Below are 57,671 nucleotides of genomic sequence, written 5' to 3'. Positions count from 1 at the left end.
TGAGCCTTTATATATTTTAAAATCAAGTAAAGATAAAAATGGTATTAATTTAAAATTAAACAATGATATTGATATTGAAGATATTAAAATCAATTCTTTTAAAGATGGTAAAACATATCGTTCTATTGTAAGCTTTGAAGCTATTTTAGAAGGTGATAGAAAAAAAATCGATATCAACAAAAATCAATCCATCACAATAGTGCAGTTTAATAAAACTACAGTAAGAGTTGTTTTAAATTCTACTAGTGATTTTAAAACTAATCTTGATTTAGACGATGAGGAATTATTTATAGGCTTTGAAAAAAAGGCTAAAAAAACACCGACAAAAACTACTTCAAAAACGGCAAAAACTACCATTAAAAAATCAGGTAAAATCATAGTAATTGACCCAGGTCATGGAGGTAAAGATCCAGGTACTTTGGGTGATAAGGGTGTTAGAGAAAAAGATGTAGTTTTAAGCGTGGCTTTAAAACTTGGTAATGAGCTTAAAAAACGCGGATATAGAATTTATTATACTAGAAGTACGGATAAATTTATAAACTTAAGAGATAGAACTTCTATGGCTAATGAAAAAATGGCAGATTTGTTTATTTCTATCCATGCTAATGCAGCTCCAAATAAACAAAGAGCTAAAACTTTACAAGGTATTGAAACTTTCTTCTTATCGCCTGCAAGAAGCGAAAGAAGCAAAAAAGCTGCTGAGTTGGAAAATCAATCTGATTTTGAAGAGATGAATTATTTTTCCAAACAAACCTTTTTAAATTTTTTAAACCGTGAAAAAATAGTTGCTTCAAATAAATTGGCTATTGATGTTCAAAAAAAGATTTTAAGTAATGTAAGAAAAAAATATAAAGTTGTGGATGGTGGGGTTAGAGAAGCTCCTTTTTGGGTTTTAGTGGGTGCGCAAATGCCTGCTATATTGATTGAAACAGGTTATATTAGTCATCCTAGTGAAAGAAATAGATTAACAAATAAAAATTTCCAAGAATTATTAGCCATTGGTATTGCTAATGGCATAGAGAGTTATTTTTATAAAAATCAATGAAAAAAGCAAATATTATCATTAAAAACAATGCACCTTTTTCTTTAGATTTTGATGATTATTATTTTAATTCTAGCGATGGTTTAAGTGAGAGTGAATTTATCTACACTAATGCTTTTGAATTTCAAACAAAACAAACTATCATTGCAGAGCTTGGTTTTGGTATAGGTTTAAATTTTTTCCTTACTTTAAGGCGTTTTATAAAGGAAAAAAAAGAAAATCAAAGGCTATTTTATCTTAGTTTTGAAAATTTTTATATAGAAAAAGAAACATTAAGAGAAATTTATAAAAATCTTGGTTTTTATGAGGAATTTGAAGAGCTTTTAGAACAGTTTTTAAAATTTTATCCCCCATGTAAAGATGGAGTTTATAGATTTTATTTTCAAGATTGTTTTTTAGACTTGATATTTGGTAATGCTAAAGAAAAGTTACAAAATTTAGACTTTAAAGCTGATATTTGGTATCTAGATGGTTTTGCTCCTGCTAAAAATCAAGAGATGTTTGATGAGGATATTATAAACAAAGTTGCTAAAAATTCAAAAATAAATGCTAAGATTTTAACCTTTTCTTCTGCAAGCATTTTAAAAAAAGCTTTAATTAATAATAATTTTCAAGTACAAAAGATCAAAGGTTTTAAAAAAAGAGAAATGATACAGGCTATTTTTAATGGCCTTGAGTTTGAAGATAAGCTTGCTTATTTTAACACTCCATGTTTGAAAAAAGAGATACAAAAAATAGCCATCATCGGAGCAGGTATAGCCGGAGCTAGTATAGCTTATGAGCTTTCTTTAAGAAATGTTCAAGTAGATGTTTTTGAAAAAGAAAATTCATTAGGAAAAGGTGCTTCTGGAAATATCAATGGAATTTTAAGCTCTTTGATTTTAAAACCTGATGTATTATTGGGTGAGTTTTCTCAATATGTTTTTTTAGAGGCTAGTAGATTTTATAGGCAAATTTTAGGTTTAATTCCTCAAGGAGTTTATGAATTTGCTCATAATGAACTTATACAAGAGCGTTTTGATAGTCAAAAAGATAATGTTTTATTTGAAATTATTAACAACCAAGCCTTTTTAAAAGATGGAGCTTGCATAAAACCCCAAGAGCTTGTAAAAACTCTTTTACAAAAAAGCAAGGCTAGGGTGTTTTTTGAGTATGAATTTAAAGACTATTCTTATGAAAATGAAAAGTTTTCTTTGCAATTTAATAATCAAAAAACATTAAAAGATTATGATGTGTTAATTTATGCTCAAGGTGCTGATGTTAAGAATTTTTTAGAGTATAAATATATGAAATTAAGCAGTGTTAGAGGGCAATGTACTCATTTAAAACCATTTTTAAAAAATTCTCATGCCTTATCTTCAAAAGGTTATATTTGTCCTATCAATGAAGAATTGAATTTGCAACTTATTGGTGCAAGTTATGATAGGCTTAATCAAGATACAACGCTTTTAAAAAATGATGATTTGCAAAATATTGAAAATATAAAAGAATTTTTACAAGGTGAGAATTTAGAAATTATGGGTGGAAAAGTAGGATTTAGATCGTATTCTAGTGATAGATTTGCCATAATAGGTCAAGCCTATGATGAAAATTTTTATATGCAAAATTACAAAGCACTTTTATGGCATAAAAATAAAAGTCAAGTAGAGCCAAATGATTTTATTCCTTTGTATTTTTCTATTGCTCATGGATCTAGGGCTTTTGCTAGTGCTATTATTGGAGCTAGAATGCTTAGTGCATTAATCTTTGATGAACCAAAAATAGAAAAAGATTTTTTATATGCTACTCATCCTGCTAGATTTTTAATCAGAATGCTAAAAAAAGGAAAAATTTTATAACAAGTAGTTTTTTTGTTTGAAATGCTATTAGCTATATTGTAAAAATATAATGCTATTATAAATATAGAGTTAGCAATATTTCATAATAAATGTGAAATTTTGCATCTTTAGAATAATACATTAGAGGTTGAGTGAAAAAATACATTTTTTTAAGCTGTATATGCATAAATGCATTTGCTTTAAATTTAGAAGAAAGCTTAGGTGAGGGTGAGGCTAATATTAGCAAATATCAAAAGTCAAACACTGTTTCTAAGCAAGTATTTTTTCAAAAACCACAAGAATACCAAGCTCAAAGTACAGATCTTAGTTCTTTTGCTAGTAATTCTTTAGGTCAAGTTTTAAATTTAAGCTCTAAGGATAAAACAGAAGCAAGTTTAGACTACAATGCTTTGAGTGTTAATATAAAAAATATCAATTCGATATTAGATTATGATAATGCTACCTTACTTTTAGAAAAACAAGCAAGAATAGATCAAGCAGAGCAGGCATATTCTTTAGGGCTTATTAATCGTTATGAATTTGATGAGTTTAATTTTGGTTTTAATTATTTTAATGATCAGTATAAAGAAGCTTATGAAAAAAATAGTTTTGGTGCTGAATTTCAATTTAGTCATTATTTTAAAGCATATGCTAATCATTATAAGATCAAAGAAAACGATAGCGATGATAGTACAGAACTTGGAGTTGTATTTGACTTGCCATATTTGAATGTTTTAAATGTAAATTCTAATATAAAAGAATTACAAAACCAATATAACATTACTTATTCTCCAATTTCTATTTTAGATTTATCACTTAATTATCAAGATGAAAAAACTAACGCCAAAGATCAAACAGCAATGTGGGTAAGATTTAGACTAAATTATGAGCAAAGTTTAAGTAAGCAATTTTATAATAGCTTTTACCGTAAAAACAATATAGGCGAATTTAACCGTTATGATTTTGCTACTAGGACTTATTAATTACTCATAAAACGAGCAATATCATTATAAGTTATAAACACCATTAAACTTAAAAGCAAAGCCATGCCAAAATAACTAAGATATTCAAAACATACCTTTGGTACTTCTTTTTTAAAGATTAGCTCATAAAGGTTAAAAAGTATATGTCCTCCATCTAGTGCTGGGATAGGAAGTAAATTTAATACTCCAAGGTTGATAGAAATTAAAGCTGTGATTAAAAATAAAACCACTATGCCAGTGTTTGCTGCTTTGGAGGTTATATCTACCATAGTGATGATTCCACCCATGTTTTTAGCGTCTAACTCCCCGCTGATGATTTTAGCAAGGCCTTTAAAAATAAGCAAAGAAGCCTCTATACTTTCTTCATAAGCGTATTTTAAACTACTAATTCCTGGATGATAAATAGTAACAAACTCACCCTTAGGTGCTATGCCAATTAGTGGTTTTTGAACTTTTTGATAAAACTCATTATAACCTTGATCAATTTGCGGGGTTAGGGTGAGGTTGATGAGTTTACCATCGCGTTCTATGCTAAGTAGGGTTGGTTTTATATGTACAAGTTTGCCAATTTCTTCAAAGCTTTGAATTTTAACTCCATCTATAGCTAGGATTTTATCTCCAATTTGTAAATTTGCTTTTTGTGCAGCTGAATTTGGTGCTATATTGCCAATAACAGGTGCAAGTTTTTGCACACCTAAAAAACCTATGGCTATATAAAGTAAAAATGCTAGAAAAAAGTTAAAAAATGGTCCTGCGAAAAGTATGTAAATTCTAGCTAAAGGACTTAAAGTGTTATAGCTATTTGGTTCGTAATTTTTTTCGCTAGGATTTAAATCATCTTGTCCTTTGAGTTTAACATAACCACCAAAAGGTAGAGCAGATAAGTGATATTCTGTGTTTTTGTAAGTTTTTTTAAAAACAGCTCTTCCAAAGCCTATACTAAAAATTTCTACATCTACTTTCATATGTTTTGCGGCTAGAAAATGTCCTAACTCGTGAAAAAAAATTAAAAAAGATATAACCAAAAGCGTTATTAAAAAGCTAAAAGAATAAAATTTAAAGCCAATGGCTAAGATAATAAATAAAAATAAATATGATTTCAAATTATACCTTTTTTAAATGTTTTGTATAAGCTAGTAAGTATTCAAAAGCCGAATAAAGTGTAAGTACTAAGGCAATAAACAACAATGTATTGGCAAAAGGCCATTGCATGATTAAAAATATAATGGCTATCATTTGAAAGGTTGTTTTTATTTTTCCTGCAAAAGAAGCACTTACATCAAATTTTTCACTCACCATAACCACTCTAAAACCGGTTATAAAAAACTCTCTTACTAGAATAATATAAATCATCCAAGGATCGGCTTTTTGGGTGAGTAATAATCCTAAAAAAGCAGCCAAAACAAGCATTTTATCTGCTAGTGGATCTATAATAGCTCCAAGTTTTGTAGTTTGATTCCAAGTTCTTGCAATATAACCATCAAAAAAATCAGTCAAGGCAGCTATACCAAAAACAACACAAGCAAAATAATTTACCCAACTGGGATGAATATTTTCAAAATCATTAATAAGTAAAAAAAACAAAAGTGGAGCTAATAATATCCTTATAAATGCTAAGATATTAGGTAAATTCATTGTTTATTAATCCTTGTGTTTAAAGAAAATACCCCAAAATGGGGTAATGAATTATTTAAAAGTGGTACCACCATCTACGATTAAGGTGTGTCCTGTGATCCAATTTGCTTTATCAGAACATAAAAATAAACATGCTCCTGCTAAATCTTGAGGTTGTCCAATACGGTTTAATGGACTAAGATTAATAGTTGCATTTTTAACTTCTTCATAATTTGTGAATGCTTTAAGCGCGTCAGTGTCAATTGGTCCACCACTTACTACATTTACACGGATGTTTTTAGAACCAAGTTCAGTTGCAGCATATCTTGCCATAGCTTCTACCGCCGCTTTAGCTGTACCGTGTCCTGCATAGTTTTCAATATGTACTAAATTTCCTGTTGAAGAAATAGATAATATACTACCCCCGCCGACTTTTTCCATTCTTTTTGCTGCTTCTTGTGCTCCAACAACAAAAGCATTTACAGTTGCTGTGAAGATATTATTAATACCTTTTGGCTTTAATTTCATAAATTTAGTATATCCACCTACAACAGCACGACCTGAGATAATAGCATTAGAGATGAAAAAATCTATTCTGTCAAAATCTTGATCGATTTTTTCAAATAATTCTTTATAAGTTTCTGGTTCAAGTATGTTAAACTCATAAGCCTTTGCTTTGATTTTATAGTTATTTTCTAAATCTTTTACAATTTCTTGAGCTAAATCTGCGTTAGAATTATAAGTAAAAGCTACATTGGCTCCTGCTTTTGCAAACTCATATACAATAGCTTTACCAATCCCTCTTGTTCCACCGCTAATTACTAAAGTTTTATTTTGAAAAAAAGTATCCATTAAAATCCTTTGATATTATAGTTTTTCATAATCGCTTCTATTTTTGCTAAATTGCAATCACTAGGTTTACAAAGTGGCAAACGATATTCTAAGGTAGGAGTTAAACCTGCTATATACATTGCTGCTTTAATAGGTATAGGATTGCTTTCGCAAAATAAAATTTTATTGATATTATACAACTCATCATTAATTTTTTTAGCTTCGATGTATTTTTCTTCTAAAGCTAGATGAGTTAATTTTGAAATCATATCAGGAAGTAAATTTGAAGTAACTGAAATCACACCTTTACCGCCATTTGAAAGTATAGGATAATTAATCGCATCTTCTCCGCTTAAAAGCATCATTCTAGGCTCATGTGCTAGCAAATCAACGCATTTATCAATGCTCCCGCTAGCTTCTTTTACCCCATAAATATTTTCACAATCTCTAAACAATCTTATAATGGTTTCTGTTTGAAGCTCACAACCTGTTCTTCCTGGGACATTATATAAAAGTACAGGTATATCTATGCTTTTTGCTATTTCTTTATAATGTAAATACAAACCTTCTTGTGTGGGTTTGTTATAGTATGGAGTAACGCTTAAAATACCATCAGCTCCATGCTCTTGTGCAAATTTAGCCAAACTTACAGCCTCATGTGTAGCATTGCTTCCTGCTCCTGCTAAAACCTTACAAGAACTTCCCTTGCAAGCATCTAATGCTATTTCTATACAAATTCTATGTTCTTCATGGGTTAAAGTGGCACTTTCTCCGGTTGTTCCAACAGGCACTACTGCATCAATCCCATTTGCTATTTGTCTTTTGATGAGTTTGTGGTAAGTTTGTTCATCTAATTTTCCATTTTTAAATGGAGTTATTAAAGCTGTCATTGCTCCTATGATGATTTTATTGTCCATTTTCACCCCTTTTTAAGATTATTGTAGTAGATTTGTTTTCATTGAAATATTTTCTAGCACAATGAATTAAATCATCTTTGCTTAGATTTTCTATATTTTTTTCATAATCAAGTAAAGGTTTTAAATCACCTTTAGCAAGATAAGATCCATAAATATTTGCAACGCTACTTGCATTGCTTAGTGAAAAAATAAAATCACTTTTTACAGTATTTTTGATTTTTTCCATGATAGTATCATCAAATTTAGCATTTTTTACATCTTCAAGAATTTTTAAAAGCTCTTTTTCAACATCTTCTGCTTTTACACCTTCATTGCAAACACAAATAAATATAAATAAATTCTCATCTATATTTTCACTTGCATAAACATAAAATTCATTGATAAGTTCTAATTTATCAATTAAAATTTCACTTATTAAAGAACTTTTTCCATTTCCCAAAAGTTCGCTTAATGCACAAAGTTTTGGCATATCTTCATGATTAAATGCAGGAATTTTATATGCAAGTGCTAGCAATTGTGTATCGCTTTCTTTATGCAAGATCACGCGTTTAGCACCATCTTGCTCAGGTTCTTTTTCATGAACTATAGGGATTTCTTTGGTATTTTTTATATCTTGAAAATGCTTTTTAGCTAAAGTAAATACTTCATCTTCATCAATATCACCACTCACAAGCAAAATAGCATTTTTAGGTTGATAAAAAGTTTGATGAAAATCTTGTATATCTTCTATTTTCCAATTTTGTATATCTTTAAAAAAGCCTATCGGGGTCCAGTGATATGGATGATGTAAAAAGGCATGATTGTATAATCTAAAATACAAATATCCCAAAGGATTATTATCAGTTCTCCAACGCCTTTCTTCTAAAACTACATTTCTTTCAGGTTGAAACTCATCATCTTTTAAATTTAAATTACGCATTAATTCAGCAAAAAGCCATAAAGATTTATCTAAATTTTCACTAGAGCATTTTATAAAATAATGCGTATAGTCAAAGCCCGTACTTGCATTATCCACTCCGCCAAAACCCTTGACTATCTCATCAAATTCACCTGCTTTTAAATTTTTTGTACTTTTAAAATTTAAATGTTCAAGCATATGGGCTATGCCGCTTTTTCCCATTTTTTCATTTCTTGAGCCAACTTTATAAAAAATATCTACACTTATAACTCCGCTTTTTTTATTTACAGGTAAAGTATAGACTTCAAGTTTATTTTCAAGGGTGATTTTTTTATAATTAATCATTTAAAATTAACTCCTATAGCTTGACTAATATGATTAAAACCATCTTGTTTTAAAAGCTCGATTAAACCTTGATTGATATTTTTAACAATGCTTGGTCCTTTAAAAATCATAGCTGTATAAATTTGAACCAAACTAGCCCCGTTTTTAATGCGCTCATAAGCAAGTTCAGCACTATCTATGCCTCCACTTGCTATTAAAATAGTATCTTGATAAATTTCTTTAGCTACTTCTTTAAAAAATGTCGCACTTTTCTGGGTGATTAATCTACCACTAATTCCGCCAAAAGTTCTTGTATTATCAATCAAAGAATAATCTATACTAGTATTTGCCATGATAATACCATCAGCTTTTGCACTAATAGCGCTTTTACAAAGTGAAATTGCGCTGTCTATATTCATATCTGGAGCAATTTTTAAAATCACAGGTTTATTCGTGATTTCTTTTGCTTGGTTAAATAAAGTACTTACAAATTCCTCGCTTTGTAAATCTCTTAAATTTTTGGTATTTGGAGAGGAGATATTAATCACAAATAAATCACATAAATCTTTAAATTCTTTTAATAAAATAATATAATCATTAATAGCTTCTTCATTTGGAGTGATTTTGTTTTTACCTATATTTGCCACTAAAGGTATGCTAAAAGGATAGACTTTTTTTACTTCTTTTGCAATGGCGTCTTTACCTTTATTATTAAAACCCATAGCATTTTGAATACTTTCTTGTTCAACAAGTCTAAAAAGTCTAGGTTTTTCATTACCATTTTGAGGTTTTGGAGTAAAAGTTCCATACTCTAAAAAACCAAAACCTAAAGCACTTAGTGGTCTTATCATGGTTGCATTTTTATCAAAACCACCTGCTAAACCCACAGGATTATAAAAATTCAGATTAAAAATTTCTTGATTTAAAATTTCATCATTTATTACACAGTCTTTTGCAAAAAAACTAAGCCCTCCAGGAAATATACAATCTAGCGTCCGCATACTAAATTCAGCCAGAGCATGAGCATTTTCTGGATCTAATTTATATATTAAAGGTTTTAAGCTGTCATAAGTCATATTTTTCCTTTATTTGCAAAATAGCATATTGTACTAAAAAAATGATAATTTTTAGTTTTCATTTTCTTTGACTTTATCAGTTTTTTGTGCTTTTTGTTTTAATTTTTGATAAATTTCACAATGTTGCATTAAATAAGCATCATTTCCTATAGAAGCTATTTTTCCTTTATCAAGCACAGCAATTTTATCAGCATTTTCTATAGTGCTAAGTCTATGAGCGATGATGAGTATCAAACGATCTTTTTTTAAGCTTTCTATAGTTCTTACTATGGCTTTTTCGCTTTCATTGTCAAGTGCTGAGGTTGCTTCATCAAAAATTAAAATTTGAGGATTTTTATATAAAGCCCTTGCTATAGCAATGCGTTGTTTTTGTCCACCTGAGAGATTTTTTCCATGTTCTTTTAATTCAGTATGTATACCACCAAGTTCTTGAACAAAATCATAAGCATTAGCTTGTTTTAAAACCTCTATTACACGTGCTTCATCGTATTCTTTAGCATAAGCAATATTTTGGGCTATAGTGTCATTAAATATATAAATATTTTGAGTTACCAAAGAGATATTTTCTCTTAAACTAACAATATCAAAAGAGCTAATATCTTTTTGATTGATTAAAATTTCACCGCTATCTTTTTCAAAAAAATACATTAAAAGATTAATAATAGAAGATTTCCCGCCACCACTTGATCCAACTAAGGCTAGAATTTCTCCTTTGTTAAAAGAAAAATTTACATCTTTTAATACCATTTTATCTTTTTGATAGCTTAAAGAGACATTTTTAAAATGGATATTTTGGATATTTTCTGTAAGTTTTTCTTCACCACCTTTAATTTGCGGTTCTAAATCAGTTAGATAGAAAGTTCTCTCACTTGCTGCTACTGCATTTTGTAATCTTGTATAAAGTGAAGAAAGTCTTTTAATAGGAGTATAAGCCATAAATAAAGCTGTAGTAAAACTAAAAAAAGAACCTATGCTTAAATTTCCATCAATTACTTCTTTACCGCCTACTATAATCACCACTGCAAAGCCAATTGAACCCATAGATTCCATTAAAGGGCTACTTAAAGCTTCGATTCTAGTGCCTTTTAAGGAAAGTTTGCAAACTTCGCTATTGGTTTGGCTGAATTTTTGCATTTCATTTTCACCTGCATTAGAAGCTTTAATAAGTTCTATATTAGAAAAGATTTCGCTTAATCTTGAAGTAAGATCAGAATTTTTTTCTTGGGTATTGCGTCCTATTTTTTTGATTTTTTTTGCAAAAATAGCAAGGGGATAGATTGCTAAAGGTAAAATTACTAAAGCAAAAAAAGCAAGCTCTGGGCTTTGATAAATTACCACGCTTAAAAGTCCAATGGCAGTTAAACTTTCTCTTAAAATTTCAGGTATGATAGTAGAAACTATATTTTGCAAAGCTCCAATATCAGAAGTACAACGACTAATTAATTCCCCACTTCTGTATTTATGAAAAAAACTCATATCTAAGCGCAAAAGATTGCCAAGGACTAGTTCTCTTAATCTTCTTAAAATATCTGTTCCAACATAAGATATATAATAAACTTGCATATAAGCACCAAGATTTTTTAAAGCATAAATTAAAATCACCAATAAAGGCATATAATAAAGCAATTGAGCATTTTTTTCTATAAAAATTTTATTTAAAATAGGCTCTATGATGTATGCACTAGCAGCTGTTCCACCACTAGTTAAAAGCATGCCAATGATAGCTAAAACAAAATAAAACCAATAATCTTTATAATAAGGCTTAAAGCGAGTAAATACCTCTTTAAGCTTCATTTCTTTGTAATTTTTATCCATTTTTCTCCCATACCACACCATTTGGTGTATCCATTAAAAGAATATTCTCTTTAGCTAAATCATCACGAATTTGATCTGCTAAGGCATAGTTTTTTTCTTGTTTTGCCTTGTTGCGTAGAGCAATTTTTTCTTCTATTTCTTGACATTTTTCTTCACTAATGCCAAATTGAAAATATTTTATAGTATCTATAAAACCTATACCAAAAATAAAAGAAAGTTCTTTTAAGGTTTTTTCTAATTGTATTTTATAAGTTTTGTCTTTTGGGTTTTGATCTAAGTAAATATTACTTTCATTGATAAACTCATCAAGTAAAGCTAAGGCTTTAGAGGCATTTAAATCATCATTTAAAACTTCTAAGATATTTTTAGCTACTTCACTTTCTATGGTAGTTTTTTCATCTATAAAAGCATTTAAATTTAAGCGTTTTTTTAAACGGTAAAATTTATCAAGTCTTTTTTTAGCAGCTTGTAAGTCTTCTAAAGCATAGTTAAAATGCGCTCTATAATGCACACTTAAAAGATAAAATCTCAAAACCTCTCCACTAAAAAGTTTTAAAGAATCTTTTAGAAAAAAGCTATTTCCCAAGCTTTTACTCATTTTTTCACCATTAATTTGTACAAAGCCATTATGCAACCAAAAATTAGCTAATTCATGATTGTTTTTACAACGACACTGACAAGCTTCGTTTTCATGATGAGGAAAAAGTAAGTCTATGCCCCCTGCATGAATGTCAAGTTTATCTTTAAAAATACTTTCTATCATCACAACACATTCTGTGTGCCAGCCTGGTCTTCCTTTGCCAAAACTTGCAGGATAAAATTTTTCATCAAATTTCCATAAAACAAAATCGCTATCATTTTTTTTGGCTACACTTTCTTCTAAGCGTGATTGATTATCTTCTAAATTTCTTTTAGAGATATAAAAGTATTTATCATCTTTGCTAGTATCAAAATAAATTCCATCTTCAAGTTTATAAGCTAGGTTTAATTCTAAAAGTTTTTCTATATATATAATCATTTGCTCAATATAAGCTGTAGCTTTTGGTTTAAAATCAGGTTCTAAGATATTAAGCGCTTGCATATCTTCTTCATATCTTTTAATATAAAAATTTGTAATTTCTTCTAAACTTTTACCACTCTCTTGCATTTTTTTTAAGATTTTATCATCAATATCAGTGTAATTTCTAGCAAAAACCACTTTATAATCATTTGCTAGCAAAACTCTTCTTAAAAAATCAAAACACACGCTACTTCTTGCATGTCCTAAATGTGCATCATCATATACAGTAGGCCCGCATAGATAAATGTTTGCTTTTTTTGCCTCATTTGGGATAAATTCGTATTTTTTCTTTAAAACACTATCAAAAAAAACCATTAAAATAAACCTTTAAAAAATGATAAATTCCAATTAAAAATTGTATTAAAATATCTTTAATTTCAAATAAGCCTAGAGCAAATAAACTTAAAAATACTATACTAATAAGCCAAAATTTAACCCTAAAAATACCCCAAAGATTTTTAAAGCCAAATTCTTTAATATTAGCATATAATAAATAAAAAGCACTAATAGATGAAGCTAATGCAATGCCTAAGCTCTTATAAGCTTCTTCTTTGATAAGTAAAATAATCACTATACTAAAAAATGCTGAAATAAAAAGTGTTTTAAAGGCTATTATAGCGGCTATTTTTTGTTTAAATTTAGCATAAAGCCACAAAGAGAAAAGTTTTTGCAAACCAAAAGGTAAAAGTCCTAAAAGATAAGCTTGTAATAAAAATGCAGTGATTTTTGTATCTTCTTGATTAAAATTTCCTCTTTGAAATAAAAACTCCACAATTTCTTTAGCTAAGATAATCCCAACTATACTAGCTAAAATCAAAAGCACACTTAAATATTCAAAAGCTTTTTGCATAAAAGCCAAGGCTTTTTGTTCTTCATTTGCTTTTAAATGTCTTAGTATTTTGGGAAAACTTACTTGACTTAGAGCGATTGCAAAAAGAGCCAAAGGAAGCTGAAAAACTCTGTTAGAGTAATACAAATACGAAATACTTCCAGCCATTAAAAAACTAGCTATAGTAGTATCTAGTAATGAACTAATTTGATTTGCCGAAGAGCCTAAAAGTCCATGAGTAAATGTAGAGTGGAACTTATCTAAATTAGTCTTTGTTTTTTTAAGTTTTATGCTTAAATACATACTTTTTAAAATTCTAGTATTTTTTAAAGCAAAAATATGCCATATAAGTTGAGCTAGACCACTTAAAACAGTCGCATATGAAAAATAATACAAAGCTTCTAAAGGTTTATCTTGAGTGACAAAAAATCCGGCAATCACAACAAAAAGATTAAAAAATGAAGCAGAAAAAGAAGTGATGAAAAAATTTTGTTTATAATTTAACAAAGAGCCTAAAAAAGTTACTAAAAAAATAAAAAACAAATACCAAAAATTAATAGAAACTAAAGGTGCGGCTAGAATAATTGTTTCTTTATTAAAACCAAAGGCAAAAATCTTTGTAAAAAATTCAGTAAAAAAACTCACTAAAACACAGGTTAAAAAAACAATAATACTAAATTGCAATAAGACATTTATACAAAAAGCGCCTTTTTTACTTGCTTTTAAAAAACTTGGTAAAAAAGCTTGTCCAAATGCCCCTTCTGCAAAAATTCTTCTAAAAAAAGCAGGCATTTTTAAAGCCACAAAGAAAATATCGCTATAAATTCCAGCACCTAAATATAAAGCTAAAACAATATCTCTTAAAACACCCATAATCCTAGAAAATAAAATTCCTAAGGCATTGATGATAAAATTTTTAAAAATAATATTTTTTCTCATTAATTTTCATTCTTTAAATATTAGTTTGAGTATTATAAAATTTTTTAGTAGCAATAATTTTAACTAAATTTTGATTTTATTTTTGCTAAAATCAAAATTTTATACACAATAAGGAAGCTTAAGCTATGGAAGAGAAGAAAATTTTATATACTAAAGACCCTTATAAAGAGCTTTTGATATTTGCTTCTGAAAATAAATGCGAAGTTGATGAACTTGATTTTAGATTATTAAGTTTTAGTACTTCTTATACTTATGATAATCAAGAATGGATAAAAGTTAATGAAAAAGAATTAAAAATTTTTGAAGAAGATGAAAAATTTTTAATTCATGATTTAAGTATAGAGCAAGAGTATAAAATAGAAATTTATTTTAAAAAATTTGCACACTCACCAGCTTTTGAGATTAGTTTATATACCAACGAAATTTGTACTTTATTAAAAGCTAGTGTTAAAGCCAGTGAAATTATTGCTTTTCATGATAAATTGGCACTAGAACTTTTAGAAGCTATTTACAAAGCGATGATAAAAGAAAAATATTTGCTCGGATTTAGAATTTTTGATTTCAAAAAGCAAATTATTGATTTTAATACCAAAGTCAAAGAAAAGCAAAAATTTGATTTTGAAGTTGAATTTGAAGTATGCAAGGGAGTTAATCCACAAGAGCCTACAAATGAAGAAATTCAATATCATTATTTAGAAAATTTAAAAAAACACAATGATGTGATGAATAGAAACTATGTAGCATCTATAGGAAAAGATGAGGTGGCTATTGAGAGGATTAAACCAAAAGAGGGTAGTGATGGTAAAGATTTAAGATTTAAAATTTTAAAAGCTCTCCCACCAAAAACAAACAAAGAAAAAGTTATTTGTTCGGATAATTTTGAAATTAAAGAAGATGATGAAAGCATAAAATATATTGCTAAAAAAGATGGCTTTATTATCCAAAAAAAATCTATTTATGAGATAGAAAATTATTTAGAATTTAACAAGGTTGATTTTAAAAGTACGGGTTCTATTTGGGCGGGTTTTGATAAACAAGTTATTATTGTGATTAAAAACACAAATAGCTTAGAAGATGCAATAGGCCCTAGGATTACTGTTGAAGCTCAGGAATTAGAAGTTACTGGTAATATGGCTCAAGATTCTGTTTTAAGAGGTAAAAAAGTAATTCTTAAAGGTAATATGCATCATAAAAGTACTATTATAGGACAAAAGGTTGAGGTTAATATCTTAAGAGGATATTGTGAGGCCGAGGAAGTTTTTGCTGAAACTTTAGAAAATGGCTCTATCAAGGCTAAAAAAGTAAATATTAAAAAGGCTGTGGGTGGGGAGATTATTGCGGATGAAATTTACATACAAGAGCTTGGTGGTAATTGTTTATGTATTGCTAAAAGTTTGATTCATGTTGAAAAAGTTCAAGGGAGTGGCAATAAACTTGTAATTCAAGATCTCAAAGCTTTTGATAAAGAAAAAAGTGGAGAAGAGATACTTTTGCATATTGAAGAGTTAAAAAAAGAACAAGAAAAATTAGTCAAAGAAATTGAAGAAACCAAGCATACTATCCATGTGAGTAAAGATTCTGTAAGAATTTTACAGCAAAAAGCAAAAGAATTAATGAGCACAAAAAGAGCTATACCACAAGCTTATAAGATTACTATTAAAGATTTTAATCAAAAGATTGAAAATTTAAATATTTTAGCTAATAAGATAGAAACTTTAAAAGAGGAAGAAAAAGCAAATATAGAAAAGCTTAAAAAAATTCAAGATGAACTTTTAAAATCAAAAATTATTAATAAAAGTGGAAAATGGATGGATTTAAACGAGGTTAAATTTGTTTTATTAAATCCTAGAAAAGAATTAAGCTATCATCCTCATAGTGAAGAAAAAATTCAATGTTTTGAGCTTGAAAAAATAGATACTGAAAATGGGATGAGTGTTTATGAAATTCGCTCTATTAGTAATTACAAGGAATAAGCTAAATGATAGTGGCAATTGAAGGAATAGTGAGTAAAAAAGAACCTACTTTTGTTGTTTTAAAAACTTCAAGTGGGGTAAGTTATGGTGTTTATGTGTCGCTTTTTTGCTCAAGTAATTTTGAAAAAGATCAAAAGGTTGAGTTTTTAATCACACAAATTATCAAAGAAGACTCTCATAAATTATATGGATTTTTAGATATTAATGAGCAAAGAATGTTTGAATTATTAATTAAAATTAGTGGTATAGGAGCAACTACTGCTATGGCGCTTTGCTCAAGCTTAGATACTAATACTTTTTATGCGGCTTTGCAAAGTGGTGATGAGAGTGTATTTAAAAAGGTTCCTGGTATTGGTCCAAAGAGTGCAAAAAGAATTATAGCTGAGTTAAGTGATGCAAAAATCAATATAGAAAATTCCAATCAAGACCAAGCACAAGCTTTGGCAGCTTTACTTTCACTTGGTTTTAAACAAGAAAATATTTTAAAGGTTTTAAGAACTTGTGAGAGTAAAAATACTAGTGATCTTATTAAAGAGGCTTTGAAAAAATTAGCATAATAAAAGGAAAAATATAATGATATATGGTGTAATTTTTGGTGCAAATTCTTATGAGCATGAAATTAGCATTGTGAGTGCTGTGGTATTAAAAAAAATACTCAAAGCGCAAAAAAAATTTATATTTTGTGATAAAAATAAAGAATTTTTTCTTATAGATGAAGAAAAAATGAATGCAAAAACTTTTAGCAGTGGTGCTTATAAAAAAGAAAAAGCCTTGGTGCTAAAGCAGGGTGGGTTTTTTATAAAAACTATGTTAGGCGAGAAAAAACTTGACATTGATGTAGCGATAAATATCGTACATGGAAAAGATGGCGAAGATGGCAAAATAGCTGCTTTGCTTGATTTTTATGGTATAAAATACATAGGACCGCGCATAGAAGCTAGTGTTTTATCTTTTAATAAGGTTTTAACTAAACTTTATGCACAAAGTGTAGGGGTAAAAACACTTGATTATAAGGTTTTAAATTTGCATAAAGAGCAAAATGTTTCTTTAGACTTTCCTTGTATTTTAAAGCCTGCAAGATTAGGTAGTAGCATAGGTATAAGTATAGTTAAAGATGAAAGTGAGCTTAAATATGCTAAAGATGTTGCTTTTGAATTTGATGAGGATGTTGTGGTTGAAAAATTTGTAAGCAATATTAAAGAATATAACTTAGCAGGTTGTATGATAGGTGAAAAAATGGAATTTTCTATCATTGAAGAGCCTAGAAAAAATGAAATTTTAGATTTTGAACAAAAATATTTAGGTTTTTCAGAAAGTTCTAAAGTCAGTGAAGCGGATATTAGTGAAGAATTAAAGCAAAAACTAAGGGATAATTTTACAAGAATTTACAATCCTTTATTTAAAGGAGCTTTGATTCGCTGTGATTTTTTTGTGATAGGTGATGAGGTTTATTTAAATGAGATCAATCCAAACCCAGGATCATTGGCAAATTATTTATTTGAAGATTTTACTAACACAGTTGATAATTTAGCAAAAAATATAGAGCTAGAAAAGCAAATTAAGATCGATTATGCTTTTATTCACAGTATTAATGGGCAAAAAGGTAAGTTATAATCATGGCTACTTTTAGCAAAGATGAAATTTATACTGCAACTGAAGTAGTAAGAAATTTCAGTACTATGCTTGAAAAAACAAAAAAGAGCGAAAACAGTAGAGTGGTGATAGTAAAAAATAATAAATTTGAAGCCGTGCTTTTAAGTTTTGAAGAATATGAACGTTTAAATGAAGCTGTAATGCTTTTAGAAAAGATTTATAAAGATAAAAAAGGCTAGAAATGGCAAAAACTAGAGTATATTCTAATGGATATTTTTATAATTTAAGTTATGAAATCATCAATCCAAAATGTGAAAAAACAATTCTTATTTTACACGGTTGGGGTGCTAATAAAGAGCTTATGAAACAAGCTTTTGAAAAGCCTTTGAATGATTTTAAACAAATTTATTTAGATTTGCCTGGTTTTGGAAATTCAAGCATAGATGCACCTATGGATTCTTATGCTTATGCTAAGGTTGTAGAAGACTTTTTAATTACAATTGAGCAAAAGGCAGATTATTTAATGGGGCATTCTTTTGGTGGAAAAGTTGCGACTATTATGTGTCATAATGCTAATTTTCAAGGTTTGATTTTACTTTCTAGTGCAGGTGTGGTTTTGCCAAAAAGCTTTAAAGTAAGGTTTAAAATAGCCTTATTTAAAATTTTAAAAAATCTTCCTTATGGGGATTTTTGGAGGAAATTTTTTATTAGCAAAGACGCTCAAGGTATGAGTGAAGTGATGTATGAAACCTTTAAGAAAGTTGTTAATGAAAATTTAGAAAATGAATTTCAAAAGCTTAAAAACCCTATTTTGATTTTTTGGGGTAATGAAGATAAAGCTACGCCTTTAAAAAGTGGAGCGATTATCCACTCTTTGGCACAAAAAGGAAATTTTTTTGCATTAGATGGGGATCATTTTTTCTTTTTAAAACATGCTGATTTTATAAGTGAAAAAATACATGAGGAATTTTTAAAAAATGATTAGTATGATAGCTTTTTTAAGTTTGAATTTTTTACTTGGATTTTACCTGATTTTAGCTTTGCAATGGTACTCTTATAAATTCTCACGCATAATTTTACATTTTGCTAAGCCTTTGTGGCATTTATATTTTTTAATAATTCCTTATTTTGCTTTTGTGTTTTCTTTGTATAGTGGAAATTTTTATTTATATTTTGTAGTTTTTGCTTTATCTTTGTTATATGGTGGATACTTATATAAAAATTTAGATAAAAAGCTAGTTTTTACTGCTAGGATTAAGCGTTATTTTTTATTTTTGTCGCTTTTTACTTTAGTATTTATGCCATTTTTTTGGATAGGTTTAGAAGCTTTAGTAGTTACATTTTTATTAAGCTTTTTTGTGGAAAAAATTAATCAGAAAAGTTTTATAAAAAAAGCAAGCAAAAAGATTTGTGATAATCCAAATTTAAAAATTATTCTAATTACTGCAAGTTTTGGAAAAACAAGTATAAAAAATTTTTTATACGAACTTTTAAAAGATGAGTTTAAGTGCTATAAAACTCCAAGAAGTGTTAATACTTTCATGGGTATAGTAAAAGACATCAATGAAAATTTAGAAAATAATACTGAAATTTATATCGTAGAAGCTGGTGCAAGAGAACAAAATGATATTTTAGAAATTACAGAGTTTTTTAATCCTCAAATTTGTATAGTTGGTGAGATTGGTTTGGCGCATTTGGAGTATTTTAAAACTCAAGATAATATCCGCAGTGCTAAGTTACAAGCTTTAAAATCCAAACGTTTGGAAAAATACTTTTTACACTCAAGCACCTTATATGAAAATGAATTTTATGATGATTGTTTAAGTGATGTTAGGGCAAGTTTAGAAGGTTTAGATTTTAAAATAAGATTAGATGAAGGTATTTATGATTTTCATGCAAATTTACTAGGTGCTTTTAATGCTTATAATATTAGTGTGTGTATTTTGCTTGCTCATTATTTAGGAATAAAAATAGAAAATATTATAAAAAGTGTATCAAATTTAAAAGCAGTAGAGCATCGTTTGCAAGTGATTTCTAAAGAGCCTAAATTTATCATAGATGATGGTTTTAATGGAAATTTTAAAGGTATGAGTCAAAGCTATGAGCTTTGCAAAAGTTATCAAGGAAGAAAAATTTTGGTAACTCCTGGTATAGTTGAAGTTAATGAAGAAGAAAATATAAAATTATGTAAGATAATCAATGAATGTTTTGATTTTGTAATTATTACTTCAGAGGCTAATAGCACGATTTTGCAAAAACATATTACATTAGATTTTTATGTATTAAAAGAAAAATCTCAACTTGTGCAAACTTTATCAAAAATAACCCAAAATGGAGATTTGATTTTATTTTCTAATGATGCGCCAAGTTTTATGTAAAACCATTTAGCTTAAAAAGGCCAAATGGTTTCCATGAATTTTGTCCCCCAAGGCTTGCGTGTAGATTTATCTATATCACCTTCAGTTTTATAAAGAATTTTTGCATCAGCTATGTATTTACTATCTATCATATTATCCTGAGAAATATCATAAGGTCTTATAACCCCACTTAGCTGAATGATTTGTTTTTCACCGTTAATTAAAAGCTCACGACTTCCTTCTATAAAATAATTTCCATTAGATAAAACTTTAATCACTCTAGCAGAAATGGTGGTTTGGAAATTTTCACTTCTAGTTTGGCTTCCTGTGCCTTGATATTGTGAAGTACTTGCTGTAGTATAGCCTATATTTGTATAATCATTGATAAAATCTCTAGCTTTACTAAGTCCAGCACCAGTGGTTACTTGTCCTCCGCCTAAATTAACATTATTGTTTTTACTTGTAGCTTTAGAGCCTTGTGAGTTTTGTGTAGCATTTTCTCTAATGACTACGGTTACTAAATCATTTACATTCATTGCTTTTTTATCAGAAAATAAAGGATTATCTCCTTTACCAAATAGCGATCCAGGATTGCTTTGGGTGTTATGATTTTGTTTTGGAGCCAATTCTTCTACATAAGTTGGAGGTTTCATGTTAATATGCGGATCGACTGTGGCGCTACAACCAAACATTACAAAAGGTAACAAGTAAAAATTAACATTTTTAAATTTCATAGCTTTATAACCTTATATTATTGTGATGAATTTTAAAATTATTATATTACAAAAAAAACAATTATTTTGTTAAAAAAGAGGAAAAAATGAAATCCATGTTTTTATTAAATTGTGTTGATGAGAAATTTTTAACACAGTCTTTAGAAAAAGTTCAAGGTAAAATAGCCTTTTACTTTCCTGTTTTTTGTGAAAAAAATAAAGAAAAAATTGCTTTAATATGTTCAAAAACCAATTTTAAGCTAGATTTTTTTAGTAGTTTTGAAAAAAATAAAAATAATTATCAAAGCAAATTTGCTCAAAATTCAAATGATTTTTTTAAAAAAATAATTCAAGATTTTGAAAAAATAAAAAATAAAAATGATTTTGTTATAGTGGTTGGAGTAGATGATTTTGGCTTGATGGGAGATTTGAGTTTAAATATAGCTTTAGCTAAAGAGCTAAATGCTCCACTATATGCAAAAAGTCAAGATGAAAATCATACTATGTTAAATTTTTTACTAAGTCAAAAGCTTAGCGACTTTGTTTTGTTAAAAGAAAATGAAGATTTTACTCAAGATTTATTACAAGAATATACCTATAAAACTCAGGCAAGATTTTCTTATGAGCTTTTTGAAAAAGCAAAAGCAGATAAAAAGGTAGTGGTTTTACCTGAAAGTTTTGATGAAAGAGTATTAAAAGCTAGTGAGTTTTTAATGCAAAATGAGATTGTTGATTTGATTTTGCTAGGCGATAGCAATGAAATTTGTGCTAAAGCTAATAGTTTAAATATTAACATCGATGGTGTACGTATTATAAATCCTAAAAATTCTCAATATAATGAAGAATTTGAAGAGCTTTTGTATGAAGCTAGAAAAAGTAAAGGTATGAGTAAAGAAGAAGCTAAAAAGTTAGTGCAAGATAAAACATATTTTGCGACCTTGCTTGTACATACTCAAAAAGCTCATGCTATGGTAAGTGGTGCGAGTACAACTACTGCTGAAACTATTCGTCCTGCCTTGCAAATTATCAAAACAAAACCTGATGTGAGTTTGGTTTCTGGTATGTTTTTTATGTCTTTAGAAGATAAGGTTTTGGTTTTTGCTGATTGTGCTGTTATGCCAAATCCAACTCCTGAGCAACTTGCTGAAATTGCTTATGTGAGCGCAAATAGCGCTAAAGCTTTTGGGCTTGAACCTAAAGTGGCTTTGCTTTCGTATTCTAGTGGAGATAGTGGAAGCGGGGCTAGCGTGGATGCAATTAAAGAAGCTACTAAAATAGCTAAAGAAAAATATCCTCAACTTGAGCTAGAAGGTCCTATACAATTTGATGCAGCATATGATATGCTAACAGCAAAAAGTAAAATGCCAAATTCTAAAGTAGCAGGAAAGGCAAATGTATATGTGTTTCCTGATTTAAATGCGGCAAATATTTGCTATAAAGCAGTGCAAAGAACAGCAAATTCTTTAGCTATTGGCCCGATTTTACAAGGTCTTAAAAAGCCAATTAATGATTTAAGTAGAGGATGTTTGGTAGAAGATATTGTTAATACTGTGATTTTAAGTGCTATTCAAGCACAAGAATAAGGAGAAAAATGAAAATATTAGTTTTAAATTCAGGTTCATCTTCAATTAAATTTAAGCTTTTTGAAAAAGATGAGGCTTTAGCATCTGGTTTGGTGGAAAAAATAGGCGAGCAAAGCTCTAAAATAGAGTTAAAAGATCTAAAAAGTGGTCAAAAATACAAAAAAGAATTGGCGATTAAAGATCATGAACAAGGTATTGAATTAGTAAATGAATTATTTGCTCAAAGTGGAATTTTACATGATTTAAATGAGCTTGATGGATGTGGACATAGGATAGTTCATGGAGGCCCAAATTTAACCAAGCATTGTTTGGTAGATGATGAAATTTTAAAAGAAATTGATAGAGTTGCTCACATAGCACCTTTACATAATCCTGCGCATTTAATAGGTATTAAAACTATGATAAAAGCCGCTCCAAAAGTTCCTAATGTGACAGTTTTTGACACAGCTTTTCATCAAAGTATGCCTGATTATGCTTATATGTATGCTTTGCCTTATGAGTTTTATGAAAAACACCAAGTTAGAAAATACGGCTTTCACGGTACATCACATTCTTATGTAAGCAAGCAAGCTGCACATATACTTGGTAAAAATATTAATGAATTTAATGCAATTAGCGCCCATCTTGGAAATGGTGCGAGTGTTTGTGCTATAGAAAATGGAAAATGTATAGATACTTCTATGGGCTTTACACCGCTAGAAGGTTTGATTATGGGAACTAGATGTGGAGATATTGATCCTGCTGTATTGCCATTTTTGGCAAAAGAATTAAATTTAAACCCGTCTGATTTAGACACTATAATGAATAAAAAAAGTGGGGTTTATGGAATTTGTGGGTTTAATGACTTTAGAGATATTGAAGCTCAAATTGAACAAAATAACGAAAAAGCAAGACTTGCTCTTGATATGTTTTGTTATCGTTTGAGTAAATATATCGGTTCTTATTTTGCGATTTTGCCTAGAGTTGATGCATTGATTTTTACAGCTGGTATAGGTGAAAATGATGATATTGTTAGAGCAAAAGTTTGTCAAAGACTAGCGCATTTAGGATTTGATATAGATTTAGATAAAAATGCACAGCTTAGAAATGGTGAGATTAGTAAAAAAGACTCTAGAATTAAAATTTTAATTGTTCCAACAGAAGAAGAATTAGAAATAGCTAAAATTACCACAGAGCTTATTAAAAATAAATAACCTTGAGTTTTAAAACTCAAGGTTTGTTTTAAAATGCAGGGACTACTGCACCTTGGTATTTTTCATTGATAAAGTCTTTTACTTTTTGACTTTGCAAAGCCTTTACTAAAGCCTTGATTTTAGGATTGTCTTTATTATCTTGAGTGGTTACTAAGATATTTGCATAAGGACTTTCTTTGCTTTCTATTAAAATAGAATCTTTTACAGGATTTAAATTTGCTGATAAGGCATAGTTTGAATTAATCACTGCAAAATCAACATCATCTAAAGCTCTTGGAAGTTGTGCTGCTTTTAACTCTTTAAATTTGATATTTTTTGGATTATCTTTAATATCAAGTGGAGTTTTTAATGCAGCATTTTCAAAACTAACGAGCTTGGTGCTAGCGATAATATCCAAAGCTCTACTTTCATTTGTCGGATCATTTGGTACAGCTATGGTAGCATTTTGTGGAAGATCTTGGATGTTTTTATATTTTTTAGAATAAACTGCCATTGGTTCGATGTGAATTTTTGCAACGCTAATTAATTTTGTGCCTTTATTAGCATTAAACTCATCTAAATAAGGCTGATGTTGGAAAAAATTTGCATCAAGTTCTTTACTATCTGTACTAAGATTTGGTAAAACATAGTCATTAAATTCTTTAATTTCCAATGTGTAACCTTCTTTTTTTAGCAAATCTTTAGTTTGTTCTAAAATTTCAGCATGAGGAACAGGTGTTGCACCTACAGTGATAACTTCATTAGCAAATAAACTTGCACCTAAAATTGTGCTTGCAGCGAGCAATTTTAACAATTTCATTTTAACTCCTTTTTATAGTTTAAAATGCTTGATTATATTATAAAAATATTAATAAGATAAGAAAAGTTTTATTTTTGTTTGTTTTTATATTCTTTGGCAAAATGTTTAAGTTCTTTTATAAATTTTATATAACCACCTTTGTGCCAATTTTTTTGAGCCTTAATGAGAGCTTGTCCGATTTTATAAGAATAAGTATTTTGATTTTTAATACCTTCGCTTTTATAATCATCATAGCTTGATAAAGGTGGAAGTTTAAGATAAGGTTTTGTTTTTAAATCTTTTTGATATTGCTTGGCAAGTTTTGTGTGTTTATAGTAAATCTTTAGTAGAGTAAAAGGTAAAAAAGGAATTTTTTTCTTATTTTTAGTACATTCTATAAAAGCATAACCTAGTTTGTATGATAAATGATATCTTGTACGTTGAATAGATTGTTTATTATCTTTATAAAAAGATCCTGTATATTTACTTCCTCCAAGCTCTAGCCATTTTTCATAATATTCTTGCCATTTAGGCCATGTTTGATTGCAAAATTTACTATTCCAAAAACGACTATTAGTTCCACAAGCATGAACTATAGAGGCATTTTGTGTAAGATTTGTAAGATAATGAGTACTTCCTGTGTATTTGTCTTTTAAATCTTTGACTTTAAAGTGATTTTCATAAACCATTAAGGAAAAAATTCCTTGATCCTGCCAGTTTTTAGTATTTTGTGAAAGATAGTTATAGATAAATTGATAACACTGTAAAGGATTTGGTATAAGATCGTTAAATACTAAAATCCCTGTTTGATATACTCGTTTATTGTTGTGATTTTTTTCTAAAGGCAGAGCTGTTTGAAGCAAAGTTTTACCTAATCTTGCACCAAAATGATATTTTCTAGCTCTTAATTTACTAAGTTCATCTATACTTTTTAAAAGTAAAACATCAAAATCAAGATAAATAATACTTTCACATTCATCTAAAAACTTAAAAGCTTCAAATCTTGCAAAAGCCATATGCGTCCATCTTTTTAAGAAAAATAAATTATCAATATCATTTTGATTTTTACCAAGAGTAGTTAAAAAATCTTCTTGAGTAAAAGGAATAAATTTAATTGTTTTGTTTTTAACAATTTTTTGCATGATATTTTGATCATTCAAGCTAAAGCCATCATGTAAAATGTAAAATACATCTACCTTTTCATCCATAACATCCATGATATTAATGAGCAAGGTTCCTATGGTAAAGCTTGAATTTTTAGTTGCTGCTAGCAAAATACCAAGTTTATGTTTCATTGTTTATCTTTTGGTGATTTTATAAAGAATATTTCCTATAAATTGTATGATTTGCACTAGTATAATTAAAATTACAACAGTTTGAATCATAATATCAGTTCTAAAACGTTCATATCCATAGCGAATAGCCACATCACCCAAGCCACCACCACCAACAGTTCCTGCCATAGCGGAAAATCCAATAACAATAATTAAAATTAAAGTAATACCATTAATAATACTTGGCAAAGCCTCACTAAACATAACTTTAAAGATGATTTGTGCTTTGCTAGCTCCATAAGATCTTGCTGCTTCAATGATAGCAGGATCAATTTCTTTAAATGCACTTTCAATCATTTTAGCTAAATAAGGTGCAATTCCTATGGTAAGTGGTACTATGGTAGCAGTTGTTCCTATGCTAATGCCAATAAGATATTTTGTAAAAGGACTTAAAACTACAATGAGCACTAAAAATGGAAAAGATCTTAAAATATTAATGATAAAATCAAGCACACTATAAATGCTTTTATTTTCCCATAAGCCGCCTTTATCAGTAACAGTAAGTACAATTGCAGGGATAAGTGCAATTAAAAAGGCTAAAAAAGTGGCTGTAAAACTCATATAAAGAGTTTCCAATAATGCTGGATATAGTATATTTTCAAAATTTCTTAAAATTGTTTCTAAGTTCATTATACAAGCTCCCAAATAACGCCATTTTCTTGTAAATAATTTAAAACTTTTTTTTGATCTTTGGCTTCTATATTGATTACCAAATTTCCTAAAGCATTGTTGTTTAGTTTTTCTATCTTACCCCAAACTATATTAAAATCAATATTTAAACTTCTAGCCATATGAGTGATTATGCTTTGGTTTGCTTTTTCTTTGCAAAAATATAAGCGCACATTGACTCCATTTTGTGGCAAAAAATCACTTTCACCTAAGAATTCACGCATTTTTTCACTTGGTTTTAAGAATAAATCTTCGATTTTTCCTTGACCTATGATTTGTCCATGCTCTAGCAATACGGCCTTTTGTGCTATTTGTTTTACTGCTTCCATTTCATGAGTTACTAATACTACGCTGATGTTAAATTCTTGATTGATTTTAGCAATAAGTTCTAAAATATTATTTGTAGTATTTGGATCAAGTGCAGAAGTAGCTTCATCGCTTAGTAAAATTTTAGGATTTAAAGCAAGGGCTCTAGCTATGGCTACTCTTTGTTTTTGCCCACCACTTAGCTCATTTGGATAAGCTTTGCTTTTAGCTAAAAGTCCCACAAGATCTAAAAGTTCATTAACTCTTTTTTGAATTGTGCTTTTGTTAAAATTATGAATTTCTAAAGGCATAGCTACATTTTCAAATACATTTTTTCTACTCATAAGTGCAAAATGTTGAAAAATCATCCCTATATCTTTTCTAAATACTCTTAACTCTTTTTCTTTTAAGGTAGCTATTTCTTTACCAAAAACCTCTACGCTACCACTTTGATAATTTTCCAAACCATTAATACATCTTAGCAAAGTTGATTTTCCTGCTCCGCTGTGTCCAACAAGAGCATAAATTTCTCCTTCTTTAACTTCTAAAGAAACATCATTTATAACTAATTCTTTGCCATAATATTTTTTAAGATTTTGTATTTTTATCACTTATTAGCCTTCTAAATTAGAAATTTCATCATTGATTTTTTCAAGTTGAGTTTTAATGCTTTCAAGTTGAGTTTTATTTTGCTCAACAACCGCAGCCGGTGCATTAGAGATAAATTTTTCGTTTTTCATCATAGCATCTAACTTGTTAAATTCTTTTTCAAGTTTTATTTTTTGACTATTAAGTCTATTTAAAACACCGCTTAAATCAAGATCTTGAGTTGGTATAAATACTTCTAAATTCTCACTTACATCTCTAATGGATTTTTCTAAATTTGTACTAATAAACTCGATGTTTTCACATTTTGCAAGTGTCGAGATAAAATTAGTGTAATTTTTTAACTCAGCTATTAAACTCTCATCGTTTAATTTTATACAAGCTTTTTGAATTTTTGCATTTGCAAGCTCTACTAAGGTTTTTGCGCGGCGTAAACTTACTATACTTTCTATAATGATATTAAATAATTTTTCTATTTTTTCATTTCTAGAATTAAATTTAGGATATTTTGAAATCATTATAGACTCATGAGTTTGGATAGAAGTTTTACTTAACTCATGGTATAAATACTCACTAATAAATGGCATAAAAGGATTTAAAAGTTTTAATGCTTCTTTAAAAATACTTCCAAGTTCTTTTATACTTGATTTTTCAGCCTTGCTAAGCTCGATCCCCCAATCACAAAATTCATCCCAAAAAAATCTATACAAAGTATTTGCCGCATCATTAAAGCGGTAATTATCTAAATTTTCTCTTGTTTCTTTTACGCATACTTCAAAACGAGATAGCATGTATTTTGCCAAGTTAGTTTGAATTTTGCTTTTATTTAAATCTTCAAATTTTTCTTCATTTAAAAGTAAAAATTTGCTTGCATTGTAAAGCTTGTTGGTAAAATTTCTAACTTGTATGAGTTTGTCATTGCTTAATTTTATATCTCTACCTTGGATAGCTAAAAGAGCAAGAGTAAAACGCAAGATATCAGCACTGTATTCATCCACACTTTGCACAGGATCAATGACATTGCCTAAAGACTTACTCATTTTTCTACCTTGCTCATCTTTAACCAAAGCATGCAAATATATATCTTTAAAAGGAAGCTCACCTAAGGCATTAGTACTTTGAAACATCATTCTTGCAACCCAGAAAAATAAAATATCAAAGCCGGTGATTAATAAAGAATTTGGATAAAAATCTTTTAAATCATCTTCATGCCAAAGTGTGTTTTTGCCCCAGTCTTTATTACCCCAACCTAAAGTACTCATAGCCCAAAGACCAGAAGAAAACCAAGTGTCTAAAACATCAGGATCTTGTTTGAAATTAGTGCTTTGGCATTTTGGGCATTGGCTTGGAGTTTCTTCGCTTGCCCATTCATAAGAGCATTCACAATAATACACAGGAATTTGATGACCCCACCAAAGTTGTCTTGAAATACACCAATCTTTTAAATCCCTCATCCAAGCATTAAAACTATTGATCCAATGCGCAGGGTAAAATTTACTTCCACCAAGATTAACTTTTTCTATACTTTCTTTTGCGATTTCATTTTTTACAAACCATTGTTTAGAAATGTAAGGTTCTACTACATTTTTACAACGATAGCAATATCCTACTTGATTGGTATAGTCTTCTATTTTTTCAACAAAACCTTTTTCTTGCAATTCTTTTATAATAACATCTCTTGCATCTAATCTTTCTAAGCCTTTAAAATGCAAGCAATGTTCATTTAAAATACCTTTTTCATCAAAGATGGTAATAAATTCAAGTTTATGTCTTAAACCTACTTCATAGTCATTATGATCATGTGCTGGGGTTACTTTTACAAAACCTGTGCCAAATTCCATATCTACATGCTCATCAGCAATAATAGGAATTTTTCTATCTATTAAAGGTAAAATGACATTTTTGCCTATTAAGTGTTTAAATCTTTCATCGTTTGGATTAACCATCACGGCGCTATCGCCAAAATAAGTTTCTGGTCTTGTAGTGGCTACTACGATGTATTCTTGAGAATTTTCTAAGAAATATTTTAAATAATATAATTTTCCTTTATTTTCTTTATGTTCTACTTCTATATCGCTTAATGCTCCATCATGAGTGCACCAATTTACCATGTAATTTCCACGCACAATAAGCTTTTTATCATAAAGATCTACAAAGGCTTTTTTTACCGCATTTACCAAACCCTCATCCATAGTAAAGCGCAAGCGACTCCAAGCAGGAGTGATACCCAAAATTCGCATTTGTTTAACTATAGTGCCACCGCTTTGCTCTTTCCATTCCCATACTTTTTTTATAAATTCTTCTCTACCGAGTTCTTCTTTTTTAATACCTTGAGCTAAAAGTTGTTTTTCCACAACATTTTGTGTTGCAATGCCTGCATGATCAAGCCCTGGTTGATAAAGAGTCTTATAACCATCCATTCTTTTATAACGCGTTGTGATATCTTGTAAAGTACAAGTTAGGGCATGGCCTATGTGTAAAACGCCTGTTACATTAGGTGGAGGCATCATAATACAAAAGTTTTTACCTTTTTCTTGAATTTTTTCATTACCATTGATTTCAAAATATCCGCGTTCTTCGCAAATTTTATAATATTCTTTTTCTAGTGATTTATCATACATAATTGCTACCTTGAGAATGAAAATAAATTGTTATGTTAGCTTAAAATTGTTAAAGAAGTTTTGAAATTTAGAAATTAGTTATAAAAAACTAATTTCTACTTTACGATTATTTTGTCTTTGAGAATCAGATTTATCTTTAATAGGATAGGTGTCTTTTCCTAAAGATTCTATTTCTATAACCTCAGTAAAGCTAAAGAAATGTTTAGCCACATTCATTGCTCTATTTAATCCTATCATGTAGTTTGCAAAAGTACTACCTCTATCGTCTGCATAACCTTGAAATTTAATTCTTTTGATTATATCTTCTCTTGCTAGATTTTGATTGATTTTTTCAAGTAAATTTTCATTGCTGTATTCACTATATCCATTTCCTTCAAATAAAAATTTCAAATCAGAAATTTTCACATCTACATAATTGTATTTTTTCTTATTTTTAGCAAAAACAATATCTTTATTATATATGCTTAATTTCATATTATCATTTGATAGCATATCGATAAAAATAGTTAAATTATAATCTTGGGAATTAACTTTAATAGGATTAATCATTTCTTTTAACATATCAATTCTATAATCGCTTAAGCTTTTTCCATCTAATACATAAACTTTAACAAAATCATCACTCAAACTTGGCTCATATCTGCTAGTTTTGCCTTTTGCAATGTATTCTTGCATGGTATTTTTATATTTTGTTGTTTTTTCTTTTTTTACGCTTGTTTGTTTGTTGTTTTCAACGAGAACTTTTTGCTCTTCTTGGGTTGCTTTAGGTGCAATAGTTTCATTTTTAGAAACTTCAGCTATATTTGTTTGGGTTGTTGGAGCAACTTCTTGAGTGCTTGTATTTTCATCTATGATAGGATTATTTTGTACTGGAGTTTCTTCTTTTAAAGGTTCTTGGTTTGTTTGCTGTGGTTGGTAGTAAGTATTATCACTTATATTATTTCTTTCTTGATTATATTGAGTGCTTGGTGGAGTGTAGCTTTGATAAGAACTACTTTTTTTATAATCATATACATAAGTATTTGAATCATCTTCAAAATACCACATATAAAAACCAATACTAGCGCCTATTAGCACCACAAAAGCTATACTAAAAGCAATAATACTTTTCATTTTTTATCCTTTGTGAAGTCCTTAAAAGGACTTTGATTATTTATAATTTTTAATAGAATTTTCTAAAATTTCACATGCTTTTTCAATACCTGCAAATTCTTTTACTTTTACCCATTTGTTTGGTTCAAGCATTTTATATGTTTCAAAGAAATTTTTGATTTTATCTAAGCTTGCTTTTGGTAAATCATCCAAACTTTTAATATTATCATATCTTGGATCAATTTTACTTACAGGAACAGCAAGTAATTTTTCATCCATACCGCTTTCATCTTCCATTAATAATACCCCTATTAAACGACAAGGAATCACAGCTCCTGCCTGGATAGGGTATTCATTTAAAACCAAAACATCAATAGGATCGCCATCATCTGCAAGAGTATTTGGTATAAAACCATAGTTTGCCGGATAAAACATAGCTGAATACATCACACGATCAACCATGATGGCTCCGCTTTCTTTATCAAGCTCGTATTTAATGTTTGATCCATAAGGAATTTCAATAACTGCATTAAGTTTGTTTGGCACTTCTCCAACTTTGATTTTGCTAATATCCATTTTTTATCCTTTATTTTAATAAATCATTGATTAAATTTTTCATATCAGCTACGATAGCTTCAATACTTCTTTCACCATTGATTACATGGTGGATATTTTCTTTAGTATAAAAATTTGTTATTTCTTCTAAAGGTTCTAAATAAACTTTCATTCTATTATTGAAAACTTCTTCGTTATCATCAGCACCTCTAGCACGTCCTAAAACTCTTTCTCTAGCAACTTCTTCGCTAACTTTAACTTCTATAACACCTTTTAAAATTACTTCACTTTGGTTTTTTAATACCTTATCAAACTCAAGCATTTGTTCAACACTTCTTGGATAACCATCTATTAATATAGTATTAGTTGGTGCATTTTTTAAAGCAGTGATGATAGTATTTACAACTACATCTAGTGGAACTAAATTTCCCTTAGAAATAAAGCTATCAATAGTCTTTCCAAGTTCGCTTCCACTAGCCACTTCTGCTCTTAGTAAATCACCTGTAGAATAGTGAGTAACGCTTGCATCATCTTTAGCTATGATGCTTGCATCGGTTGTTTTACCACTACCTGGTGCACCTATAATTAAAAATAATTGTTTCATTTAGTATTCTCCCTTAATCTTATACCTAATTCTCTCATTTGTTCATTGCTTACTTCGCTTGGAGCTTGAGTCATAAGACATTGTGCTCTTTGTGTTTTAGGAAATGCTATAACTTCTCTAATGCTTGAAGATTTTGTTAAAAGCATGATAAGTCTATCAAGGCCTATTGCTATACCACCATGTGGTGGTGCTCCAAAGCTTAATGCATCAAGTAAGAAGCCAAATTTCTTTCTTTGCTCTTCTTCATTAATATTTAAAAGTTTAAAGACTTTTTGTTGGATAGGGCTTTTATGAATTCTTATGCTACCACCACCTAATTCTACACCATTTAACACCACATCATGTGCAATAGAATTAATTTCTTCTAAATCTTGCTCGTCAATATTTTTTGGCATAGTAAATGGATGGTGCATTGCAGAATAGCTTCCATCATCATTTTGTTCAAACATAGGAAAATCAATAACCCATAAGAATTCTAATTTATCCTCATCAATAATTTTCATTTCATCAGCGAGGAATAATCTAAATCTACCCATATAATCAAGCACGGTTTTCTTAGCTCCTGCACCAAAAAATACTACATCTCCAACTTCTAATTCACATCTTTGGATTAAAGCATTTAAATCCTCTTTGCTAAAGAATTTACAAAGTGGACCCTTAGGACCATCTTCTTTCATTTGTATGAACGCAAGTCCTGCTGCCCCAAATTTGCGTACAAAATCTTCAAATCTTTGCATTTGGCGTTTAGAAAAAATCGTATCGCCTTTTGGAACTCTTAAAGCTTTAATGCGATTTTTCTTCGTATCTTTTGCGATATTTGTAAAAATTTCGTTATTTGATTTTGAAAAAATATCAATCACATCAATAAATTTCATATCAAATCTTAAATCAGGCTTATCAGAGCCATAATTTTCCATAGCTTCTTTATAACTCATTTGTCTAAAAGGTATGCTAATTTCTTTTCCGCAAGCTTTGAAAATATCTTTAAGTAAATTTTCTGCCATAGCTATGATATCTTTTTGCTCACAAAAACTCATTTCTATATCTATTTGAGTAAATTCAGGTTGGCGATCTGCTCTTAAATCCTCATCTCTAAAACATTTTGCAATTTGAAAATATCTATCAAATCCTGAACACATTAAAAGTTGTTTGAAAAGTTGAGGACTTTGAGGTAAGGCATAAAATTCGCCTTGATGTACGCGTGATGGTACTAAATAATCCCTTGCACCTTCTGGAGTGGCTTTAGTTAAAATAGGGGTTTCAACCTCTAAAAATCCCATGCTTGATAAAGAATTTCTTGCTGCTATACAAGCAGTTGATCTTAGAGCAAAATTATCATAAAGCTTTTTGCTTCTTAAATCTAAAAATCTATATTTTAATCTTAATTCTTCATTAACGCTTTCATCGCCTATAGCAAAAGGTATTACAGCACTTTCATTTTCAATAGTAAGTTTATTTATAACAACTTCTATTTCTCCAGTTTTTAATTTTGGATTTACAAGTCCTTCACCGCGTGGGCGAATTTTACCTTGTGCTATTAAAACATATTCATTTCTTACTGATGAAGCTATATTATGTGCTTCTTGATTATCTGCAGGATCGCATACTAACTGTATAAGTCCGCTACGATCTCTAAGATCGATAAAAATTACACCTCCATGATCACGGTAAGAATTTACCCAACCACATAATGTTACTTCCTCGCCAACATTTTGTATGTTAAGCTCTGTATTATAATGAGTTCTCAAAATTTTTCCTTAGCTTAATTTTGTTCAATTTTGTTATTATAGTATTTTATTCTTTTGCTTAGCTAAGTTTTGTTATAATTTTTTTATGAAAAAAAATATAAATATAGAAAAAATTCAAAAAATAGGCTTATTTTGTAGGTTAAACACAAATTTAAATGAGCAAATTGATTTTTTAAAAACAATTTTTTTGCAAAAAAATATAGAGCTTGTGTTGCTAGAGCAAGAAAAAATTAATCTAAAAGATTTACAAGAATTAGATTTTTTGATTTCTCTGGGTGGAGATGGTACACTTTTGTCTTTATGTAGACAAGTTTATCAAGCTAAAAAGCCTATTTTGGGTATAAATGCAGGAAATTTAGGTTTTTTAACAGCTCTTTCTTTTAATGAGGTAGAAAGTTTTTTTAAAGATTTTTTTAAAAGTGATTTTAAAATAGAAAAAGCCAAAATGCTTCAAATTACCTTGTATAAAAAAAATAAAATCATTAAAAAATTTGCTTTTAATGATGCGGTTTTTTCTCGTGATAATGCTTTAATGGCAAATGTAGAAGTTTTTTTTGAAAATAAACTTTTTAATGCTTATTATGGAGATGGTTTGATTATAGCTAGCTCAAGTGGCTCGACTGCTTATAATATTAGTGCAGGTGGGCCTATAGTGCATCCTTGGAGTGAAATTTTTGTTCTAACTCCAGTTTGCTCTCATTCTTTAACTCAAAGGCCCATAGTTTTACCTTATGGCTTTGAACTTGAATTGAAAGTTGAGCATTGTTTGCTGTATTTAGATGGGCAAGAAGTGATTGATCCTAAAGAATATGATAGAATTCTTATAGGACTTAGCAAAAAAGAACTTAGTTTTATACATAAAAAAGATAGAGATTATTTCCAAGTTTTAAAAGAAAAGTTAAATTGGGGTAAGTGATGATAGAGAGTATTTTTATTAAAGAAAATTTAGGTTTTAAACAAGCAAAATTAGACTTAGAAGCTGGACTTACTGTCTTTACTGGCTTAAGTGGTGCTGGAAAATCGGTGCTTTTTAAGGCTATTTTGGCAGCATTTGCTCTAAGTGAGAGTGAAGCTAAAATGGTAGAAATTTTGTTAAATGATGAACTTGAATTAGATGAGTTTGGTATCGAAAATGAAGAATTAAATATATTTAAACTTTTAAAAGATAAAAGCTCGCGTTATTTTATCAATAATCAACTTATTTCAAAAAAGAATTTAGCCTTGCTTTCTAAGAAATTTGTAAAATATCTTTCAGCTAAGGAAAATAATGAGTTTTCAAATGAAAGATTTTTAAACTTACTTGATTTTATGCAATCAAAAGAGGATAAGAAATTTCAAGATTTTTTAAATGAATATAAAAATATTTATAAAGAATATATGGAAAATAAAACTAAATTAGAAAAAATTCAAGAAGAAGAAAAAAAAGTAGAAGAATTAAAAGAATTTACGAGCTTTGAAATACAAAAAATTCAAAGTATTAACCCAAAAATAGGTGAATTTGATGAATTAATGAGTTTTAAAAAAAGACTTTCGAAAAAAGATAAAATTGACGCTGCTTGGAACAGGGCAAGTAGAATTTTTGAGTTAGAATCAGCAGTGATTGAAGCTTTGCAAATTAGTGATGTTGATAGTTCATTTTTTTCAGAGTGTTTAAATGAACTAAGGGCAGTGTGGGAAAATCAAAGTTTTGATGATTTTGATTTTGATATAGAAGAAGTACTTGATAGGATAGAAAAACTTTCTTCTTTGATTTCAAAATATGGAAGTATAGAAGAAGCTTTAGAAGCTTTAGAGAAGAAAAAAGCAGAATTAGCTCATTATGAAAATTTAAGTTTTGAAAAAAAGGAATTAGAAGAAAAAGTACAAAGTGCTAAAATACTTTTAGATGAGAAAAGTCAAAAATTAAGCACTTTGCGTAAAAAAAGATTAAAAGAGCTTGAAAAATTACTGAATTTTTATCTTGAAAAACTTTATATGAAAGAAGTTAAATTAGAACTTAAAGATTGTGCTTTAAGTATTTTAGGTAAAGATGAAGTGAGTTTAAATATCAATGAGGCTAGTTTAAAAAATTTAAGTTCAGGCGAGATAAACCGTCTAAGACTTTCTTTTATTGCAACAGAATGTAATGTTACTAATAAAGCTAGTGGGATAATATTTTTAGATGAAATTGATGCAAATTTAAGTGGTAAAGAAGCAATGAGTATAGCTGAAGTATTAAAAGAGCTTGCTAAGTTTTATCAAATTTTTGCAATTTCACATTTACCACAGCTTTCATCAAAAGCAAGCAATCATTTTTTAGTAGAAAAAATAGGAAATGAAAGTAGGGTAAGAAAAATAGAAAAAGAAGAAAGAGTAAGAGAACTTGCTAGAATGGTAAGTGGGGAAAATATCACACAAGAGGCTTTAGAATTTACTAGAACTTTACTTTAAAAACAAAAAGTAAATTTCTATATGTTATAATTATACTTTTAAATTATAAAGAGAGTTGGCTATGGAAGAAAAAATTTTAATTATTGATGATAACAAAATGCTTACAAAGCTTTTAGCAAAAAAAGTAGAAAACACTTTGGGTTTAAAAGTAGATGTTGCTTTTGATATGAATAGTGCTAAAGAATTAGTGAAAAATGATTATTTTATGGCTTTTGTAGATCTTTGTTTGCCAGATGCTCCCAATGGAGAAGTGGTGGATGTGGTTTTAGAAAAAAATATTCCTGCTATAGTACTTACAGGAAGTAGTGATGGGCAAACGCGTAAGAAATTTATGGAAAAAGATATTATAGGTTATATTCAAAAAGAAAGCGAAAGCTGTATTGATGAAATGCTAAGTTCCATTAGAATGCTTCAAAAAAACAATAAAACTAAGATAATTTTAGCAATCGCTAATGTAACTTTACGCGCAGAAATGAAAAAAAATCTTAATAATCAACTTTTCAATGTTTTAGCAGCAGCACATGGAGAAGAAGCGCTAAGTTATCTTAGTGATAATCCTGATACAAAATTGGTAATTTGTGATGCAACTATGCCTGTAATTAATGGAGAAGATTTGCTTGTAGAAATTCGCTCAAAATATTCTAAGATAGAGCTTGGCGTGATTATGGTTGGAGATAAAGATGATGCGCTAGAGGCAAGAGCTTTTAGAAAGGGCGTAAATGACTATGTGATTAGACCTTTCCAAAAAGAATCACTTAATTGTAGAGTGAATAATTGCTTAGATTATATGCAAAAATGTGTTTTACTTGATGAGTATAGTTTGGGTAAAGATTTGCTAACAGGACTTGATGATTATGCAAATTTTGAAAAAAGATTTTTAGATTATTTAGAAGATATGCAAGAAAGTGAAGAATTAGCTTTGGCATTAATTGATATAGACAATCTTGCAACAATTAACTATGAACTAAGTTATGATTGTGGCGATGGAGTGATTAAACACACAGCTAAAAAAATCAAAGATCAAATTCGCGGTATGGATTTAGCAACTAGAATTGAAGATGGTAAATTTTACGTGCTTTTAAAAAATACAGATAATAAAGAAGCATTAAAAGCTTTTTCAAATATAAGAGTAAATATTGCCAAAGAAAGTGTTTTAATAGCTTTAGATGAGATTGATTATAGTATTTCTGTAGGAGTTGCTTTTGGAGGTAAAACAAGCCAAATACAAGATTTGCTTAATAATGCTCAAAAGGCATTAGATTTAGCTAAGGCTAATGGTAAAAATAGGGTAGAGGTATGTTTTTAGATTGTGATTTTAGCGAAAAAATCATAGATACACATTGTCATTTAGATAATCAAGCTTATTTTGGATATTTGGATGAGATGTTAAATCATGCCTTTGCTAGTGGAGTAGATAAAATCATCATACCTGGTGCAGATACAAAAGATTTGCCAAGAGCAAGAGAGATTGCACATGATTATGAAAATGTGTATTTTTCTTGTGGGGTACATCCTTATGATATAGATGATTTTGATTTGGATGTTTTAAAAGAATTTATAAATGATAAAAAATGCATTGCAGTGGGTGAGTGTGGGCTTGATTATTATCGTTTAAGGGCTGATGAGGATGAAATAAAAGCAAAGCAAAAAGAAGTTTTTATAGCTCAAATTCAGCTAGCTATTGAATATAAAAAGCCTTTGATTGTTCATGTGCGTGAAGCTAATGAAGATAGTTTTAATATTTTAAAAACATATGCAAAAGATTTACAAGGTGGTGTTTTGCATTGTTTTAATGCTAGTGAGCTTTTACTTCAGCTAGCAGATGATGGTTTTTATTTTGGTATAGGTGGGGTTTTAACTTTTAAAAATGCAAAAAAACTAGTAGAAGTTTTACCTAAAATTCCAAAAGATAAACTAGTCTTAGAAACAGATGGACCTTATTTAACTCCAGAGCCACATCGTGGCAAGGTAAATGATCCTATTTTGACCCATTTTGTAGCTCAAAAAATGGCTGAGCTTTTAAATTTATCTAAAAATGAAATAATAAAACTTACTAATTCTAACGCTAATCGTTTGTTTTTCCAAGGTTTATGATGAAAAAAAGCTTTTTATTTTTTATTTTATTATTATGTTTAAATGCTAAAGCCTTGCAATTTACTCCAGAGCACTATACTCAACAAGCACAAATTTTAAGAAATTTAGATATAGAAGCAAGCTATCTTAGTGATATGATTTTTTTAGAATTTAAAGAATCTTCCATGGATATGCATTCTAAAACTTTAGTAGATACGATGAGGGAATTTTACAAAATCACCCCGATTATCCGCAAAATCCTAGAAAAAGAAAATATCCCTCAAGAATTTTTATACTTAGCAATTGTAGAATCTGGTTTAAAAATTCATTCTATTTCAAGAACTAAAGCAGTAGGTGTTTGGCAATTTATGAAACCAACAGCACAAACTTTGGGTTTAAGAATAGATCCTTATGTAGATGAGAGAAAAGATTTGGTAAAATCAACTTATGCAGCTATTACTTATTTAAAGCAATTAAAAGAGCAATTTGGAAAATGGTATTTGGCTATTTTAGCTTATAATTGCGGTGATGGTAAATTACGTCAAGCTATAAAAAAAGCAAAAAGTGATGATTTAAGGGTTTTGCTTGATCCTGATAAAAAATACTTGCCATTAGAAACTAGAATTTTTATTAGAAAAATTCTTACTATGGCATTTTTGGCTAATAATAATGATTTTTTAATTTCTCAAGATAGTGCTTTGCTTAATTATGCCCTATCAAGTGAAGTTAAAAAAATCTCAGTTCCACCAAGTGTTTCTTTAAGAGAGCTTGCCAAAGTAGCTAAAATGTCTTATAAAGAATTTAAGCGTTATAATCCACATTTTAATTATGACTTTACTCCACCTGATAAAAAAGATTATTACATGTACATTCCTTTAAGCAAAAGTGTGGCGGTAGAAAAGGCGTTGGAGAATGTAAAATTAGCTAAGGTGGATACAACCATTCCGCATACAAAAATTTATATAGTAAAAGAAGGTGATAGTCTTTATACTATTGCAAGAAAACATAAAATAAGCGTTGAAAGTATTAAAGAATACAATAAAATAAAAGGAAATTTAATCAATATCAATCAAAAACTTGTGTTAAAAATTAAGGAGAATAATAATGCAAAAATCAAAACAACTCAAAAAATATCAAAAAACTCTCATACAAAAGTCGTTAGTCGTTAGTTGTGTAGGAGTTTTGTTTAGTGCTTGTAGTATGGTGCCTATTAGCACACCTACTGTGTATTATCCAGAGAGGGATTTTAAAAGTGTAAAGCACAATAACACTAGTTTAAAAGGTACCATGAAGCCTTACACTATTAATGGTAAAACTTATTATCCAACTGTAGTAGAGGTGGGTGAGATAGCTGAAGGTATAGCTAGTTGGTATGGACCGGGCTTCCATGGTAAAAAAACTTCCAATGGTGAAACTTATGATCAACACGCATATACTGCAGCTCATAAAACTTTGCCTATGAATACCATAGTAAAAGTAACTAATTTAAAAAATCACCGTCAAACTACTGTTAGGATTAACGATAGAGGACCTTTTGTAGCAGGTAGGATTATAGATTTATCTAATATGGCTGCAAGAGATATAGATATGATTCAATCTGGAACAGCTCCTGTAAGACTTGAAGTGATTGGCTTTGGAACAAGTGCAAGTTCGGGTTCAGTTCATACTAATTCTAATTTAGGCAGCAGTGGAGAGATTGCTGATAGTGGTCATATTTTCCAAGGTGGATCTTTTATGGTGCAAATTGGAGCATTTAGAAATAAAAATGGCGCAGAGCTAATAGCAGGTAGATACAAAAATTATAATTCTTATACTTCAACTATACAAACAAGTGCTAAAGATGGCTTACATAGAGTATTTTTAAAAGGTTTTAGAAGTGAGCAAGAAGCAAGAGATTTTGTTGATAGTGGATCTTTCCCAGGCGCGTTTATAGTAAGAGAGTAAGATTATGATAGAACTTATTTTTTTAGATGTAGATGGTTGTCTAACAGATGGTAAAATCATCTATACACAAAACTATGGTGAGATTAAAGAATTTAATGTAAAAGATGGTGCGGCGATTGAAGCTTGGCAAAAGCTTGGTAAAAAAGTTGCTATCATTACGGGTAGGACTAGCGAGTGTGTGTATTTTAGAGCTAGGGATTTAAAAATTGATTTAGTCTATCAAGGTATTAGTGATAAACTAGCTTGCGCTAAAGAAATTTTAGAAAAATTAAATTTAGATTTTTCTCAATGTGCTGCTATTGGGGATTATTATAATGATATGAGTTTGCTTGAAGCAGTTGGATATAGCTTCAAGCCAAAAGATGCACACAAGGCTTTGAAAACTGATAAAGTTTTAAATAGAAAAGGTGGCAATGGAGCAGTGAGCGAGATGATTGAAATTTTAATCGAACATAATAATATGCAAGCTCAATGGGATAAACTTTGGCGATAAAAATTTTTGCTATATTAATGAGCTTATTTGCCTTTGTTATGGTGATTTTAAGTACCCAAGATCCATATTTATTTGCCATAAAACCACAAAAGGTAGATGTGGCAAATATGCAAGCTTTTGATGTGCTTGATTATGAGTTAAATGCTAGTGTAATTAAGGCTACATATCAGGCAAGTCGTTGGGTAAAATATCAAGACAAAGATATTTTTGATGATTTTAAAGTTCAAGCGCTTGATTATAATTTAAGTTCAGATTTATTAGTAAGAAATGAAGAAAAATCCATTTTAGAAGGCAATGTAAGTTATTTTGATTATAACCAAACTTCTATTTTTACCCAAAAAGCAACTTATGATATGAAAAATAAAATTTTATTTTCTAATGATAATTTTAAAGCATATATAGGTTTAAATGAAGTTTTTGGGGATAATTTTTTATATGATGTAAATCAAAAAGAATTAAAAATTCAAGGAATAAAAGCATGGTTTTTAGAGCAGTAATTTTTTTGTGTTTGTTAAATTTGTTCGCATTTAGTGCACAAAAAATAGAAGTTTACGCTAAGGATTTTTACTTAGATGAAAAAAATGAAACAAGTGTATTAACCGGTGATGTAGAAGTTAAAAAAGGTAATGATGTTTTAAATTCGCAAAAATTAGTTATTTATATGAAAAACAAACAACCCACCAAGTATATAGCTACTAAAGATGCTAAATTTAAAATCATGATGAAAGATAAAACTTATCATGGAAGCGGTGATGAATTTATTTATAATGTAGCTAAGGATACATATGAGATTAATGGTAATGCAAAAATTACAGAAATGCAAACAAAAAAAGAACTCATAGGGGATAAAATCATAGTAGATAGAAAAAATATGACTTATAGAGTAGTGAGTAAAGATAAAAAACCTGCCAAATTTGTATTTGAAGTAAAAGAATGATATTAAATGCTAAATTTTTAATTTCTGCTTCCAAAATAGACGAAGCACTACAACCTATATACACTGAAATCGCCTTTTTAGGACGTTCTAATGTGGGTAAAAGTTCTTTGATTAATACACTATGCAAAAATAAAAATTTAGCGAAAAGCTCTTCAACTCCAGGTAAAACACAACTTATTAATTTTTTTGAAGTTGATTGCAAAAAAGATGAGGATAAATTTAAACTAATATTTATTGATTTACCTGGTTTTGGTTATGCTAAAGTGAGCAAAAAAACTAAGGCTATTTGGAATAAAAATTTAGATGAGTTTTTAAAAGAGCGTAGTTCTATCAAGCTTTTTATCCATCTAATAGATTCAAGACATGAAAATTTAGATATTGATGCAAATTTGGATTTATATTTGGATTCTTTTATTAGAGCTGATCAAAAAAAAATAACAGTTTTTACAAAAGCAGACAAACTCAATCAAAGTCAAAAAGCAAAAATTTTAAATACAAATAAAAATGCTATCTTAGTGTCAAATTTGAAAAAAAGTGGTATTGATAAATTAGAACAAAAAATCATTTTAGAGAGCTTGGGTTTGAATGAGGAGTAGAAATTTAGTAAAAAATAGATTTGATTTTTCTTATTTATTTTTTTATTTATCTTTGATTTTTTATCAAGTGCTAAGCTCTGTGTATTATTGGATGCCTCCTTTATTTGGGGTGTTTTTTTGTTATATGATAGTGCTTTTAAAAGAAAAAGAAAGAACTCTTAATAAGCTTGATTTTAGATGGTATTTTTCTTTGTTTTATCTTTTGCTAGTTGATATTATCCATGGATTTTATCTTTTTAGCTCATGGATAGCTTTTTTTGTTTTTTATCATCTTTTTGTCGATTGGTTTAAAAGCAAGTTAAAACTAGGTCATTATTTACTCGTTATATTTACTTTGTGTGCTTATATTTTTATCTATCTTTTTGATGTGTTTTTAGCATATTTAGATAATAATGAAATTTTAAAATTTGGTATTGAATATCTATGGTTTTTTGCTGTTGAGGCTTTGATTTCTTTTGTTATTTTTAAAGGGAAAATCTAATATGCGTATGCGTTTGGTGATGGGATTTATAGCTTGTTTTTTCTTGCTTTTGCTTGCTAGGGTGTATTATATAAGTATTAAATCTAATGTTTATTATGAAGAAATAGCTAAACAAAATGCCATTAAAACGCAATTTTTAGCACCTGTTAGAGGGCAAATTTTAGATATAAAGGGTAGACCCTTAGCGGTAAATAAATTAGGTTTTTCGATCTCTATAAAGCCATATTTGCATATAAAAAAGAAAAACAGAGCTCTTTTAGAGCAAGAATTACAAGCTATAGTAGGAGCCTTTCCGGATTTAAATGCTACTAAGCTCAAAAGAACTTATATAAAAGCAGATTCTTATTATAACCAAGATTATATAGAAGTGGTTCCATTTGTAGAATATGATGCGATGATTAAGCATTTTACTAAGCTTAATTTGCGCGAAAACATGCAAGTTAAATCTACTACTCAAAGATTTTATCCTTATGATGCTTTAGCTAGCCATGTTATAGGTTATGTTGGAAAAGCAAATTTAAATGATATGAATGAAAATGAAATTGCAAGATTGACTAGCTATGTAGGGCGTAGTGGCATAGAGCGTTCTTATAATGATATTTTACAAGGTCAAAAGGGTGAAAAGGTTAGCAAGGTAAATGCATTAAATAAAGAAATAGAAGAACTTTCTTATAAAAAACCTACTTCAAGCAATATCACTTTAAGCATAGATCTTGACTTGCAAGAATACTTAGCCAGTATTTTTGAAAATTTAGCAGGTGCAGCTATAGTAATGGATGTAAAAAGCGGAGCTATTTTGGCAGCGGGTAGTTTTCCTGAGTATAATCTTAATCCATTTGTTACGGGTATTAGCCAAGAAGAATGGGATAAACTTTCTAATGATTTAAACCATCCTTTTACTAATAAACTTATTAACGGTCTTTATCCTCCAGGTTCAGTTATAAAAATGGGTACAGCTTTGGCCTTTTTAGATAGTGGAAAAGTAAGTGAAAATCATAAATATTTGTGTGATTCTAACTTTGAGCTTGGTGGTAGAAAATTTAGATGTTGGAAGGCTATAGGTCATGGTTATGTAGATATGACAGATGCTATTAGGGAAAGTTGTGATGTGTATTTTTATAAAGGTGCTTTAGAAGTTGGTATTGACATTATTAGTTCTGTTTTTGAAAGAATAGGTTTTGGTGCAAAAACAGGAGTGGATTTACCTAATGAATTTATAGGAACAGTACCTAATAGAATATGGAAAAAAGAAAAATACAACCAACCATGGTATCAAGGTGAAACTTTAAATACAAGCATAGGACAAGGTGATTTTCTTGCTACTCCTATGCAAGTGGCTAAATTTACAGCTATGATTGCTACGGCTAAAAATATCACACCGCATTTTTTACATAGCGTTGATGATAATATTACTAAGATAAATTTTGATAATAATGAAAGTGTTTTTACGACTTTTGAACTATCAAAACTTCCACTTTTAAGGCGTGCTATGTATGAAGTTGCTAATGAAGACGGTGGAACTACGGCAAGATTTTTAAGAAATTCACCTATTACCATAGCAGCCAAAACAGGAACAGCTCAAGTAGTTGGAATTTCTCAAAGTGAAAAAAAGCGTATTAAAGAAGAGGATTTGGAGTATTTTTTAAGATCTCATGCTTGGATTACTTCTTATGCGCCTTATGAAAAACCACAATATGTAGTAGTGGTTTTAATAGAACATGGAAAAAGCGGTAGTAGTACAGGAGGGCCTATACTGGCTAAAATTTATCAAAAACTTATAGATTTAGACTATATTGATAAAAAATATATCAAGAAAAAGACTAAATAATTAGCATTCCATCACCATATGAGTAAAAACGATAGTTATTTTTTATAGCTTCATGGTAAAGCTCTAAGGTTTTTTCTCTACCTATAAATGCTGCTACAAGCATAATTAAAGTTGATTTTGGTAAGTGAAAATTAGTAAGTAAATAATCAAGTCTTTGCGGGGTATTTTGTGGGTGTAAAAACAAATCACAAAAATCTTCTTTTAATTTTTTTCTATGATAGTACTCTACACAACGAGTAACAGTAGTACCAACGCCTAGTATTTTCTTAGAAGAATCAATCAAAGCACAAGTTTCATCATCAATATGAAAAAATTCTGAATGCATTTTATGATCACGTATATCTTCACATTCTACACCTTTAAAAGTTCCTGCACCAACGTGTAGTGTGATAGTATGGATATTATGATTTTTTTTAAGTTCATCAATCATTGCTTTATCAAAATGTAAGCTTGCAGTAGGTGCGGCAACTGCGCCTTGATTTTTAGCAAAAATGCTTTGATAGTTAATGCTATCTTGTGCTTCATCTGCTCTTTTAATATAAGGTGGCAAAGGCACATGGCCTATTTTTTCTAAAATTTCAAAAACTTCATGATGATTAAGTTCTTTTTCATCATTAAAAAACTCTACTTCTCTTGTACCATCATCATGTAATTTTTTGATTTTAGCTTTTAAAGAATTTTCAAAATATAAATTTTGCCCTTCTTTAACCTTACCCCGAATTTGCACTAAAAAATCATTATTTTTTAAAGGATGGTTAATGAAAAGTTCTATTTTGCTACCACTTTCTTTGTTTCCATAAATTCTTGCTTTGATGACTTTGGTATCATTAAAGATGATTTCACAAGGTGGTAAAATTTTAGCTAAGTCCTTAAAATGCAAATGTGAAATTTGATCTTTACATCTTTCATATACTAAAAGCTTGGCATTTTCTTTGGGCAAAATAGGAAAATTTGCTATAAGTTCATTTGGTAAGTTATAATCATAACTAGAAAGCAAAAGATCTTTATCAATCATTTTCATCATCTTCTTTTTGACTAGGATTAACTTTTTTAGCTATATAAATAGAAATCCCATAAAGTCCGCATAAAGGCACAGCCATTAAAAATTGCGATATAACATCAGGTGGTGTCATCATAGCTGAGAAAACAAAAATCACTAAAACAGAAACTCTAAAATGTTTTTTCAAAAAAGTATCATCAACAAGTCCAAGTTTAGCAAAGAAAAAGGTTATTACAGGCATTTCAAAAGCTAAACCAAAAGCAATTATTAATTTAGTAAAAAAGCCTACATATAAACCTATGCTAATTAAAGGCTTAAAATCTTGGGTTTGCACCCCAAAATCAATCAAAAATTTAAAAGCTAAAGGTATAACTATATAATAACAAAACAAAGCACCAAGTGCAAACATAATACTAGCAAAGCTTACAAAAGGCACTACTAATCTTTTTTCATTATCATAAAGTCCGGGTGCTACAAATTTCCAAAACTGCCAAAAAATAACCGGCAAAGAAATCAAAAAAGCTGTAAAAAACGAAACCTTCATCGCAGTAAATAAAGGCTCTTGTAACTCAACGAAGGTCATTTGTCTTGAAATTTCAGGTAAGGCTGCTTCAACAGGCGCTTTTAGTATATCTATGATATAGTTATTAAAACTAAAACATACAAAAAACATCACAACAACACAAGCAACACTTATAAATAATCTTTTTCTAAGTTCTACTAAATGCGGTTTTAATTCTTCAAACATTCTTAGCTTTCCATTTTCTGAGTATTTTTTTCATCTTTTTGAATTTTTTCTTCAAGATTAGAAAGTTCTTGTATATCCTTTTCTAAATCATTAATTTCACTTTTTAATTCTTTGGTGTTGTTTAAAATATCTTCTTTGAGCTGATCAAATTCTTCAAAACTTAGTTTTTTTCTGATATTTTCATTAGTTTGTGAGAATTCATCTTTGTATTTTTGTGCTTCATCTTTTAATTCTGCTATTTTTAGTTCTTTATTAATACTTGCTTTTGCTTCATCGATATTGCTTTTAATGGCTTTTAAAATTTTTGCAATTTCAACTATAGTTGAAGGTAATTTTTCAGGCCCAAGCACTAAAATAGCTACAACTAAAATAACTAAAATTTCACCAAAACTCATTATTTTATCTTCTTTCACTTGAATATATGGTTTACATTTTACATAAAAATACTTAAAAATATTATTACTTTTATTATATTAATATATAAAGATATCTTGATATATTAATATATTTTTGTTATATTGAATTAAAAATAAAAAAGGAAAAGCATGGAGAAATTAGTTTTTATTTTAAAAGATTTTCTTATTTTATTTATAGAAATATCTGTTTTGTTTATTTTAGTTAGTATGCTTATTGCTTATTTAAATGAGCGTTATGCTAAATTTTTTAATGAGCATTTAAAGAAAGATTCTTTTACAAGCTATATAAAAGCCATACTTTTAGGCTGTTTAACCCCATTTTGCTCATGTTCGAGCATACCGCTTTTAAACGCATTTTTAAAAGCTAAAGTTCCACTTGGAGTATGCATAGCTTATTTAATCACCTCGCCTTTAATTAATCCTATTATAGTAGTGATGTTTATGGTGAGTTTTGGCTTAAAAATATCTTTATTTTATGTGGGATTTTTATTTTGTGTGATTTTATTTATTGCTTTTTGTGTTTCTAAAATAAACACTCAAGGATTTTTTAATGAAGACTTTTTAAAAAATGATTTAGAGCAAAAGTCATGTTGTTCTAACAATACTTTTCAAAGCTCATGTTGTCAAAAACCTAGCTTGGTTTTTGCTAAAAATTCTAAAACAAGTAAAATTTTAAATTTTAAAAACAAAGCTAAAGAAAGTAAAATCAAAATATTATTTTCACAAAGTTTTAAAGAGTATAAAAAAATTTTACCTTATATTGTTATAGGTATGGCTATAGGGGCTGTTATACATGGTGCTTTTCCACAAGATTTTTTCCAAAATTATATGAAAGATTATGGAGTTTTGGGCGTATTTATAGCAGCTTTTATAGGAGTTTTACTTTATATGAATTGTACAGCTATGATACCTGTAGCACTAGCTTTAACTACCAGTGGAATTCCACTTGGTATAATGATGAGTTTTTTAATAGCAGGAGCAGGGTGTTCTTTGCCTGAGCTTATTTTGCTTAAAAGAATTTTCAAAACAAGCTTTTTGATTTTATTTGCAAGTATGATTGTTGCTATTGCAATTAGTTTTGGTCTTTTAATGTTTTTTATATAAGGATTTTTATGCAAGAGTTTTTAAAAATAACAAGTGCGGTTAATGATGAAAGCAGGATTTTGATCCTAGCTTTCTTACAAAAATACGGAAAGCTTTGTGTGTGTGATTTGCAAAGCTCTTTAAATATGAGTCAATCAAGGCTTTCAAGACATTTAAAAATTTTAAAAGAAGCTAATTTTTTAGAAGTAGATAGACAAGGTGTTTGGGCGTATTATGGAGTAAAAGAAAATTTAAATAATTTTTGTAATGATATATTAAAAAACATCAATGAACTTTCCATAAAGCTTCCTGAGCTTAAAAGGTTTTCTTGTGAATGTAAAGCTTAAGTGCTAATATACAAAGCTAACTCATCGCTTAAAAGGTAGTTGGTATTATAAAAAATTCCATTTTTATAAACTAGCTTTCCTTTTTTACTAAGAAACATTGCTTTTTCTTTTTCTAAAGGTTCTAGCTTTGTTTCATCCACTCCTATAATACTTCTAAGTCCTAAGAAAATATGCTCTAAGCGTAAATCTTTTGAATTTAAATTTTCAATCTCTCTAAAACAAGGATTTGTTATATAATCTTTTAAACTTTTTTTAGTATAAAATCTTTGATTTTTTAAAAATCCCACCGCACTTAAACCACAACCTATATAGTCTTTTCCTTGCCAGTATGCAAGATTGTGTTTGCAAATTTGTCCAAAATTGCTGATTTCATATTGTTTATAGCCAAGATTTTCAATCGCTTTGATAAAATGCTTTGCAAGGCGCGGTGCATTTTTTTTAAAATGAAATTTTTTAGCAAATCTTGTCTTTTCTTCTATGGTTAGATTATAAGCACTCACATGGTTAATATCAAGCAAAGTAAGTTTGGAAATTTCATAATCAAGCATTTTTTTATCATCAAGTTTTGTATCGTAAATTAAGTCTAGATTGATATTATCAAATCCTGCTTTTTTTGCATTTTCTATACTAGTAAAAATACTTTTTTGATCATGAATACGCCCAAGAAATTGTAGTTTTTTTTCATGAAAACTTTGCGCTCCAAAAGAAATACGATTAAAACCTAAATTTTTTATCTCTTTAAGCCAAGAAAAATTACTCGAGTTGGGGTTTGCTTCTATACTAATTTCACTATCTTTTTGTAAATAACTTTGTATAAAAATAAATATTTTTTCATAAAAACTAGCATCCATCAAACTAGGCGTTCCACCACCTATAAAAACAGTCTTTATGGAATTTTTATCAAGCTTGAAAAAATTTAGTTGATATTTTATATCTTGCATTAAAGCATTTAAATAATCTTTTTCAAAGTCCTTTTTTTTAAGTGAAGTAAAAGAACAATAAAAACACTTGCTTTCACAAAATGGTATATGTATGTATAAATGCATAAAACTTCTTTAAAATGTGATTATAAATTCGTATTTTTTTGTTAGAATTATATTATTAAAAAGTCAAGGATAAGAAAATCATGGAAAAAGAAAAAAAATATAGGCCAAATGTAGCCGCTGTTGTACTATCATCAGCTTATCCTTTTGAATGTAAAATTTTACTTGCTAAACGCAATGATATGGAAGATATATGGCAATTTCCTCAAGGTGGTATAGATGAGGAAGAAGAAGTTAAAAGTGCGTTGTTTAGAGAATTAAAAGAAGAAATAGGCACAGATGAGGTTGAAATTTTAGCTGAATATCCTGAGTGGATTAATTATGATTTTCCAGCTAAGGTTGCGCAAAAAATGTATCCCTATGATGGTCAAAGCCAAAAATATTTTTTGGTTAGATTAAAAAATAAAGCTATTATTAATCTAAACACTAAAAATCCTGAATTTGATGCTTATAAATTTGCTTCATTAGAAGATGTTTATGATATGATTAACCATTTTAAAAAACCTATATATGTTAGGGTTTTAAAATATTTTAAAGAAAGGGGGTATATTTAATGCTGGTCGTACAAAAATATGGGGGAACGAGTGTAGGAACGCTTGAGCGTATTGATGAAGTTGCTAAAAGAGTGGCAAAAAGTAAAAAAACTTGTGATAAGTTAGTTGTAGTAGTTTCAGCGATGAGTGGGGTTACTAATGAGCTTATTGATTTTGCACATCATTTTAGTAAAAATCCTTCAGGTCGTGAGATGGATATGCTTTTAAGTAGTGGCGAACGCGTGACTTCATCTTTACTTGCTATTGCATTAAATGAAATGGGTTTAAAAGCTACTGCATTTTCCGGACGCAATGCAGGAATTATCACAGATGATGTTTATACTAAAGCAAGAATAGAACACATTGATACTACAAATATTAACAAAGCCTTAGATGAGGGATATATCGTAGTAGTTGCTGGCTTTCAAGGTATTGACAAAATGGGTAATGTTACTACTTTGGGTCGTGGTGGAAGTGACTTAAGTGCGGTAGCACTAGCGGGAGCTTTAAATGCTGATTTATGTGAAATTTATACTGATGTAGATGGGGTATATACTACCGATCCTAGAATTGAGCCAAAGGCTAAAAAGCTAGATAAAATTTCTTATGAAGAAATGCTAGAGCTTGCAAGTTTAGGAGCTAAGGTTTTGCAAAATCGCTCTGTAGAGCTTGCTAAAAAATTAAATGTAAAATTAGTTACTAGAAGTAGTTTTAATGAAAATGAAGGGACGATCATTACTAAGGAGGAAAATATGGAACAAGCTTTGGTTAGTGGTATAGCACTAGATAAAAACCAAGCAAGGGTTACTTTAAGAAATATCGATGATAAACCAGGCATTGCTGCTGAAATTTTTGGGACTTTAGCAAATGAAAATATCAATGTAGATATGATTATCCAAAATGTAGGTTTAGATGGAGCTACAAATTTAGGTTTTACTGTGCCTGAAAATGAGCTTGATTTAGCAACTAATGCTATGAAAAAAGTTTTAGGTGCTAATGCTAATATAGAAACAGATAGTGCTGTGGTAAAAGTTTCAGTTGTGGGTGTGGGTATGAAATCGCATTCTGGAGTAGCTTCGGCAGCTTTTAAAGCATTGGCAAATGAAAATATTAACATACAAATGATTTCTACAAGTGAAATTAAAATTTCAGTTATCGTGCATGAAAAATATGGCGAATTAGCTGTAAGAGTATTGCATGAAGTTTATAAACTAGATATATAAATGAGCAATAGTTTTTTAAAATTTACCCTAGAGCAAATCCGAGAAAATGGTACTTATACAAGTTGGTTAGAAGAAAGGCGTCTTGAGTGGTCGCCTTTGATCGCTTCTAAGTTAGCTTTGCTTTTGCAAGGTTATACTTTTATTGTGATTACTGATGATCAAAGAACGTGGTTTGAAGAGTATTTTTTAAGTCAAATTAACGCTAGTTCCACAAGACCTTTAGTGCCTTTTGTGTCTTTAAAAGGAATTTATAATAAAGCTTGTAATACCCAAGAAGATATAGATTTGCTAAATGATCTTTTAAGTATTTCTTTTCCTAATGGTTATGCCTTTTTTTATATAGGAACTAATACAGGTTTTAAATTTAAAATCGCTAATTCCAAAGCTGAAAGTATGCTTTGGCTTTTTGATGAGCAATTGCAAAATAGCTTTTACCTTTCCTCGCGTGATAAGGAATTAGACTATAAACTCATTTCTTTATATAAAGTATTTGAGCAAAGCTTAGAGGCTGTGCTTTTTTCTAAGGTAGAAATTTGAATCTAAGAAATAAAATCATTATCCATAATGATTTTGAGCTAATGCAAGAAAAGCTCACAGAAGAATATGGAGCAAAAAATCTTAAATTTTTCATACCCAAAAATCCTGACTTAGAATTAAGACTAAATGACTTAACTTATGACAAAAACGGCCAAGCAACCGCAAAAGCTATTATGAATGAAAGTTATATAGCTGAAGCACAAGCTAAAATCATTGTTATACTAGCTAAGTCTTTTCGTGAAGAAGCGCAAAATTTTTTGCTAAAACTTTTTGAAGAGCCACCAAAAAATGTATATTTTATCATCGTAGCTCCTTCAAAAAATGTTTTTTTACCTACTATACTTTCAAGATTTATCATAGAAAAACATAAAATTCAAAAAGAAAAAATATCTTTAAATTTAGATCTTAAAAAAATGGATCTAGCTCAAATTGCTTCATTATTAAAACAATATGAAAATATAGACAAGCATGAGTGTTTAGAGTTAATTAGCACTTTAAGCCATGAGTGCTTTAAACAAGATATAAAATTAAACGATGAAGAAATTGAATTTTTTTATAAAGCTTATGAATTAGCTAAATTAAATGCAAAGCCAACTATTTTACTAAGTACCATAGCTTTAATTTTATACGAGAGAAAAAATGAAAATCATTAAAATCAATCCTAATACAGACTTTGAACAAATTTCTAAATATATAAAGCCACATAAAGCAGGCGAGAAAATTATGAGTGAAAAAACTCAAATTCATTTTTTTCTTATTAAAGAGTTAAGAGCGCCTGCTGCAAATATACTCAAACAAGATGCACTAAGGGTTGGAGCTGAGCTTGTAACACATAAAGAAGTTATATTAGGCAAAGAACATACTAATGCCTTGCTTATGGTAACACAAGATCAAGCCAAAAAGCTTATAGAAAAAGAAAAATTACAAGATTTTAAGCTTAAAAATTTAGCATTATTTTTAAAGTCTAATTTTAACAAACCAAAATATGCAAAAATTATGGGTGTGATTAATGTTAATGAAGATAGTTTTAATGCTCAAAGTAGGGTTAAAGAAAATGAAGTTTTAGAAAAAATCGAACTCATGATTTCTCAAGGGGCTGATTATATAGATATAGGCGGGGTTTCTTCAAGACCTGGTAGTGTGTATTGTGGGAAAGAAGAAGAGTTTAAGCGTTTAAAAAATACCTTAGATTTAATCTATAAAGAAAAACTTTATGAAAAATGTATTTTTAGCTTAGATAGCTTTGATGAGTATTGTTTAGAATATGCTTTAAATAAAGGCTTTAAGCTTATTAATGATATTACCGGTTTTAAAAATGAAAATTTAGCTAAATTAGCTTTAAAATATAAAGCCACTTATACACTCATGCATATACAAAATACCCCACAAAATATGCAAGATAACCCGCATTATGAAGATGTATTAGCTGAGCTTGATGATTTTTTTGCGCAAAAGCTAGAGAGGCTAAGTGAGCTTGGTTTAGAAGATGTGATTTTAGATGTTGGTATTGGTTTTGGTAAAAGTCCTTGGCATAATATGATGTTAATCAAGCATTTAGAGCATTTTTTACGCTTTGAAAAAGAACTTTTAATCGGAGCTAGTAGGAAAAGTATGATAAATGCTTATTTTAGCTCAAGTGTTGAGCAAAGGCTAGCTGGCACGCTTTATTTGCATTTAGAAGCTTTTAAAAATGGTGCAAGCATTATAAGAGTGCATGATGTGTATGAACATAAGCAAATGTTTGAACTTGCAAAAGCTATGGATGAACTTTCTTTGGAGTAATGATGACTTATCAAGAGTATTTAGAAAAGGTAAAATTAGCAAAAGAATGGATGAGGGCTTATTATGAAGATGATGAGCCTTTAGCAAGCGATGAAGAATACGATAAACTTATAAGAGAGTTAAAAGCATTTGAAATGCTTCATCAAGAAAAGATTTCTAAAGACTCTCCTACGCAAAATATCGCCCCGATTATACAAAGTGAGTTTCATAAACTTGCACATAGTGCAAAAATGTGGTCTATGGAAGATGTTTTTGATGAAGCTGAACTTAGAGCTTGGGCAAAAAGAGCTAAATGTGAGTTTGATTTTTTCATAGAACCTAAATTTGATGGAGCAAGTTTAAATCTTACTTATGAAAATGGTATTTTAATCAGTGGTGCTACAAGAGGCGATGGGGAAGTAGGCGAGGATATTACTTTAAATGTTAAAGAGATATCAAATATACCTCAAAAAATTCCTTATAAAGACAAGATAGAAATTCGTGGCGAAGTAGTGATTTTAAAAGAAGATTTTGAAAAAATCAATGAAAAAAGAGCTAAAGATGGCTTAAGTTTATTTGCAAACCCACGTAATGCAGCAAGTGGTTCGCTAAGACAGCTTGATACAAGCATTACAAAAGAAAGAAATTTAAAATTTTATCCTTGGGGAGTGGGGGAGAATTCTTTAGATTTTAAGAAACACTTTGAAGTGATGGAGTTTGTAAGAAGTCTTGGCTTTTTAAAAGATGATTTTGTTTTTTGTGTGAAAACTTTAGATGAGGTTTTAGAAAAATACCATGAGCTTTTAGAAAAAAGAGATCAAAAACCTATGATGATGGATGGTATGGTTGTAAGGGTAGATGATTTAGCTCATTGTAAGCTTTTGGGTTATACAGTGAAATTTCCAAAATTTATGGCTGCGTTTAAATTTCCTGCTTTGGAAAAAACCACAACCTTGCTTGGGGTTAATTTACAAGTTGGAAGAAGTGGTGTGATTACCCCTGTGGCGGTTTTAGAGCCTGTAAATTTAGACGGGGTTATCGTAAAGTCTGCAACCTTGCATAATTTTGATGAGATAGCTAGACTTGGAGTGATGATAGGCGATAGTGTAAGTGTGATAAGAAGTGGCGATGTCATACCTAAAATCACTAAAGTTTTTACCCAAAGACGTGATGGTTTAGAAAGTAAAATCACTAAACCAACTCTTTGTCCTGAGTGTTTTAGTGAGCTTTTAGATGAGGGTGCTTTTTTAAAATGTCAAAACTTAGACTGCAAAGCAAGACTTGTAAATTCTATCATACATTTTGTATCTAAAAAGTGTTTAAATATAGACGGCCTTGGAGAAAATATCGTCGAGCTTTTATTTAAAGAAGGAAAAATCACTAATATAGAAAGCATATTTTTCTTAAAATATAGTGATTTTGAAGGCTTGGAAGGCTTTAAAGAGAAAAAAATCAATAACCTTTTAAGTGCTATTGAAAATGCAAAAAAATGCCCTTTATCAAGGTTTATCACTGCTTTGGGTATAGAGCATATCGGAGAAGTAGCAGCTAAAAAACTAGCTCAATCTTTTGGCTTTGAATGGTTTATGCAAAGCTATGAAGCTTATGCAAATTTAGAAGGCTTTGGCGAGCAAATGGCTAAAAGCTTAGAAGAATTTACTCATGTTAACGCAAACCGCATTAAGCATTTTTATGAAATTTTGCATTTAGAGGATGAGAAAAAAGAGCTTATTATAAATGATAATATTTCTAATAAAACCTTTGTTATCACAGGCACTTTAAGCAAATCACGCGATCATTTTAAAGAACTAATCGAAAGCTTTGGAGCAAAGGTAAGTTCAAGTGTGTCTAAGAAAACTGACTTTGTATTATATGGAAGTGAAGCAGGCTCAAAGCTTGAAAAGGCTCAAAGTTTAGGAGTTAAGTGCATCAATGAAGCTGAGTTTAACGCTCTTTTAGGCGGTGATGATGAGGTATGATGTCTTTGTAAGTGCAAAGTTAAACATTTCTCGCAATAAAGCTTGTGAGCTTATAGAAAACAAGCAAATTTTACTCAATGGCGAGTTTAAAAAAACCTCTTTTAAAATCACATCTCAAAGCCCCTTAGAAGATGAGAGTTTAAAACTAACGCTTTTAGAAGAGCTTTTTGTAAGCAGAGCTGCTTTTAAGCTCAAGCATTTTTTACAAGAGCATACATTTACTATCAAAGATAAAATTTGTTTAGATATAGGTTCATCGACTGGAGGTTTTGTACAAATTTTACACCAAAATAATGCTAAACACATCACAGCTTTAGATGTAGGTTCTAATCAACTTCATGAGAGCTTAAGAAATTTAGAAAATATCCAAATTTGTGAAAACACTGATTTGCGTGAGTTTAAAAGTGAAATTTTATATGATGTTATCACTTGTGATGTGAGTTTTATATCTTTAACACATTTGATTTTTCATATAGATAAACTTGCTAAAGATCTTATCATCTTGCTTTTTAAACCTCAATTTGAAGTAGGTAAAAATACTAAGCGTGATAAAAACGGAGTGGTAAAAGATGCCAAAGCTATTAAAACTGCTAAAGAAAGCTTTGAAAAAGCCTGTGCAAAGCTTGGTTGGATTTTACAAGTAAGTCAAGAGTCACACTTAAAGGGAAAAGAAGGCAATGCTGAGTTTTTCTACGCCTATAGAAAAAACTAAAATCACGAGCTTAGCCATAGGGCGTTTTGATGGTATGCATTTAGGACATTTTGAGCTTTTTAAGCATTTAGATGAAAATGGAGCTTTATTTATCATCACTAAAGAGGAAAAAGAAGCCTTAACACCTAAGGATTTTAGAGTAAATTTGGTTGATTTTCCTTTGATTTTTTGTGATTTTGAAAAAATCAAAGATTATAAAGGCGAGGATTTTTTAAAGCTTTTAAAGCAAGAATTTCCCAAACTAGAAAAAATCATTGTAGGTTATGATTTTAAATTTGGCAAAGAAAGAAAATGCAGTGCCAAAGACATACAAAGTCTTTGTGGTATAAACACCATCATCGTAGATGAGTTTAAAATTCAAAACAAAAGCGTTCATACAAGTATGATTAAAACCTTACTTAAAGAAGCTAAAGTTAAAGAAGCTAAAAATTTCCTAGGTAGGTTTTATACTATACGGGCAAATATCATCAAAGGGCAAGGCATAGGTGCCAAAGAGCTTTTTGCAACTTTAAATTTATACGCAAAAGACTTCTTTTTGCCTAAAGATGGTGTATATGCGACTTTGGTAAAGATTGAAAATAAAAGTTATCATAGTGTAAGTTTTATAGGTATAAGATCTACTGATGAAAATTTTGCTTTAGAAACGCATATTTTAGATGAAAATTTCACAAACACAAAAGCAATTTCAGTGGAGTTAAGCTTCATTGACTATATAAGAGCTAATGAGAAATTCAATGATTTAGCCTTATTAAAAACACAAATTAGTAAAGATATTAACAAAACAAAAGAAATTTTAGGAAAATTAAATGAAAGATGAAATTTTTAAAAAACCCTTAGAAAAACAATTTGAATTTGATAAAAGTGTAGCAAGTGTTTTCGATGATATGGTGTCAAGGTCTGTGCCTTTTTATATACAAAATTTAAAACTTATAGTCGAACTCATAGATCATTTCACGCCACAAAATGCAAGAATTTGTGATCTTGGTTGTTCTACGGCTAGTTTATTGCTTGCGCTTTATGAAAAAAGAAAAGATTTTCTTTTAAGCGGGGTTGATGAGGCTAATGCTATGCTAGAGATTGCTAAAAGTAAATGCCAAGCCTTTGGAGCTAGAGTGGAATTTCATCAAAAAAATTTAGATGATTTTGAGTTTTTTAAAAATGATGTTTTCATCGCCACCTACACTTTGCAGTTTATCCGCCCACCTAAAAGACAAGAATTGGTTGATAAAATCTATCAAAACCTAAATGAAAATGGTATGTTTGTGCTTAGCGAAAAAATTCTTTATGAAGATGTCAAAATAGCTAAAAAAATGATACAAATTTATGAGCAGTATAAACTAGAGCAAGGTTATAGTAAGCTAGAAATTTCAAGCAAACGAGAAGCTTTGGAAAATGTTCTCATACCTTATACTCAAAATGAAAACATAGCCATGCTTAAAAAAGCAGGATTTTATAAAGTAGAAAGTGTTTTTAAATGGGTAAATTTTGAAACTTTCATAGCCTTTAAGTGAGTATTATTAGCTATATATTCACTTTATTGCTATGTTTAAACTTTTTATAAACAACTTTAATATATAATTCCAAACTTCAAATCTTATTTTAATTTCCAAAAGGAGTTTTAATGTTAAATTTTATGG

At 29.3% G+C, this 57,671-nt stretch carries 56 protein-coding genes and 1 pseudogene (1 of these 57 running past the window's edge); 34 read left to right on the top strand and 23 right to left on the bottom strand.

Translation table 11 applies throughout. The annotated features are described in order from the left end of the window. The 3 genes from L8V77_RS06220 to L8V77_RS06210 form a co-directional block, all read left to right on the top strand. On the top strand, positions 1 to 1,045 hold part of the coding region annotated (locus L8V77_RS06220) for an N-acetylmuramoyl-L-alanine amidase family protein (protein ID WP_263707189.1) (this coding region is incomplete at its 5' end). 451 nt of the annotated region lie to the left of the window's left edge; 1,045 of 1,496 annotated nt are visible. After that, positions 1,042 to 2,880, top strand: a complete 1,839-nt coding sequence (mnmC, locus tag L8V77_RS06215) for a bifunctional tRNA (5-methylaminomethyl-2-thiouridine)(34)-methyltransferase MnmD/FAD-dependent 5-carboxymethylaminomethyl-2-thiouridine(34) oxidoreductase MnmC (RefSeq protein WP_263707188.1) — start codon at positions 1,042 to 1,044, stop codon at positions 2,878 to 2,880. The genes L8V77_RS06220 and mnmC, both read left to right, overlap by 4 nt. Positions 2,881 to 3,011: 131 nt before the next feature. Next, positions 3,012 to 3,842 (top strand): hypothetical protein, encoded by an 831-nt coding sequence (locus L8V77_RS06210; RefSeq protein ID WP_263707186.1) that lies wholly within the window; start codon positions 3,012 to 3,014, stop codon positions 3,840 to 3,842. Here the strand turns inward: L8V77_RS06210 and rseP are convergent. From rseP to murJ, 9 genes are read right to left on the bottom strand one after another with little or no spacing between them, the layout of a single operon-like run. Then, positions 3,839 to 4,945: an RIP metalloprotease RseP gene (rseP, locus tag L8V77_RS06205; RefSeq protein ID WP_263707185.1), complete on the bottom strand. Its 1,107-nt coding sequence runs from the start codon at positions 4,943 to 4,945 to the stop codon at positions 3,839 to 3,841. The two genes, L8V77_RS06210 and rseP, sit on opposite strands and share 4 nt — an antisense overlap. 1 nt (position 4,946) lies before the next feature. After that, a complete protein-coding gene (gene pgsA, locus L8V77_RS06200; protein WP_263707184.1) occupies positions 4,947 to 5,477 on the bottom strand; it encodes a CDP-diacylglycerol--glycerol-3-phosphate 3-phosphatidyltransferase in 531 nt (176 codons plus the stop codon). A 51-nt stretch (positions 5,478 to 5,528) separates the two neighbouring features. Beyond that, positions 5,529 to 6,308, bottom strand: coding sequence for an enoyl-ACP reductase (locus L8V77_RS06195; protein WP_087689753.1), 780 nt, complete (start codon positions 6,306 to 6,308; stop codon positions 5,529 to 5,531). Next, positions 6,308 to 7,204 (bottom strand): 4-hydroxy-tetrahydrodipicolinate synthase, encoded by an 897-nt coding sequence (gene dapA / locus L8V77_RS06190; protein ID WP_039666865.1) that lies wholly within the window; start codon positions 7,202 to 7,204, stop codon positions 6,308 to 6,310. Before dapA ends, L8V77_RS06195 begins: the two co-directional genes overlap by 1 nt. Next, positions 7,194 to 8,447: a M16 family metallopeptidase gene (locus tag L8V77_RS06185; RefSeq protein ID WP_263707183.1), complete on the bottom strand. Its 1,254-nt coding sequence runs from the start codon at positions 8,445 to 8,447 to the stop codon at positions 7,194 to 7,196. Before L8V77_RS06185 ends, dapA begins: the two co-directional genes overlap by 11 nt. Then, the gene (locus L8V77_RS06180) at positions 8,444 to 9,502 is read right to left on the bottom strand and encodes a quinone-dependent dihydroorotate dehydrogenase (RefSeq protein ID WP_263707181.1); all 1,059 of its coding nucleotides are present in this window, start codon (positions 9,500 to 9,502) and stop codon (positions 8,444 to 8,446) included. The genes L8V77_RS06185 and L8V77_RS06180 overlap by 4 nt, the downstream gene beginning before the upstream one ends. Before the next feature lie 51 nt (positions 9,503 to 9,553). Next, positions 9,554 to 11,317 carry an ABC transporter ATP-binding protein gene (locus L8V77_RS06175; protein WP_263707180.1) on the bottom strand — a complete coding sequence of 588 codons (1,764 nt, stop codon included), beginning with the start codon at positions 11,315 to 11,317 and terminating at the stop codon, positions 9,554 to 9,556. Continuing rightward, on the bottom strand, positions 11,310 to 12,692 hold the full coding sequence (gene cysS / locus L8V77_RS06170) for a cysteine--tRNA ligase (protein WP_263707179.1): 1,383 nt from the start codon (positions 12,690 to 12,692) through the stop codon (positions 11,310 to 11,312). The genes L8V77_RS06175 and cysS overlap by 8 nt, the downstream gene beginning before the upstream one ends. Next, entirely contained in the window at positions 12,679 to 14,145 is a 1,467-nt protein-coding gene (gene murJ, locus L8V77_RS06165; RefSeq protein WP_263707177.1) for a murein biosynthesis integral membrane protein MurJ, read from the bottom strand. Before murJ ends, cysS begins: the two co-directional genes overlap by 14 nt. A 125-nt stretch (positions 14,146 to 14,270) precedes the next feature. On the opposite strand from murJ, the gene L8V77_RS06160 reads away from it, so the two are divergent. The 6 genes from L8V77_RS06160 to L8V77_RS06135 are packed head-to-tail and all read left to right on the top strand — an operon-like array spanning position 14,271 to position 20,089. Next, positions 14,271 to 16,118, top strand: a complete 1,848-nt coding sequence (locus L8V77_RS06160; protein WP_263707175.1) for a FapA family protein — start codon at positions 14,271 to 14,273, stop codon at positions 16,116 to 16,118. A 5-nt stretch (positions 16,119 to 16,123) separates the two neighbouring features. Then, positions 16,124 to 16,675, top strand: a complete 552-nt coding sequence (ruvA, locus tag L8V77_RS06155) for a Holliday junction branch migration protein RuvA (RefSeq protein WP_263707174.1) — start codon at positions 16,124 to 16,126, stop codon at positions 16,673 to 16,675. Between the two features lie 16 nt (positions 16,676 to 16,691). Then, positions 16,692 to 17,732, top strand: coding sequence for a D-alanine--D-alanine ligase (locus L8V77_RS06150; RefSeq protein WP_263707173.1), 1,041 nt, complete (start codon positions 16,692 to 16,694; stop codon positions 17,730 to 17,732). Positions 17,733 to 17,734: 2 nt separating this feature from the next. Further along, positions 17,735 to 17,950: a type II toxin-antitoxin system Phd/YefM family antitoxin gene (locus L8V77_RS06145; RefSeq protein ID WP_039618043.1), complete on the top strand. Its 216-nt coding sequence runs from the start codon at positions 17,735 to 17,737 to the stop codon at positions 17,948 to 17,950. A 2-nt stretch (positions 17,951 to 17,952) separates the two neighbouring features. Beyond that, on the top strand, positions 17,953 to 18,696 hold the full coding sequence (locus L8V77_RS06140; protein ID WP_263707171.1) for an alpha/beta fold hydrolase: 744 nt from the start codon (positions 17,953 to 17,955) through the stop codon (positions 18,694 to 18,696). Continuing rightward, positions 18,689 to 20,089 (top strand): Mur ligase family protein, encoded by a 1,401-nt coding sequence (locus L8V77_RS06135; RefSeq protein ID WP_263707169.1) that lies wholly within the window; start codon positions 18,689 to 18,691, stop codon positions 20,087 to 20,089. The genes L8V77_RS06140 and L8V77_RS06135 overlap by 8 nt, the downstream gene beginning before the upstream one ends. 11 nt (positions 20,090 to 20,100) lie before the next feature. Here L8V77_RS06135 and flgH read toward each other — a convergent pair whose 3' ends face one another. Next, positions 20,101 to 20,802: a flagellar basal body L-ring protein FlgH gene (gene flgH / locus L8V77_RS06130; RefSeq protein ID WP_263664106.1), complete on the bottom strand. Its 702-nt coding sequence runs from the start codon at positions 20,800 to 20,802 to the stop codon at positions 20,101 to 20,103. Positions 20,803 to 20,888: 86 nt separating this feature from the next. Here flgH and pta point away from each other — a divergent pair, with 86 nt between their 5' ends. Beyond that, a complete protein-coding gene (gene pta, locus L8V77_RS06125) occupies positions 20,889 to 22,364 on the top strand; it encodes a phosphate acetyltransferase (RefSeq protein WP_263707168.1) in 1,476 nt (491 codons plus the stop codon). Between the two features lie 8 nt (positions 22,365 to 22,372). Further along, positions 22,373 to 23,557, top strand: coding sequence for an acetate kinase (locus L8V77_RS06120; protein WP_263707167.1), 1,185 nt, complete (start codon positions 22,373 to 22,375; stop codon positions 23,555 to 23,557). Positions 23,558 to 23,585: 28 nt separating this feature from the next. Here L8V77_RS06120 and L8V77_RS06115 read toward each other — a convergent pair whose 3' ends face one another. The 9 genes and pseudogenes from L8V77_RS06115 to aspS all read right to left on the bottom strand — a co-directional run bounded on the left by L8V77_RS06115 (position 23,586) and on the right by aspS (position 33,870). After that, positions 23,586 to 24,356 carry a MetQ/NlpA family ABC transporter substrate-binding protein gene (locus L8V77_RS06115; RefSeq protein ID WP_220516277.1) on the bottom strand — a complete coding sequence of 257 codons (771 nt, stop codon included), beginning with the start codon at positions 24,354 to 24,356 and terminating at the stop codon, positions 23,586 to 23,588. A 68-nt stretch (positions 24,357 to 24,424) separates the two neighbouring features. Further along, the gene (locus L8V77_RS06110; RefSeq protein ID WP_412175145.1) at positions 24,425 to 25,630 is read right to left on the bottom strand and encodes a glycosyltransferase; all 1,206 of its coding nucleotides are present in this window, start codon (positions 25,628 to 25,630) and stop codon (positions 24,425 to 24,427) included. A 9-nt stretch (positions 25,631 to 25,639) separates the two neighbouring features. After that, positions 25,640 to 26,302: pseudogene (locus L8V77_RS07710) on the bottom strand (methionine ABC transporter permease); the annotation flags it as partial. Continuing rightward, complete coding sequence (locus L8V77_RS06105; protein WP_263707165.1) at positions 26,299 to 27,255, bottom strand: methionine ABC transporter ATP-binding protein; 957 nt, start codon at positions 27,253 to 27,255, stop codon at positions 26,299 to 26,301. The pseudogene L8V77_RS07710 and the gene L8V77_RS06105, both read right to left, overlap by 4 nt. A gap of 3 nt (positions 27,256 to 27,258) precedes the next feature. After that, positions 27,259 to 29,871, bottom strand: coding sequence for a valine--tRNA ligase (locus L8V77_RS06100; protein WP_263707163.1), 2,613 nt, complete (start codon positions 29,869 to 29,871; stop codon positions 27,259 to 27,261). Positions 29,872 to 29,949: 78 nt separating this feature from the next. After that, on the bottom strand, positions 29,950 to 30,984 hold the full coding sequence (locus L8V77_RS06095; protein ID WP_263707162.1) for a hypothetical protein: 1,035 nt from the start codon (positions 30,982 to 30,984) through the stop codon (positions 29,950 to 29,952). 36 nt (positions 30,985 to 31,020) lie between these two features. Next, entirely contained in the window at positions 31,021 to 31,539 is a 519-nt protein-coding gene (gene ppa / locus L8V77_RS06090; protein ID WP_263707161.1) for an inorganic diphosphatase, read from the bottom strand. A 10-nt stretch (positions 31,540 to 31,549) separates the two neighbouring features. Next, positions 31,550 to 32,122: an adenylate kinase gene (locus tag L8V77_RS06085; RefSeq protein WP_263679010.1), complete on the bottom strand. Its 573-nt coding sequence runs from the start codon at positions 32,120 to 32,122 to the stop codon at positions 31,550 to 31,552. Further along, positions 32,119 to 33,870, bottom strand: coding sequence for an aspartate--tRNA ligase (gene aspS / locus L8V77_RS06080; RefSeq protein ID WP_263707160.1), 1,752 nt, complete (start codon positions 33,868 to 33,870; stop codon positions 32,119 to 32,121). Before aspS ends, L8V77_RS06085 begins: the two co-directional genes overlap by 4 nt. 85 nt (positions 33,871 to 33,955) lie before the next feature. Here aspS and L8V77_RS06075 point away from each other — a divergent pair, with 85 nt between their 5' ends. The 12 genes from L8V77_RS06075 (at position 33,956) to mrdA (ending at position 44,652) form a co-directional block, all read left to right on the top strand. Next, positions 33,956 to 34,786 carry an NAD(+)/NADH kinase gene (locus L8V77_RS06075; RefSeq protein ID WP_263707158.1) on the top strand — a complete coding sequence of 277 codons (831 nt, stop codon included), beginning with the start codon at positions 33,956 to 33,958 and terminating at the stop codon, positions 34,784 to 34,786. After that, positions 34,786 to 36,300 (top strand): AAA family ATPase, encoded by a 1,515-nt coding sequence (locus tag L8V77_RS06070; protein ID WP_263707157.1) that lies wholly within the window; start codon positions 34,786 to 34,788, stop codon positions 36,298 to 36,300. Before L8V77_RS06075 ends, L8V77_RS06070 begins: the two co-directional genes overlap by 1 nt. A 61-nt stretch (positions 36,301 to 36,361) precedes the next feature. Further along, positions 36,362 to 37,606, top strand: coding sequence for a diguanylate cyclase (locus L8V77_RS06065; protein WP_263707156.1), 1,245 nt, complete (start codon positions 36,362 to 36,364; stop codon positions 37,604 to 37,606). Then, positions 37,597 to 38,394 (top strand): TatD family hydrolase, encoded by a 798-nt coding sequence (locus L8V77_RS06060; RefSeq protein WP_263707155.1) that lies wholly within the window; start codon positions 37,597 to 37,599, stop codon positions 38,392 to 38,394. Before L8V77_RS06065 ends, L8V77_RS06060 begins: the two co-directional genes overlap by 10 nt. Continuing rightward, a complete protein-coding gene (locus L8V77_RS06055; RefSeq protein WP_263707154.1) occupies positions 38,394 to 39,542 on the top strand; it encodes a lytic transglycosylase domain-containing protein in 1,149 nt (382 codons plus the stop codon). Before L8V77_RS06060 ends, L8V77_RS06055 begins: the two co-directional genes overlap by 1 nt. Beyond that, on the top strand, positions 39,478 to 40,317 hold the full coding sequence (locus tag L8V77_RS06050; protein WP_263683159.1) for a septal ring lytic transglycosylase RlpA family protein: 840 nt from the start codon (positions 39,478 to 39,480) through the stop codon (positions 40,315 to 40,317). The genes L8V77_RS06055 and L8V77_RS06050 overlap by 65 nt, the downstream gene beginning before the upstream one ends. Before the next feature lie 4 nt (positions 40,318 to 40,321). Continuing rightward, positions 40,322 to 40,810 carry a 3-deoxy-D-manno-octulosonate 8-phosphate phosphatase, YrbI family gene (locus L8V77_RS06045; protein WP_039618077.1) on the top strand — a complete coding sequence of 163 codons (489 nt, stop codon included), beginning with the start codon at positions 40,322 to 40,324 and terminating at the stop codon, positions 40,808 to 40,810. Then, positions 40,801 to 41,307, top strand: coding sequence for a hypothetical protein (locus L8V77_RS06040; protein ID WP_263683158.1), 507 nt, complete (start codon positions 40,801 to 40,803; stop codon positions 41,305 to 41,307). The genes L8V77_RS06045 and L8V77_RS06040 overlap by 10 nt, the downstream gene beginning before the upstream one ends. Continuing rightward, positions 41,289 to 41,747 carry a lipopolysaccharide transport periplasmic protein LptA gene (lptA, locus tag L8V77_RS06035; RefSeq protein WP_263683157.1) on the top strand — a complete coding sequence of 153 codons (459 nt, stop codon included), beginning with the start codon at positions 41,289 to 41,291 and terminating at the stop codon, positions 41,745 to 41,747. The genes L8V77_RS06040 and lptA overlap by 19 nt, the downstream gene beginning before the upstream one ends. Then, on the top strand, positions 41,744 to 42,343 hold the full coding sequence (gene yihA / locus L8V77_RS06030) for a ribosome biogenesis GTP-binding protein YihA/YsxC (protein WP_263707152.1): 600 nt from the start codon (positions 41,744 to 41,746) through the stop codon (positions 42,341 to 42,343). Before lptA ends, yihA begins: the two co-directional genes overlap by 4 nt. Continuing rightward, positions 42,333 to 42,824: a hypothetical protein gene (locus L8V77_RS06025; protein WP_263664127.1), complete on the top strand. Its 492-nt coding sequence runs from the start codon at positions 42,333 to 42,335 to the stop codon at positions 42,822 to 42,824. The genes yihA and L8V77_RS06025 overlap by 11 nt, the downstream gene beginning before the upstream one ends. A 1-nt stretch (position 42,825) precedes the next feature. After that, on the top strand, positions 42,826 to 44,652 hold the full coding sequence (mrdA, locus tag L8V77_RS06020; RefSeq protein WP_263707150.1) for a penicillin-binding protein 2: 1,827 nt from the start codon (positions 42,826 to 42,828) through the stop codon (positions 44,650 to 44,652). Here the strand turns inward: mrdA and queA are convergent. From queA to tatB, 3 genes are read right to left on the bottom strand one after another with little or no spacing between them, the layout of a single operon-like run. Continuing rightward, positions 44,645 to 45,673 (bottom strand): tRNA preQ1(34) S-adenosylmethionine ribosyltransferase-isomerase QueA, encoded by a 1,029-nt coding sequence (queA, locus tag L8V77_RS06015; RefSeq protein WP_263707149.1) that lies wholly within the window; start codon positions 45,671 to 45,673, stop codon positions 44,645 to 44,647. The genes mrdA and queA overlap by 8 nt on opposite strands. Next, positions 45,660 to 46,400, bottom strand: coding sequence for a twin-arginine translocase subunit TatC (gene tatC / locus L8V77_RS06010; RefSeq protein ID WP_263707147.1), 741 nt, complete (start codon positions 46,398 to 46,400; stop codon positions 45,660 to 45,662). Before tatC ends, queA begins: the two co-directional genes overlap by 14 nt. Before the next feature lie 2 nt (positions 46,401 to 46,402). Beyond that, a complete protein-coding gene (gene tatB, locus L8V77_RS06005; protein ID WP_039618091.1) occupies positions 46,403 to 46,795 on the bottom strand; it encodes a Sec-independent protein translocase protein TatB in 393 nt (130 codons plus the stop codon). Positions 46,796 to 46,945: 150 nt separating this feature from the next. Here tatB and L8V77_RS06000 point away from each other — a divergent pair, with 150 nt between their 5' ends. Beyond that, a complete protein-coding gene (locus tag L8V77_RS06000) occupies positions 46,946 to 47,920 on the top strand; it encodes a permease (RefSeq protein WP_263664130.1) in 975 nt (324 codons plus the stop codon). 8 nt (positions 47,921 to 47,928) lie between these two features. After that, positions 47,929 to 48,246 carry an ArsR/SmtB family transcription factor gene (locus L8V77_RS05995; RefSeq protein WP_263664131.1) on the top strand — a complete coding sequence of 106 codons (318 nt, stop codon included), beginning with the start codon at positions 47,929 to 47,931 and terminating at the stop codon, positions 48,244 to 48,246. On the opposite strand, the gene hemW is transcribed toward L8V77_RS05995, so the two are convergent. Further along, complete coding sequence (gene hemW, locus L8V77_RS05990) at positions 48,243 to 49,292, bottom strand: radical SAM family heme chaperone HemW (RefSeq protein ID WP_263707146.1); 1,050 nt, start codon at positions 49,290 to 49,292, stop codon at positions 48,243 to 48,245. The genes L8V77_RS05995 and hemW overlap by 4 nt on opposite strands. 80 nt (positions 49,293 to 49,372) lie before the next feature. Here hemW and L8V77_RS05985 point away from each other — a divergent pair, with 80 nt between their 5' ends. From L8V77_RS05985 to cmoA, 9 genes are read left to right on the top strand one after another with little or no spacing between them, the layout of a single operon-like run. Beyond that, positions 49,373 to 49,843 (top strand): RNA pyrophosphohydrolase, encoded by a 471-nt coding sequence (locus L8V77_RS05985; RefSeq protein ID WP_263707144.1) that lies wholly within the window; start codon positions 49,373 to 49,375, stop codon positions 49,841 to 49,843. Then, entirely contained in the window at positions 49,843 to 51,045 is a 1,203-nt protein-coding gene (locus tag L8V77_RS05980) for an aspartate kinase (RefSeq protein WP_263664134.1), read from the top strand. Before L8V77_RS05985 ends, L8V77_RS05980 begins: the two co-directional genes overlap by 1 nt. Beyond that, entirely contained in the window at positions 51,046 to 51,582 is a 537-nt protein-coding gene (locus L8V77_RS05975) for a HobA family DNA replication regulator (protein ID WP_263664135.1), read from the top strand. 41 nt (positions 51,583 to 51,623) lie between these two features. Next, complete coding sequence (locus L8V77_RS05970) at positions 51,624 to 52,235, top strand: DNA polymerase III subunit delta' (RefSeq protein ID WP_263707193.1); 612 nt, start codon at positions 51,624 to 51,626, stop codon at positions 52,233 to 52,235. Continuing rightward, positions 52,222 to 53,364 carry a dihydropteroate synthase gene (gene folP / locus L8V77_RS05965; protein ID WP_263707143.1) on the top strand — a complete coding sequence of 381 codons (1,143 nt, stop codon included), beginning with the start codon at positions 52,222 to 52,224 and terminating at the stop codon, positions 53,362 to 53,364. Before L8V77_RS05970 ends, folP begins: the two co-directional genes overlap by 14 nt. A 2-nt stretch (positions 53,365 to 53,366) precedes the next feature. Then, positions 53,367 to 55,322 (top strand): NAD-dependent DNA ligase LigA, encoded by a 1,956-nt coding sequence (gene ligA, locus L8V77_RS05960; RefSeq protein ID WP_263707192.1) that lies wholly within the window; start codon positions 53,367 to 53,369, stop codon positions 55,320 to 55,322. Beyond that, a complete protein-coding gene (locus L8V77_RS05955; RefSeq protein WP_263707191.1) occupies positions 55,312 to 56,034 on the top strand; it encodes a TlyA family RNA methyltransferase in 723 nt (240 codons plus the stop codon). Before ligA ends, L8V77_RS05955 begins: the two co-directional genes overlap by 11 nt. Continuing rightward, positions 56,000 to 56,851, top strand: a complete 852-nt coding sequence (locus tag L8V77_RS05950) for a bifunctional riboflavin kinase/FAD synthetase (RefSeq protein WP_263707142.1) — start codon at positions 56,000 to 56,002, stop codon at positions 56,849 to 56,851. Before L8V77_RS05955 ends, L8V77_RS05950 begins: the two co-directional genes overlap by 35 nt. Continuing rightward, positions 56,841 to 57,545 carry a carboxy-S-adenosyl-L-methionine synthase CmoA gene (cmoA, locus tag L8V77_RS05945; RefSeq protein ID WP_263707140.1) on the top strand — a complete coding sequence of 235 codons (705 nt, stop codon included), beginning with the start codon at positions 56,841 to 56,843 and terminating at the stop codon, positions 57,543 to 57,545. The genes L8V77_RS05950 and cmoA overlap by 11 nt, the downstream gene beginning before the upstream one ends. The last annotated feature ends 126 nt before the right edge of the window (positions 57,546 to 57,671 follow it).

Source organism: Campylobacter sp. IFREMER_LSEM_CL2127, from assembly GCF_025771745.1.
GTDB lineage: Bacteria > Campylobacterota > Campylobacteria > Campylobacterales > Campylobacteraceae > Campylobacter_D.
Note: the sequence above shows the minus strand (reverse complement) of the source record. Positions and strands in the feature narration are given on the sequence as shown.

Coding starts and splice junctions, on each gene's coding strand:
- mnmC (WP_263707188.1), top strand. CDS start 1,042: ATGAAAAAAGCAAATATTATCATTAAAAACAATGCACCTTTTTCTTTA.
- pgsA (WP_263707184.1), bottom strand. CDS start 5,477: ATGAATTTACCTAATATCTTAGCATTTATAAGGATATTATTAGCTCCA.
- L8V77_RS06195 (WP_087689753.1), bottom strand. CDS start 6,308: ATGGATACTTTTTTTCAAAATAAAACTTTAGTAATTAGCGGTGGAACA.
- dapA (WP_039666865.1), bottom strand. CDS start 7,204: ATGGACAATAAAATCATCATAGGAGCAATGACAGCTTTAATAACTCCA.
- L8V77_RS06185 (WP_263707183.1), bottom strand. CDS start 8,447: ATGATTAATTATAAAAAAATCACCCTTGAAAATAAACTTGAAGTCTAT.
- L8V77_RS06180 (WP_263707181.1), bottom strand. CDS start 9,502: ATGACTTATGACAGCTTAAAACCTTTAATATATAAATTAGATCCAGAA.
- L8V77_RS06175 (WP_263707180.1), bottom strand. CDS start 11,317: ATGGATAAAAATTACAAAGAAATGAAGCTTAAAGAGGTATTTACTCGC.
- cysS (WP_263707179.1), bottom strand. CDS start 12,692: ATGGTTTTTTTTGATAGTGTTTTAAAGAAAAAATACGAATTTATCCCA.
- murJ (WP_263707177.1), bottom strand. CDS start 14,145: ATGAGAAAAAATATTATTTTTAAAAATTTTATCATCAATGCCTTAGGA.
- L8V77_RS06160 (WP_263707175.1), top strand. CDS start 14,271: ATGGAAGAGAAGAAAATTTTATATACTAAAGACCCTTATAAAGAGCTT.
- ruvA (WP_263707174.1), top strand. CDS start 16,124: ATGATAGTGGCAATTGAAGGAATAGTGAGTAAAAAAGAACCTACTTTT.
- L8V77_RS06150 (WP_263707173.1), top strand. CDS start 16,692: ATGATATATGGTGTAATTTTTGGTGCAAATTCTTATGAGCATGAAATT.
- L8V77_RS06145 (WP_039618043.1), top strand. CDS start 17,735: ATGGCTACTTTTAGCAAAGATGAAATTTATACTGCAACTGAAGTAGTA.
- L8V77_RS06140 (WP_263707171.1), top strand. CDS start 17,953: ATGGCAAAAACTAGAGTATATTCTAATGGATATTTTTATAATTTAAGT.
- L8V77_RS06135 (WP_263707169.1), top strand. CDS start 18,689: ATGATTAGTATGATAGCTTTTTTAAGTTTGAATTTTTTACTTGGATTT.
- flgH (WP_263664106.1), bottom strand. CDS start 20,802: ATGAAATTTAAAAATGTTAATTTTTACTTGTTACCTTTTGTAATGTTT.
- pta (WP_263707168.1), top strand. CDS start 20,889: ATGAAATCCATGTTTTTATTAAATTGTGTTGATGAGAAATTTTTAACA.
- L8V77_RS06120 (WP_263707167.1), top strand. CDS start 22,373: ATGAAAATATTAGTTTTAAATTCAGGTTCATCTTCAATTAAATTTAAG.
- L8V77_RS06115 (WP_220516277.1), bottom strand. CDS start 24,356: ATGAAATTGTTAAAATTGCTCGCTGCAAGCACAATTTTAGGTGCAAGT.
- L8V77_RS06110 (WP_412175145.1), bottom strand. CDS start 25,630: ATGAAACATAAACTTGGTATTTTGCTAGCAGCAACTAAAAATTCAAGC.
- L8V77_RS06100 (WP_263707163.1), bottom strand. CDS start 29,871: ATGTATGATAAATCACTAGAAAAAGAATATTATAAAATTTGCGAAGAA.
- L8V77_RS06095 (WP_263707162.1), bottom strand. CDS start 30,984: ATGAAAAGTATTATTGCTTTTAGTATAGCTTTTGTGGTGCTAATAGGC.
- ppa (WP_263707161.1), bottom strand. CDS start 31,539: ATGGATATTAGCAAAATCAAAGTTGGAGAAGTGCCAAACAAACTTAAT.
- L8V77_RS06085 (WP_263679010.1), bottom strand. CDS start 32,122: ATGAAACAATTATTTTTAATTATAGGTGCACCAGGTAGTGGTAAAACA.
- L8V77_RS06075 (WP_263707158.1), top strand. CDS start 33,956: ATGAAAAAAAATATAAATATAGAAAAAATTCAAAAAATAGGCTTATTT.
- L8V77_RS06070 (WP_263707157.1), top strand. CDS start 34,786: ATGATAGAGAGTATTTTTATTAAAGAAAATTTAGGTTTTAAACAAGCA.
- L8V77_RS06065 (WP_263707156.1), top strand. CDS start 36,362: ATGGAAGAAAAAATTTTAATTATTGATGATAACAAAATGCTTACAAAG.
- L8V77_RS06060 (WP_263707155.1), top strand. CDS start 37,597: ATGTTTTTAGATTGTGATTTTAGCGAAAAAATCATAGATACACATTGT.
- L8V77_RS06055 (WP_263707154.1), top strand. CDS start 38,394: ATGAAAAAAAGCTTTTTATTTTTTATTTTATTATTATGTTTAAATGCT.
- L8V77_RS06050 (WP_263683159.1), top strand. CDS start 39,478: ATGCAAAAATCAAAACAACTCAAAAAATATCAAAAAACTCTCATACAA.
- L8V77_RS06045 (WP_039618077.1), top strand. CDS start 40,322: ATGATAGAACTTATTTTTTTAGATGTAGATGGTTGTCTAACAGATGGT.
- lptA (WP_263683157.1), top strand. CDS start 41,289: ATGGTTTTTAGAGCAGTAATTTTTTTGTGTTTGTTAAATTTGTTCGCA.
- yihA (WP_263707152.1), top strand. CDS start 41,744: ATGATATTAAATGCTAAATTTTTAATTTCTGCTTCCAAAATAGACGAA.
- L8V77_RS06025 (WP_263664127.1), top strand. CDS start 42,333: ATGAGGAGTAGAAATTTAGTAAAAAATAGATTTGATTTTTCTTATTTA.
- mrdA (WP_263707150.1), top strand. CDS start 42,826: ATGCGTATGCGTTTGGTGATGGGATTTATAGCTTGTTTTTTCTTGCTT.
- queA (WP_263707149.1), bottom strand. CDS start 45,673: ATGAAAATGATTGATAAAGATCTTTTGCTTTCTAGTTATGATTATAAC.
- tatC (WP_263707147.1), bottom strand. CDS start 46,400: ATGTTTGAAGAATTAAAACCGCATTTAGTAGAACTTAGAAAAAGATTA.
- tatB (WP_039618091.1), bottom strand. CDS start 46,795: ATGAGTTTTGGTGAAATTTTAGTTATTTTAGTTGTAGCTATTTTAGTG.
- L8V77_RS06000 (WP_263664130.1), top strand. CDS start 46,946: ATGGAGAAATTAGTTTTTATTTTAAAAGATTTTCTTATTTTATTTATA.
- L8V77_RS05995 (WP_263664131.1), top strand. CDS start 47,929: ATGCAAGAGTTTTTAAAAATAACAAGTGCGGTTAATGATGAAAGCAGG.
- hemW (WP_263707146.1), bottom strand. CDS start 49,292: ATGCATTTATACATACATATACCATTTTGTGAAAGCAAGTGTTTTTAT.
- L8V77_RS05985 (WP_263707144.1), top strand. CDS start 49,373: ATGGAAAAAGAAAAAAAATATAGGCCAAATGTAGCCGCTGTTGTACTA.
- L8V77_RS05980 (WP_263664134.1), top strand. CDS start 49,843: ATGCTGGTCGTACAAAAATATGGGGGAACGAGTGTAGGAACGCTTGAG.
- L8V77_RS05975 (WP_263664135.1), top strand. CDS start 51,046: ATGAGCAATAGTTTTTTAAAATTTACCCTAGAGCAAATCCGAGAAAAT.
- L8V77_RS05970 (WP_263707193.1), top strand. CDS start 51,624: ATGCAAGAAAAGCTCACAGAAGAATATGGAGCAAAAAATCTTAAATTT.
- folP (WP_263707143.1), top strand. CDS start 52,222: ATGAAAATCATTAAAATCAATCCTAATACAGACTTTGAACAAATTTCT.
- ligA (WP_263707192.1), top strand. CDS start 53,367: ATGACTTATCAAGAGTATTTAGAAAAGGTAAAATTAGCAAAAGAATGG.
- L8V77_RS05955 (WP_263707191.1), top strand. CDS start 55,312: ATGAGGTATGATGTCTTTGTAAGTGCAAAGTTAAACATTTCTCGCAAT.
- L8V77_RS05950 (WP_263707142.1), top strand. CDS start 56,000: ATGCTGAGTTTTTCTACGCCTATAGAAAAAACTAAAATCACGAGCTTA.
- cmoA (WP_263707140.1), top strand. CDS start 56,841: ATGAAAGATGAAATTTTTAAAAAACCCTTAGAAAAACAATTTGAATTT.